This is a genomic window from Yersinia alsatica (assembly GCF_902170305.1).
GTDB classification, from domain to species: domain Bacteria; phylum Pseudomonadota; class Gammaproteobacteria; order Enterobacterales; family Enterobacteriaceae; genus Yersinia; species Yersinia alsatica.
The window spans coordinates 1-57,671 of record NZ_CABHWW010000033.1; the positions used below are offsets into that span (position 1 = coordinate 1).

Consider the following 57,671-nt stretch of genomic DNA (forward strand, 5'->3'; position numbering starts at 1 on the left):
GCTTCTGCCTGCCGAAACAGGCTTCGATATCGTCTTGCGAGTGCCCACACAGATTGTCTGATAAATTGTTAAAGAGCGTTCGTTACCCGTTTGCCTTTCGGCGAATCTTACGGTAACGCGGGAGGCAGATAATACGCTTTCCCGCTGAAGAGTCAAGGTTTTCTTTTGTTTCTTTCGAAGTCAAAATCATTCTTTTCTCTTCCTGACCCGGCGAAGTCTGTTTCGTTGTTCCCGGTCAGTGGAGGCGCATTATAGGGAGTTCCTGACAGCCTGCAACCCCTAATTTGAAAAAACTTTTCAACCGCTCATTAATGCGGCAAAAATGCCAAATACGGTGAAAAAGACAACAAAAAGGGGGCAATTTCTCGCCCCCTTAAGGATTAACCATTACTGCTTAGCAATGATATGCCCATTTTCGACATCCAGAGTCACTGGTACTCCCGGTATTAATTTGCCGGAAAGTATCTGCTGCGACAGCGGATTCTCGATTTCCTGCTGAATAGCACGTTTCAATGGCCGTGCACCATAAACAGGATCGAAGCCGGTTTCACCCAGGAACTCCAACGCAGGTTGAGTAATAGTGACCTGATAGCCACGCTCTTCCAGACGTTTGTACAGACGTTCCAGTTGGATACGAGCAATTGAAGCCAAATGCGCCCGACCCAGCGGATGGAAAACTACAACCTCATCTATACGGTTAATGAATTCAGGGCGGAAGTGGTGAGTCACAACTTCCATCACCATATTCTTCATTTCGGTGTAACTTCTTTCACCGAAACGTTCCTGAATCAAATCTGAACCGAGGTTAGAGGTCATGATGACTACCGTGTTGCGGAAGTCGACTGTTCTACCCTGCCCATCAGTCAAGCGCCCATCATCCAACACCTGCAATAGAATGTTGAATACATCTGGATGCGCTTTTTCTACTTCATCCAGCAGAATGACTGAATAAGGACGACGGCGTACCGCTTCCGTCAGATAACCACCTTCTTCATAACCGACATAGCCCGGAGGCGCACCGACCAACCGAGACACGGAGTGTTTCTCCATAAACTCGGACATATCAATACGCACCATGGCATCGTCACTGTCGAACAAGAAATTCGCCAGCGCTTTGCACAACTCGGTTTTACCTACCCCAGTTGGCCCTAAGAATAGGAAGGAACCAATTGGGCGGTTTGGATCTGATAACCCAGCACGGCTACGACGAATCGCATTAGATACCGCTTCAACCGCTTCATCTTGCCCAATGACGCGTGTATGCAGATCCTCTTCCATGCGCAGCAACTTATCTCGCTCACTTTCCAGCATGCGAGAGACCGGAATACCGGTCCAGCGCGCCAACACTTCAGCAATCTCTGCTTCAGTGACGCGATTACGCAGCAGCTTCATGGTTTTCCCTTCAAGCGCCGTTGCCGCCGCCAGCTGTTTCTCCAGCTCAGGGATTTTACCGTACTGAAGTTCTGACATCCGCGCCAAGTCACCGACACGACGAGCTTGCTCTAAGGTGATTTTGGCTTGTTCCAGTTCAGTTTTAATATTCTGAGTCCCGGTGAGAGAGGCTTTTTCTGCTTTCCACTCTTCTTCCAGCTCGGAATATTCACGCTCTTTCTGCTCTAATTCGGTATTGAGCATTTCCAGACGTTTTTTACTGGCGTCATCAGACTCTTTTTTCAGTGCCTGCTGCTCCAGTTTCAATTGGATAATCCGACGTTCCAGACGATCCAATGATTCTGGTTTTGAATCCATCTGCATACGGATGCTAGAACCGGCTTCATCGATAAGGTCGATAGCTTTATCCGGTAACTGGCGATCCGAGATATAACGATGCGACAGTGTTGCCGCAGCAACAATTGCCGGGTCGGTTATCTGCACATGGTGATGCAGCTCATAACGCTCTTTCAACCCACGCAAAATGGCAATGGTGTCTTCGACTGTTGGTTCTGCCACATAGACTTTCTGGAAACGCCGCTCCAGCGCCGCATCCTTCTCTATATATTGACGATATTCGTCAAGAGTGGTGGCCCCCACGCAATGCAATTCACCACGCGCTAGCGCAGGTTTCAGCATGTTGCCCGCATCCATTGCGCCGTCGCCTTTACCGGCCCCGACCATGGTATGCAATTCATCAATGAACAAGATCACACTGCCTTCTTGTTTTGATAAATCGTTCAACACGCCTTTCAAGCGCTCTTCAAACTCACCGCGATACTTAGCACCCGCAATCAGGGCGCCCATATCTAAAGAAAGCACACGTTTATGTTTCAGGCCTTCAGGCACTTCGCCATTCACGATACGTTGGGCCAGACCTTCCACGATAGCCGTTTTACCGACACCGGGTTCACCAATTAATACCGGGTTATTTTTAGTCCGGCGCTGTAGCACCTGAATGGTACGGCGAATTTCTTCATCACGGCCAATAACCGGGTCGAGCTTGCCTTGTTCCGCACGCTCGGTCAGGTCGATAGTGAATTTTTTCAATGCCTGGCGCTGATCTTCCGCACCCTGATCATCGACTTTGTCACCACCACGCATATTTTCAATTGCCTTATCTATATTACTTGTTGTTGCACCTGCGGCCTTTAACATGTCAGTTAAGGTGCCGCGATCCTCAAGGACTGCCAGAACAAACAGCTCTGAAGAGATAAATTTATCTGCGCGCTTCTGCGCTAATTTGTCACACAGATTCAATACACGGACCAGCTCGTTCGATGGTTGAACATCACCGCCGGTGCCTTCGACTTGCGGAAGTCGACCCAAAGCTTGCTCAATATCGCTACGCAAACTAGCGACATTAATACCCGCCGAGGTCAACAATGGGCGAACCGTCCCCCCATCCTGATTGAGCAATGCGCTCATCAAATGTAACGGTTCAATAAATTGGTTGTCGCGCCCGAGTGCTAAAGACTGGGCATCGGCGAGGGCAAGCTGGAATTTACTAGTAAGACGATCCAGACGCATAACACCTCCAATGTTGGTCAAAATTGCTACTGGAGATTAGATGAGGTCATCCCTCAAATTTTCAAGGTTATTTCGACACTATATTTAGAGTACAACGTTATGCGCCAGCGGATCGTCCTAATTTCATAGGTTATATCAGCCAGACTAAACTTGCCATACGCCCGGTGATTCCATCGCGCCGATAGGAGAAAAATTGTTGTTTTTCACTCACGGTACAGTGATCTCCACCATAGATGGCATGGATACCCACAGCTTGTAGCCGCTGTCGGGCTAATAAATAGATGTCGGCAAGATATTGGGTACCGGCAGGTATAAATGCTGCGGCGGCTTGTGTGTCGATATCGATAAATGCCTGTTTAACCTCTTCACCCACTTCGAACTGCTGCGGGCCAATTGCTGGACCTAGCCAGGCAATAATCGAGGAAGGAGCAGCATTAAATTGTGCCATTGTCTGTTCAAGGACGCCCGCACATAAGCCACGCCAGCCAGCATGCGCTGCAGCGACTTCATCGCCAGCCAATGAGCAGAACAGCACTGGCAAGCAATCGGCGGTCATGACCGCACAAACTTGCCCAGTAACACGGCTATATACCGCATCTGCCTGTACATCAGAAATTGCCGAGCCGTCCAGATGGAGAACACGAGTACCGTGCACCTGCTCTAACCAAACGGGCATTTGCGGCAACTGCCCTTGTTCCACTAAACGTTGACGATTGGTTATCACCGTGGCGGCAATATCCCCCACGTGAGTGCCAAGGTTTAATGAATCATAAGGGAATTCGCTGATACCGCCGTGACGGGTGGTACTGCATGCCTTAACACTGGCAGGCGCTGGCCAATCGGGAAGTATCAGCTTATTCATTACCAATCCATCTGATCTTTGAATTCTTCAGTATCGGCTTTCAGTGCATTAATCAGCTCAACCATATCTTCTGGTAATGCTGCATGCCATTCCATTTGAATGCCACTGATTGGATGATACAAACGCAGCATGGTTGCATGCAGCGCCTGGCGGTCAAAGCCACGCAGAATAGAAATAAAGGAATCAGATGCCCCTCTTGGCGGACGCGGGCGGCCACCATACAGCTGATCACCCACCAGCGGATGGTTTATATGAGACATATGCACACGAATCTGGTGCGTGCGACCTGTCTCTAAACGTAAGCGCAGGCGAGTATGGGCACGGAAATGCTCCATAATGCGATAATGCGTGGTCGCCGGTTTACCCATTGGGTGCACAGCCATATGTGTGCGCTTGGTAGAATGACGAGAAATAGGCTCATCAACTCTGCCGCCAGCTGTCATATTTCCGATTGCCACTGCTTCATACTCACGGGTAATTTCGCGCGCTTGCAGTGCCTCAACCAAACGAGTCTGGGCCGGAACGGTTTTTGCCACCACCATCAAGCCAGTGGTATCTTTATCCAGGCGATGTACGATACCCGCACGAGGAACATCCATGATTTCCGGGTAGTAATGGAGCAGTGCATTCAGAACTGTGCCATCTGGATTACCGGCACCGGGGTGCACGACTAAACCACGGGGTTTATTAATGACCAGAATATCGTTATCTTCATAGACGATATCCAGTGGGATTTCTTGAGGCGCCCAGCGGGCATCTTCCTCAATTTGCGCGTCAATTGCGACGAGCTCGCCACCCAACACTTTTTCTTTAGGCTTGTTAATTTTTTTACCGTCGACTGTCACTCTGTCATCCAAAATCCATTCTTTTATACGAGATCTTGAATAATCAGGGAACAATTCGGCCAAAGCCTGATCTAACCGTTGACCGAGTTGTGATTCGGCCACCGTTGCGCTGAGTTGTACTTGTTGTGCCATATGCAGCTTCTTGTTCGTTAACGTTGGGTTTTGACGGCGATGCCGTTTAATATAATGTGCTATTGTATCTAGATCTTTGTCGGGAGCTTAACGGACAGTCTCCCGGAATAACACTTCGAGGATAATCAAAACGTCATGACGCGTATGAAATATCTGGTGGCTGCCGCCACGTTGAGCCTGGTGCTGACCGGTTGCTCCAGTAACAAGGACGTGGTTCCCGATAACCCGCCTTCTGAGCTCTATGCTACCGCTCAGCAAAAACTGCAGGACGGTAACTTTAAGGGAGCAATTACGCAACTAGAAGCGTTAGATAACCGCTATCCTTTCGGGCCTTACTCCCAACAAGTTCAGCTTGATTTGATTTATGCGTATTATAAATCTGCTGATCTGCCGTTGGCGCAAGCCTCAATCGATCGCTTTATGCGCCTTAATCCCACACATCCTAACATCGATTACGTATTATACATGCGTGGTTTGACTGACATGGCTCTGGATGACAGCGCATTACAAGGCTTTTTCGGGATTGATCGTTCAGACCGCGATCCGCAACATGCTAAGGCCGCATTCCGCGATTTTAACCAGTTGATTCAAAGCTATCCGAACAGCCAATATGCAACTGACGCGCAAAAACGCCTGATGTTCCTGAAAGATCGTCTGGCCAAGCATGAACTGGCCGTTGCGCAATATTACACTAAACGAGGCGCTTACGTCGCGGTAGTTAACCGTGTCGAGCAAATGTTGAGAGATTATCCTGATACTCAAGCAACACGCGATGCGCTGCCGTTGATGGAAAATGCTTACAAACAACTGCAACTGAATGCCCAGGCAGACAAAGTTGCCAAGATAATTGCGGCAAACCCTGCCTGATATTATCGCACGATAAAAATAACAAACGGCAGCTCAGGCTGCCGTTTTCAATTCTGTCTAAATCGCCACAAACTGATGAAATTCATGGCCTCAGACTCTCGCGCTGCTATTGCATTCCAAACACAAAAATAATGCCATTTTTAGCTAGATGCAGGCGACATAACTTATCGATAATGCGGCATTCTAATCAATGATTCAAGCCCCCAACATCTATTCCTGACGTTAAATCACAGTTCCCATGACCTTTGCAAAAAGTGACAAAAATAAGTGATCTTGATCATACATTTTGTGAAAAAGAGAGGTATGCTGAAGTTATCCAAGACGGAGTAGACAGAGAGGTAAGTCATATGACAGTCAACATTACCAGTAAACAAATGGATATTACCCCAGCAATTCGTAAACATGTTGAAGACCGTCTCACCAAACTGGATAAATGGCAGGCCCAGTTAATCAATCCACATATTGTACTGTCTAAAGATCCGCAAGGATTTGTTGCAGACGCAACTATCAGTACCCCGATGGGCCCCTTGGTTGCCAGTGCCAAACATGACGATATGTATGCTGCAATTAATGAACTGATCACCAAACTAGAACGCCAATTAAATAAAGTTCAACACAAAGGTGAAGCTCGACGTGCGGCAAGCAGTGTTAAAGAAGCTAATCTGGAGTCAGTAGATGTAGAGGAAGAAGAATCCGAGCAGGAACAATAGCCGGGAAATCCATCTCATTTCGGATCTAACGCGCCTTTGGGCGCGTTTTTTATTGACAGCAATTCAGGCTGGCGGTTAGTTTAGAGTCTGTGTTTGTTTAAAACATGTTGTAGCATGGTATTTCTCTAGTGGCCTTTTCTCTGGGCCGTCAACAGATACCAATGATGCACAAACCAACTCCATAACAGGTAATCAGCAGCAATGATTAATAAAGTGTTTTTCTTCGCATTCTTTTTTACCTTCCCCTGATTGGGAGGCGTTTCGTCGTGTGATAAAGAATGCGAAGACGAACAATAAAGCCTCCCAAGCGGGAGGCTTTTTTTATGCATAAATCATTCAAAAGAATAAGGCAAACCCGATGAGCGATAACCCATTACTGGTGCTGCGCGAGCGCATCAGCGCACTTGACTTAAAACTGCTGGCTTTGTTGGCAGAGCGGCGTGGATTAGCGGTGGATGTCGCTAAAGCCAAACAACTTCATCATCGCCCGATTCGTGATAAAGAACGTGAGCGTGACTTGCTGGATGCACTCATTACGGCCGCTAAGCCTTATGATCTCGATGGATTTTATGTCACCCGCTTGTTCCAACTGATTATCGAAGATTCGGTATTGACTCAGCAGGCCCTGCTACAGCATCAGCTGAATCAAACAGCTCAGCACTCTGCCCGTATCGCCTTCCTCGGTCCGAAAGGTTCTTACTCACATTTAGCCGCACGCCAATACGCTGCTCGTCATTTTGAGCATCTGATTGAATGTGGTTGCCAGAAATTCCAGGATATCTTTACCCAGGTGGAAACCGGGCAAGCGGATTACGCCGTATTACCAATAGAGAACACCAGCTCGGGTTCTATTAATGACGTATATGATTTATTGCAGCACACCAGCTTATCTATTGTCGGTGAAATTACCAATCCTATTGACCATTGTGTGCTGGTCGCCACCGAAACTGACTTGAGCCAAATCCAAACCGTCTACAGCCACCCACAGCCTTTTCAGCAATGCAGTCAATTCATTAACCGCTTCCCGCACTGGAAAATCGAATATTGCGAAAGTACTGCCGCCGCGATGGAGAAAGTTGCACAGCTAAACTCACCAACCGCAGCCGCTCTGGGGAGCGAAGCCGGGGGCGCACTCTATAATTTGCAGGTGTTGGAACATAATTTGGCTAACCAACAGCAAAATATCACTCGCTTTATTGTTCTTGCCCGCAAAGCCATTGATGTATCGGAGCAGATCCCAGCAAAAACCACCTTAATTATGGCAACAGGCCAACAGTCAGGGGCATTGGTTGAGGCGCTATTAGTATTGAGGGATCACGGGATCATTATGACCAAACTTGAATCCCGGCCAATCAATGGCAATCCATGGGAAGAGATGTTTTATATTGATGTGCAAGCTAACTTGCGTTCTGACTCTATGCAAAAAGCCTTGGCAGATTTGATGCCGATAACCCGTTCACTCAAAGTCTTGGGCTGCTATCCAAGTGAAAACGTGGTGCCGGTCAATCCAAGCTAACCTTTCAGTCTTTGTCGCTAAGCATAAGAATAGAAAGCAAAAAGTCACCCCGACACTGTCGGGATGACTTTTTAAAATAAAGCGGAGTTACTGCCGGTTGTCGTTTGCTTGGCGCAATAATGAACGGCTTTCTACCAAGAAACGCTCGGCATAATCGCCAAACCAGTGCTCAACTTTCTGGAAGCTTTGCACAAAAGCTTGCTTGTCACTTTGCTCCAGCAAAGTAATCGCTTCGCCAAAACGTTTGTAATAGCGCTTAATCAACGCCAGATTATCTTCCGATGACATAATGATATCAGCGTAGAGCTGCGGATCTTGTGCAAATAGCCGCCCAACCATCGCTAACTCTAGACGATAAATGGGTGAAGACAGTGCCAGTAATTGCTCTAACTGCACATTTTCTTCTGCTAAATGCAATCCATATGCAAAAGTCGCAAAATGGCGTAGCGCCTGAATAAACGCCATATTCTGATCATGCTCAACAGCACTGATTCGATGTAACCGTGCGCCCCATACCTGTAACTGCTCCAACAGCCACTGATAAGCTTGCGGGTCACGGCCATCGCAATACACCACAACTTGTTTCGCTAAACTGCCTACATCAGGCCCAAACATAGGGTGCAGGCCAACAACCGGCCCTTCGTGGGCGGCCAACATGGCTTGCAGTGGTTTATTCTTCACTGACGCGAGATCCAGCAAAATACAATCTGACGGCAGTTTTGGTAATCGGTTGATAACATCTTCAGTAATGTGAATAGGCACACTGACAATCACCATACCGGCATCAGCCAGAATAGACTCAGCCTGCGGCCAATCCTCTTGTTCCAGTGTTTTTACCTGATAGCCAGATAGCGTTAGCATTCTGCTGAATAACCGCCCCATCTGGCCCTGACCACCGATAATAACCACCGGGCGCAATTGCGGGCATAACGTCTTAAAACCTTTGTCATTCTCGCTGGTATAAGACTCTCGCATTATTCGGCGCAATACGTCTTCAATCAAATCAGGCGGAACACCCAGAGCCTCGGCTTCCTGTCGGCGTGAGGCCAGCATTGCCGCCTCACGGTCCGGAACATAAATAGGCAAGCCATAACGACTTTTAACTTCGCCTACTTCTGCCACTAAATGCAGACGCTTAGCCAACAAATCCAACAGGGCTTTATCGACTTCATCAATTTGATCACGTAAAGCGGTCAGTTCAGCCACCATACTTACTTTTCCTCTGCAGTCCGTGCCGCCAGCGCTGAACGTAATTCCTGGTGCATTTCACGTAACAAGGTCTCAGTCGTATCCCAGTTAATACAGGCATCGGTCACGGAAACACCGTAGCGCATATCTGCCCGTGGTTGCTCAGAGGACTGATTCCCTTCGTGAATGTTACTTTCCAGCATCACGCCAGTAATAGAACGATTGCCAGCCTTGATCTGCTCAACAACAGATTCAGCGACTGCAGTCTGACGACGGAAGTCTTTATTCGAATTACCATGACTGCAATCTATCATTAAGGATGGAACGAGTCCCGCATCCTGCATCTGTTTTTCGCACTGGGCAACATCTTGTGCGCTGTAATTAGGGGTTTTGCCACCACGTAAAATCACATGGCCGTGTGGGTTACCTTGAGTTTGCAGCAAGCAAACCTGACCAGACTGGTTAATCCCCATGAAACGGTGTGGCATAGCTGCCGCGCGCATTGCATTGATTGCAGTACCCAGGCTGCCATCAGTACCATTCTTGAACCCAACTGGCATGGACAAGCCCGAGGCCATTTCACGGTGAGTCTGCGATTCAGTGGTACGCGCGCCGATAGCTGACCAACTGAATAAGTCACCCAAGTATTGCGGGCTGTTCGGGTCCAGAGCTTCGGTTGCCAATGGCAAGCCCATCTCCACTAAATCCAGTAGCAATTGACGTGCAATTTGTAATCCTTTTTCTACATCAAAAGAACCATCCATCGCAGGGTCATTGATCAGGCCTTTCCAACCAACAGTAGTTCTTGGTTTTTCGAAGTAGACACGCATAACGATATACAGGCTATCACTCAATTGTGCAGAGAGAGTTTTCAAACGACGCGCATAATCCAGAGCAGCATCCACATCGTGGATCGAACATGGCCCACAGACGACCAACAAACGTGGGTCTCGTCCCTGAACAATATCAGCAATAGTTTTGCGTGCAGCTTCAATTGCATACTGACCATTGCTGCTCAAAGGAAACTGGGTTTTCAGTTCTTCAGGTGTCATCAATACTTGTTCAGCACTGATATGGACATTATTGAGCGCGTCTTTTTGCATGATCATATTCTTTACCTATCTCTCTGTTTAGCCGATGTCGTTTAGCGTGTTTGTCGTTTGAAGACTCTACAATACCATGGCGTGTAAAGTTTTCAATCCATATGTGTAAATAAATAATTACCACTAGATTTACAGGCATATTTCAGTCTGACTTTTGCGGTAAGTCGCAGTTTCTGCAGATGCTCCTAACCTCCCTCTGAGGCCATGATAAAATGCCGGAAATTTGTGGAGGCTGTATGTTAAGAGTCATCATCGTCGACGATGAACAACCCGCGCGTGAAGATTTACGCGAAAGACTAAGTGAAGAACATGATATTGAGATCGTCGCCGAATGCAGCAACGCGTTAGAAGCTATCCCCGCAATCCAGCGTCTACAGCCCGATGTGATATTTCTCGACATCCAAATGCCCAGAATTAATGGTCTGGAATTGGCCTCAATGCTGAACCCGGAAAGTATGCCGCACATCGTGTTTGTCACCGCTTACGATGAATATGCTATCCGTGCTTTTGAAGAACATGCCTTTGACTATCTGTTAAAACCCCTCGACCATCAACGGTTGGCAAAAACACTAATTCGCTTAAGAAGAGGCCTTGGTGTAAATAATAATGTACACAAAATCACAGAGCCGATGCTGAGACATATCCCTTGCTCTGGCCACAACCGGATTTTTTTACTGAAAATTGAGGAAGTAGAATATCTCAGTTCTGAGCTGAGTGGCGTGCATGTGATTGGGACAGTGCAATCTGGTTATACCCAGCTCTCACTAAAAACGTTAGAAGAAAAAACACCTTTTGTCCGCTGCCATCGGCAATACATGGTCAATACTGAGCAGCTAGGGGAGATTCAGCTTATGGATAATGGTGCCGCGGAAGTGATTACTCGTAGCGGCAAACATATCCCTGTGAGTCGCCGCTACTTAAAATCCCTAAAGGAGAAATTAGGGATTAACTGAATGAAGCAACAATTTATATCGACCGGGATATTGGCTTAACGCATTTCTCGGTTGAGCAATACTTTTTATATTAAATTATTAGGCAATTATTTCATTAATTGAAAACAAGATTCATACATTAATTTCACATTCAAAAACCTTATATTCTATTTATCCCTTCCAATTCCACTTTAATTAATTAGAAAACTCCGAGCTGATATAAAAATAGAGACAGATCCCAGATTTAATTAATTACATAACTGAACAATATAGCCTTGGTATTAGCAAGGTTTTAATCAATGCCGTCTGCGCTCCGATAGAGAAAACCGAGAGAGCCATACTCATTGCTTAAAACCAGCCAATACGGAATCGAATTTCATTCATGTTGGAAGCAAGGTAATATTATGATAACACTACAATTTATAATTATAATTCTATGCTTATTACTGGGTACTCGGTATGGCGGCATGGGGCTGGGGTTAATAAGTGGCATTGGCTTATTTATTCTGACGTTTATCTTTGGCCTTGAACCAGGTAAACCGCCAGTTGACGTTATGCTGACTATATTAGCCGTTATTGGTTGTGCGTCGGTATTACAAACTGCCGGCGGCTTAAATGTCATGATGCAATTTGCCGAGCGATTATTACGTCGACATCCACAACATATTACACTACTGGCACCATTCACCACTTGGTCATTAACCTTTTTATGTGGTACTGGGCATGTTGTTTATACCATGTTCCCTATTATTTCTGATATTGCTATTAAAAAAGGAATTCGCCCGGAACGCCCAATGGCCGTTGCATCAGTGGCATCGCAAATGGCAATTACCGCTTCGCCAGTATCAGTCGCCGTGGTGTCATTGGTATCAATTATCGGTGCAAACCATGGCATCGGTCAGGCTTATAGCATTCTGGAGATTCTGGCTATCTCTGTGCCAGCATCCTTAGTTGGCGTGCTGATGGCAGCATTGTGGAGCCTACGCCGTGGTAAAGATTTGGATAAAGATCCTGATTTTCAGGAAAGAATCAAAGATCCAGAGCAACGCAACTTTATCTATGGCTCAACAGATACATTATTAAATAAAGTTTTCCCTAAACAGGCTTATTGGTCCACCTGGATATTCTTTACCGCTATCGCACTGGTTGTATTGCTGGGTGCTTTTGCTGACCTACGCCCTGCTTTTGAAGTTAAAGGCAAGCTGCAGTCATTATCGATGAACCTGGTTATTCAGATGATGATGCTGATTGCCGGTGCAGTGATTCTGATTGGCTGTAAAGTGAAGCCCAGTGATATCTCTAACGGCGCAGTATTCAAAGCTGGCATGGTCGCCATCTTCTCGGTATTCGGTGTGGCATGGATGAGTGATACCTTCTTCCAGGCTCATATGGGTGAGTTGAAGCTGGTACTGGAAGATGTTGTGAAAAGCCAGCCGTGGACCTATGCCATTGTCCTATTTCTGGTTTCCAAGCTGGTTAATAGCCAGGCGGCGGCACTGGCGGCGATTGCCCCGATGGGATTACAACTGGGTGTTGAGCCCAAAATGCTGATTGCCTTCTTCCCAGCCGCTTATGGTTACTTTGTCCTGCCGACTTATCCAAGTGATCTTGCCTGTATCGGCTTTGACCGCTCCGGCACCACTAAGATCGGTAAGTTTATTATTAACCATAGCTTTATCATCCCAGGGCTTATTGGGGTTATCTGCTCATGTATCACTGGCTACCTGCTAGTGACCACTTTTATGTAATAACCAATTAGAACTAAAATAAGGGCCGGATAACTTCTGGCCCTTTAATTATATTCCTACCTTAGCCCAATAAATCTTCACTCATAAGACCAATAAAAAACGCCAATGCGCGATAAAGCTAACCCCTGTTTATGACACTTTAAGAATGAACTCATCAAAAAATCCCGTTTATTATAATTAATTATTCAATCCGAAATATCTTCTGAGTAAGTTGGAGAGCAACTGCTACAATGCGGGCCGCATCACAAACATCATCTTTTTCACCATGGACCTATTATGTTTTCTTTGCGTCATACCAGGGCGTTGCCGTTTTATATCAGCACACTCGCTTTATCCCTAATCAGCACTTCAGTTCTTGCTGACGCGACTGTTTTTACCGCCTTAGACGATCCAGCCACAGCCAAAAAGAGCTTTGATGGTACCGTTGAAGCCGGTTATACCGCACAGTCAGGCAATACGACTAACTCAACACTGACCGCTAACTCGACGTTAACCTGGTTTCAGCCCAACACCGCCTATAGCTTGTGGGGAGCCGCGCGCAATACCAGCTCTAACAATCAGCGTTCTTCCGAACGTTATCAATTGGGCGGCCGTACCCGTTATAATCTAACTGACAGTAACTATCTGTTTGGGCAAGCCAGTTGGCTGAACGATCGCTATAACGGTTTTGATTCTCGCTCGGTGCTGACCACCGGTTATGGTCGCCAGATCATGACTACGCCATTACATAATCTACGGGTGGAATTTGGTCCGGGTGTTCGTCATGATGAATTCTATGAGGGTGGCCGCGCGACAAAAGCATTGGCCTATGCCGGTGGTAACTATACTTATCAGTTAACTGATAACACGGTATTCAGTGAAGGTGTTTCTGCACTAGCCAACGAAGAAACTACCCTGAACTCAGAAACTGCATTGAATGTAGCAATCAATAAGAGCTTCGCATTACGTTTAGCTTATGTTGTTACCTACAACACCAAACCGCCTGCTAGCGCACCAAAAAATACCGATACCACGACCTCAGTCACTCTGGTTTACGGCCTGTAATTATTCGTCTTTTTAGCGTGGTGTCGTGCCACGCTACTTTCTGTCTGTTACTTGTCCACGCCTCCTGAACCATTCGGAAGCAAATTATTTGCACCGTAAAATACCCATAAAAAAGGGGCTAGCACATGGCTAACCCCTTCATAACTATTAACTTTTGGATGAAGCCTGAGCTGTACCTTAGTTAACGCGGTTAAGACGCTCTTTGATACGAGCAGACTTACCAGTACGCTCACGCAGATAATACAATTTCGCTTGACGAACGGCACCACGACGTTTCACAGTAATGCTGTCGATTACTGGGGAGTGAGTTTGGAATACACGCTCAACACCTTCGCCGTTGGAAATTTTACGAACGGTGAACGCAGAATGCAGACCGCGGTTACGAATAGCGATAACCACGCCCTCGAATGCCTGCAGACGCTTTTTAGAACCTTCAACAACCCATACCTTAACTTCCACGGAATCACCCGGACGGAATGCAGGTACATCTTGCTTCATCTGCTCTTGTTCGATTTGCTTGATAATATTGCTCATAATAAGTCTCTTACCCTAGGTAAACTGATATATCAGGAAATTGGCACACGGCACAATGTTCCTTTCATAGTTCTGTTGCTCGGGGCTTGTGTTCCCGTTGGAACTCAGCCAGCAACACCATTTGCTCGTCAGTCAGAGCTAGGCTTTCTAGAAGTTCAGGTCTTCTAAGCCAGGTACGGCCCAGCGACTGCTTTAAGCGCCAGCGACGAATCTCGGCATGGTTACCCGACAGTAATACTGGCGGAACCTCCATCCCTTCTAACACCTCAGGCCGAGTGTAGTGTGGGCAATCCAGCAACCCATCAACAAAGGAATCTTCCTCTGCTGAAGCCTGATGACCCAGCACGCCCGGGATAAAGCGGGATACTGAATCTATCAGAGCCATTGCCGGTAGCTCGCCACCGCTGAGAACGTAATCACCAATTGACCATTCTTCATCAATTTCAGTTTTGATTACGCGCTCATCAACTCCTTCGTACCGACCACACACCAGAATCATCTTCTGATTAGTAGCCAGTTCGCAAACACCCTGTTGGTCCAGTTTGCGCCCTTGAGGTGACAGATAAATCACCTTTGCTCCCTCGCCTGCCGCTGCTTTTGCTGCATGAATGGCTTCCCTTAGCGGTTGCACCATCATCAGCATTCCCGGGCCACCACCATATGGGCGGTCATCCACGGTACGATGCCGATCGTAGGTAAAGTCACGAGGACTCCAACACTGCACGCTCAGCAGGCCATTTTTTACTGCCCGGCCAGTTACCCCGTAATCGGTTATCGCGCGGAACATCTCGGGAAACAGGCTAATAACACCGATCCACATTGTTTTGTTCCACTCACTTTTGCCGTTTAATTCGGAGGTCAAAAACCAGGATCCCAATCTACTTCAACACGTTGAGCAGTGAGATCGACATTCTTGATAACCTGCCCATGAAGAAACGGGACCAACCGCTCCTTCATACCGAATGCATCTTTCAGGTTTGCCTTCACTACCATCACATCGTTAGAACCGGTTTCCATCATATCGATGATTTTACCTAGTTCGTAACCGGTGGTGGTTACTACCTGACAGCCCATAAGGTCTTTCCAGTAGTAATCATCATCAGCCAGTGCGGGTAGTTGCTTTGAATCGACGACAATTTCGCAATTGGTCAATAAATTCGCGGCATCCCGATCATCAACACCTTTAACTTTAATGATCAGATCCTGACTGTGGCGCTTCCAGTCTTCCAACTCGACATGCTGCCACTTACCGGCCTGCTGGATAAACCACGGCTGGTAATCAAAAATGCTTTCGGCGTTCTCGGTGGATGAAAATACTCTGAGCCAACCGCGAATGCCGTAAGTTGAACCCATTTTACCGAGAACAATCGGCTGATCGGGAACCACTGGATTGAGTTGTTTGCTCATAATAACCACCACCGCGACAGATTAAGCTGCTTTCTTAGCGTCTTTGATCAGCGCAGATACGCGATCAGAAACTGTTGCACCCAGACCAACCCAATGTTCGATACGGTCCAGATCCAAACGCAGAGCTTCAGCCTGACCAGATGCGATCGGGTTAAAGAAGCCTACACGTTCGATGAAACGGCCGTCACGAGCATTACGGCTGTCGGTCACTACTACTTGATAGAACGGACGCTTTTTAGCGCCGCCACGAGCCAAACGAATTGTTACCATAACATCCTCTTTAGTTAATAAAACAACTGGACCCCATCGGGGAACGGGGTCCAGTTGCAATATAAAAAGCCCGAAAATTTTACTCATTTTGGCGCAAAAAGCAATCTAAAGCGTAGATTCCTATGCGCTAGTTTTGTAATGAGTCAAATTCTCTTCGTTTACCGCCGTTTTCAGCGGGAAATCTTTACTCACTTCACGCCGGTTAACTTCACAGCGTGAAATGACATTTAGCGACCTGGGAAACCCGGTGGCATCATACCTTTCATGCCACGCATCATTTTGGCCAAGCCACCATTTTTCATTTTCTTCATCATGCGCTGCATGTCATCAAACTGCTTAAGCAAGCGGTTGACATCCTGCACCTGCACACCTGAACCGAGTGCGATACGGCGCTTACGTGAGCCTTTGATGATTTCTGGTTTTGCGCGCTCTTTCAGCGTCATCGAGTTGATGATGGCCTCCATACGCACTGTTACCTTGTCATCCATCTGGGATTTCACGTTGTCAGGCAACTGACCTGCACCCGGCATTTTGCTTAACATGCTCGCCATGCCGCCCATATTGCGCATTTGCTTCAGTTGATCCAGGAAGTCATTGAGATCGAAGCCATCGCCTTTTTTCAGCTTAGTTGCCAGTTTTTCCGCTTGTGCGCGGTCAACTTTGCTTTCGATATCTTCAATCAGCGACAGTACATCGCCCATACCCAAAATACGTGAAGCCACGCGATCTGGGTGGAACGGCTCAAGCGCTTCTGACTTTTCGCCTACACCGAGGAATTTAATCGGCTTGCCAGTAATATGGCGGATAGACAAGGCGGCACCACCACGGGCATCGCCATCAACTTTGGTCAGTACCACACCGGTAAGTGGCAATGCTTCATTAAATGCTTTCGCCGTATTGGCGGCATCCTGACCGGTCATGGCATCGACAACAAACAGTGTTTCAACCGGCTTAATCGCGGCATGAACCTGTTTGATTTCGTCCATCATCGCTTCGTCAACGTGCAAACGACCCGCGGTATCGACAATCAGAACATCATAAAACTTAAGCTTCGCCTGTTGCAGAGCACGATTGACGATATCAATCGGTTTTTCCTGCACATCAGACGGGAAGAAATCAATGCCAACACCTTGAGCCAGTGTTTCCAACTGCTTGATCGCCGCAGGGCGATACACGTCGGCAGACACCACCAGCACTTTTTTCTTATGTTTTTCTTTAAGGAACTTACCCAGCTTAGCCACACTGGTGGTTTTACCCGCCCCTTGCAGACCAGCCATCAATACTACTGCTGGCGGTTGTGCTGCCAGATTCAGTTCGTTATTGACCTCGCCCATGGCGGCAATAAGTTCATTTTTAACTATTTTGACGAATTCCTGACCTGGCGTAAGGCTTTTGTTCACCTCATGCCCGACAGCTCGCTCTTTTACCCGATTGATAAAATCACGCACCACCGGCAGAGCTACGTCAGCTTCTAGCAACGCCATGCGTACTTCACGCAGCGTTTCTTTAATATTTTCTTCTGTCAGCCGGCCACGGCCGCTGATATTGCGCAGTGTGCGCGACAATCGATCAGTTAAGTTCTCAAACATTGTCTCATACTCAACGTGGAAACAGGCCGCTCTGGCGACACAATGGGGGGATTATAACACGAAGCTTAAACGATCTCTGCCCTCACGTCGGAGAACGGTTGGAGAGGAACGCGCTCAACGCTATACTGGCTATCTAATTCACTTAGCCGATGCCCATATAACGCTATGCCCGTGTTCTCCATTTTGGCTTTGATCGCTTATTTGCTCAGCCTGGGCTTGATTGTCCCAAGTCTGGTGCAGAAAAATAGTGCTTACCGGCGGTTAGCGCTGGTTTCTGCTGTCGTGGCGCTAGTGTGCCATGCTATTGCTCTGAAGCATCAAATTTTTGATGTTGGCGGAGGTCAAAACCTCACTTTATTGAATATCGGCTCCATTGTCGGGCTGATGATCTGCACTATTATGACGATTGTCGCCTCACAAGGGCGTGGCTGGTTCTTACTGCCAATTGTCTACAGTTTTGCCATGATCAATTTGGCACTGGCCAGTCTGCTGCCGGGGGAGTTTATTACTCATCTGGAAGCCAGTCCTGCCATATTCGTCCACATTGGGCTGGCCCTCTTTGCTTATGCAACGCTCATCATCGCGGCACTGTATGCCCTACAACTGGCTTGGCTCGATTATCAGCTAAAAAATAAGAAAGTTACATTTAACGCTGATATGCCTCCGTTGATGAGCATCGAGCGTAAAATGTTCCATATTACGCAGATTGGCGTGGTATTACTGACGTTAACGCTCTGTACCGGCTTACTTTATATGGACAACCTATTTAGCAAAGAAAACGTCCATAAAGCGGTATTATCGATCATGGCTTGGTTCGTCTACATTGTTTTACTATGGGGCCATTATCATGAGGGTTGGCGTGGGCGCAGAGTCATTTGGTTCAGTTTCGCCGGCGCATTTTTACTGACATTGGCTTACTTTGGCAGCCGTCTGGTTCAGGAAATCATGGTCCCTTAATCGTGATTAAAATCGTCCACATCTGGCCTGCATTGTAATTAAGGAACACTGAGTTGGATCACGTATCAACTAGCACGCTGATCATTATTCTTGTCATTATGGTCATAGTTTCGGCTTATTTTTCTGCTTCCGAAACCGGCATGATGACCCTGAATCGCTATCGCTTACGCCATTTATCCAAGCAGGGAAATCGCGCTGCACGTCGAGTCGAGAAACTGCTACGCCGCCCTGACCGCCTGATAAGTTTGGTATTAATCGGCAACAATCTGGTCAATATTCTGGCTTCTGCGCTCGCAACAATTGTCGGTATCCGCTTATATGGGAATGCTGGAGTTGCTATCGCCACCGGGGTTCTGACGTTTGTGGTGCTTATTTTTGCCGAAGTGATGCCGAAAACTATTGCGGCTCTTTATCCTGAGCGCGTTGCCTTTCCCAGCAGTGTATTACTTGCACCATTGCAGAAGATCATGCTGCCGTTGGTCTGGTTGCTCAATACCATCACTCGAGGATTAATGCGTTTGTGTGGTATTCGTGGGAATGTGCACAGCAGCGATGCTGTCAGTAAAGATGAGTTGCGCAGCATTGTGAATGAATCCCACTCACAAATTTCCCGCCGTAATCAAGATATGTTGATATCCGTGCTAGACCTGGAAAAGGTTACCGTCGGCGATATTATGGTGCCACGCAATGAAGTGGTTGGTATTGATATCAATGATGATTGGAAATCAATCATGCGCCAGCTCACTCACTCACCTCATGGCCGCATCGTGTTATATCGCCAATCACTGGACGATGCTATCGGCATGCTGCGAGTGCGGGAAGCCTATCGGCTGATGACCGAGAAAAAAGAGTTTAATAAAGAAAATCTATTACGCGCTGCTGATGAAATTTACTTCATTCCAGAAGGCACGCCACTGAATGTGCAGTTGGTGAAATTCCAACGCAACAAAGAAAAAGTCGGCATGATTGTCGATGAATATGGTGATATTCAAGGATTGGTAACAGTCGAAGATATTCTGGAAGAGATCGTAGGTGACTTCACCACGTCAATGTCCCCAACTCTGGCCGAAGAGGTTAATCCGCAAAGTGATGGTTCAGTCTTGATTGATGGCAGTGCCAGTGTACGTGAACTGAACAAAGCATTTAACTGGTCGCTACCTGTCGATGCTCGCACTATCAATGGCATGTTATTGGAGGAACTTGAGGACATTCCACAGATAGATGCTCAGGTTCGCATTGGGAATTATTTGATTGATGTGCTGGATGTACAAGACAATATGATTAAGCGGGTGCGGGTAACACCTATCCTGCATGATAGCCATTCTGGCTAACCCCTCAATTCCAGTGCTCTGTAGCAAATAAAAAAGACGCCTTATCAGCGTCTTTTTGCGTTTATCTACTCAAAAACACAGCAACTAAAAGCTAGATATGCAATTCAGTCAGTTTTTCTTTCGGCAACGCCAGTTCTTCGTTGTGGTTGATACGCACACCGCGGTCAATAATACTTTTGGCAATTTCCTGCGCTTCTTCCAATGAGTGCATATGATAAGTGCCGCACTGATATTCATTAAGCTCAGGAATTTTCCGCTGATCTGTCACTTTCAGCACATCAGCCATCGCCGCTTTCCAGGCATCAGCGACCCGTTGTTCATCAGGCGTACCGATCAAGCTCATATAGAAGCCGGTGCGGCATCCCATTGGCGAGATATCGATAATCTCAACACCATTGCCATTGAGATGATTACGCATGAAACCAGCAAACAGGTGCTCCAATGTATGAATCCCACGCTCTGGCATCACTTCTTTATTTGGCACACAGAAGCGCAAATCAAATACAGTTATCTCGTCACCATGAGGGGTTTTCATCGTCTTAGCAACGCGTACAGCGGGTGCTTTCATGATGGTATGGTCTACGGTAAAACTATCCAATAATGGCATTTAGTCACCTCCTCATAAAAAAAATAATTTTTATTCGATCTTTTTTCGCAACTCGTGAAACTTTTTTATTTCCTGCGCGTCTTAATATGTGAAAGACGCGCATTTGTTATCATCATCCCTGTTAACAGAGATGTTAATTTGGCCACAGCAATGTGGCCTTTTCTTTTTATTGGCCGCCGTGAAGCGCCAAATACTCTTCAAAGCTTAGCTTATCTTTGAGTTCCAGCTCACGTTGACGTACCCATGATGCTGCACCTTCTGCAGATAATTGCTCTTCTGTCAGTAATTCCAGTGGTTCACTTTGCAGCATTTCTCGGTAGCGTTCCGCTAACTCAAGACCCACACCACCAATACCACCTTCTTTCATCGCTTGCAAAATACGCGCAGAGAACGTCAAACTCGGGTCATCAAAGGACGCGACAAGCTCGTCACAGACCTGTTGATACTCCGTGCTATCTTTACCATCCAGCACTTCTGCAACGCGGCGTAAGTCGGCAAACAGGTCTTTACCGACCTTTTCCAACGGCTCACGAGTATCGTTGCAACCCATACCGATAGTCTGGCCCGGTTTACGCCCTTCCAAAATGACCCGATTCCAGTTCTTACGGGTGCACAGTAATTCATCACTGCTCATTTCAGGCGCATCCGCCAATACACACCAGATTAAGAATAGATCAAGGAAACGAGCTTGTACTGCATCAACCCCAATTGGAGAGAATGGATTGATATCCAGCGAGCGCACTTCGATATACTCAATGCCGCCACGTAACAAAGCATCAGACGGCGACTCGCCAGCACGGGTAACCCGTTTAGGGCGAATTGGTGCATACAGTTCATTTTCAATCTGCAGCACATTGGTATTCAATTGCAGATGACGGTCACCATCTTTGAGCCCCAATGCGGCATATTCTTCTGATGGCGTTTGAATGGCGCGTTTCAGAGCAGCAACATAGGTGTGCAGGTCATTAAACGTAATGCCCAAATTGCTTTGTGATTTATTGGTATAACCCAAGTCACTCAGGCGCAATGAGGTGGCATATGGCAAATAACACATTCCTTTGTCATTGCGCTCAAACGGTAATGCCGTCTCACGCCCTTGCAGGAATGATGAGCAAATGGCTGGTGAAGCACCAAATAGATAAGGAATTACCCAGCCGAAGCGGTAGTAATTGCGGATCAGGCGAAAATACCCTGCGGAAATCTCTTCCTTACCGCTTTTCTCATCGGTAACACCTGCCCATGCCTGCCAAAACTCCAGAGGCAAAGAGAAGTTATAGTGCACACCGGAAATAGTTTGCATCAGCGCACCGTAGCGGTTTTTTAATCCCTCACGGTAGAGTGTTTTGAATCGGCCAATATTTGAAGATCCATATTTAGCCAGTTCGATATCCTGCTCAGCGCCGATAAAACAAGGCATGCTAAGCGGCCACATACGCTCATCACCCAGTTTACGTGCGGTATAGCGGTGAATATCACGTAAAAAAGTCAGCAGATGATCGATATCGCCATCTACTGGTGTAATGAATTCCAGCAATGCCTCGGCAAAGTCGGTGGTAATCCATTGATGTGTCAGTGCTGCACCCAGTGATTCTGGGTGGCCCGTCGAGGCGAGTTGGCCATCGGCAGTGACTCTCAATGTTTCCCGCTCGATACCGCGACGGATCCCTTTCAGGGCTTTTGGATGCGCTTCCAACCAAGTTAGCGCGTGTGATACATCCGGGATCAAATCGACCTCCCGCTCTTGAAAACCATAACTCATCAGCATACTGAAACTGCATAGATGTGACTACGTAAGTTTGTCACACTCTTTACTGCCACCAGGCAATTCCTTGCAACGTAATTACCGTTAACACGATATAACGCAATGCTTTTCCCAAACATAGGAAAAAAGCCACAAGACCCCAAGGCATACGCAGCCAGCCTGCCAACACACACATCAAATCGCCTACCACCGGTAACCAGCTCAATAACAGAGCTGCCGGACCAAAACGCTGAAGCCAGCCAAGAGCTGTGCTCAACCCACGCTGTGGTTTTAGTTCCGGTAATAAACGGCCTATAACAACATTTGTTAGCCCCCCCAGAGTATTTCCGATGGTGGCAGACAACACCAGCATCATTGCCGGCGCACTATCTGCCGTTAATAGGGTGACTAACAGAATTTCAGAATTTCCGGGTAAGAGTGTCGCGCTGAGGAAACTACTCCCAAATAGTGAAGCAATAGCTAGCGTACTACTCACAGTAAGCGCACATCAACTATTGCCATATTTGCCCTTTTCGCAGCCTCAACACCAAAATCAGCATCTTCAAAGACCACGCATTTATCGGGATTAACACCGAGTAATTGTGCACAACGTAAGAATGTCTCAGGCTCTGGCTTATGTTTGGTGACATCATCGGCACCAACAATAGCATCAAAGTAGCCGAGTAAACCAAGGTGACCTAAAAGCATCTCTGCCATGGCGTGCTCGCTTCCTGTCCCTACAGCCATAGGTTTACGACCATGATAGGCTTTAACCACGTCTATGAGCGGCAGAGGCTTCACATTGTCCAACAGCATCGTTTTCACCAATGCAGTTTTCTCAGCAGCCAATAAATGCGGATCGAGGTCTGATTGGTGATTTTCAATGATTACGCGGGCAATTTGCCACGTTGGCGAACCATTCAGAGCCACCATAGCTTGCTCGTCAAACTGCATACCATAAGGGGTTAGCACCTGACGCCATGCCTGACGGTGAGTCGACTCCGTGTCTAGGATGGTGCCATCCATATCAAAGATCAGGCCTTCATAGCGATCGTACATCGTGACTCCACGACCAGGGAGAAAATGAAAAGCTACTTTATCGCAAACTAATCAAATTGTCGCTAACTGCATAACTAATTGAATTTAATCAATAAATAATTATTATCAATAGATTATTACGCTATTTTGCATAGTAAAAATCAATAAGTTGGGAAGTTAATAACAGATGGCGGGGCTAAAAGGCTTAATTTGACTAGTGGCTAGGTGCCATGAGGCCAGAAAGCAGAAAACCCCGCCATAGCGAGGTTTCTTAATATGGTGCACCCAGGAAGATTCGAACTTCCGACCGCTCGGTTCGTAGCCGAGTACTCTATCCAGCTGAGCTATGGGTGCATAGTAAATGGCGGTGAGGGAGGGATTCGAACCCTCGATACAGCTTTTGACCGTATACTCCCTTAGCAGGGGAGCGCCTTCAGCCTCTCGGCCACCTCACCATACGCTTCTTGCGAATTGTGCCTAACTTGCTTTTGAAGAAGCTCATCGGCACTGCGTGGCGCACATATTACTTTCCCGCACTTATAAGTCAAACAATTTTTCCTAACTCACGTTCATTTGCACAATTCACGCACAACATGACCAGTTTGACGCCAAAAAGAGTGTTTTATCAACAGGCAAGATAGTGATTATTACGGTGTAATCGAAGAGAGGGAAAAAAGAAATTATCCTGACCGCTCCGTTAAATGGGCCGTAAACAGAAAATTATGACAAGAATAAGAACGTAAAAAATGGATAAGTAGCAGAATTGAAGGGGAATAGACAGCAGTAGCGCCTCGCGTAACACGAGACGCTTCTTCAAAATCAGTAAGTCGTCGGTTGAGACTTTTCTGCTTGGATACGCTGGTAGATTTCTTCACGGTGAACAGAAACCTCTTTCGGAGCATTTACACCAATTCGAACTTGGTTGCCTTTAACCCCTAATACAGTAACCGTAACCTCATCGCCAATCATGAGTGTTTCACCAACTCGACGAGTCAGAATAAGCATTCTTTGCTCCTTGAAAAATTAAAAGAGTCGGGTCTCTCAGTTTCCCCGCCATTATCCATCATACACCGTGAAAACGTAAGCTATCACATTCACATAAAATGTAAGTAGCTTGGTCAAGTCTCTAACTAATACAAGTTTAGCTGAAGCAAACAACTTTGCGTTTAACTTTGTTTTTGAACTATGACAGGAAAATTGAAAAACGCCATACCCAGCAGAGAGATATGGCGTATTGATTTAATAGGTCATTGTTTACTTATAAACGGGATTCTACCCATGCCTCAACACTTGCCAATGCTGATGGCAGTGCCTGCACATCAGAACCGCCAGCTTGGGCCATATCAGGGCGCCCACCGCCTTTACCGCCAACCTGTTGAGCAATATCAGCGATCAACTCGCCTGCTTTTACTTTGCTTGTGAGGTCTTTGGTCACCCCAACAATCAAACTGACCTTATCATCGGCTGTTGTTGCCAGCACAATAATAGCGGACCCCAGCTGATTTTTAAGATCATCAACCATAGTACGCAGCATTTTTGGTTCAACATTATCCAACTGACTAACTAAAAGTTTCACCCCTTTGACCAATTTTGCATTGGATGACAATGAGGCACTTTCCTGAGCAGCTTGCTGATCTTTCAATTGCTGGAGTTCACGCTCAAGCATTTTACTACGATCCAGTACTGCACGTACTTTATCAGCCAGATTATTAGTATCGCCTTTCACCAGATGAGCGACATCTGCCAGCAAGTCGCTTTGCTGATGCAGCAGCGCAATAGCCCCTTCACCGGTTACCGCTTCAATACGGCGAATACCAGCTGCAGTACCTGACTCTGACAAGATGCGGAACAGACCAATATCACCCGTACGGTTGGCGTGAATACCGCCACACAGTTCGGTTGAGAAATCACCCATGGTCAAGACTCGTACCTGATCGTCATATTTCTCACCAAACAGAGCCATCGCGCCTTTTTCTTTTGCCGCTTCCAACTCCATAACTTCAGTCTGGACTGGCATATTACGGCGAATCTGCTCGTTGACGATATCTTCGACCAAACGAATCTGCTCTGGCTTCATTGCTTCAAAATGAGAGAAGTCAAAACGCAGGTATTTATCATTGACTAGCGAGCCTTTCTGAGCGACATGTTCGCCCAGAGTTTTACGCAATGCCGCATGCAGTAAATGAGTTGCAGAGTGGTTCAGGCGAATACGGTTACGTCGTGCGACATCAACCTGTGCATCAATGCTGTGGTTAACGCGCAACGTTCCGTGAGTTAATTGCCCTAAATGCCCGATTGCCTGGCCATATTTTTGGGTGTCTGCCACAGCAAAAGTTGCCGTCGCATTTTTTAACTCACCCTTATCGCCAACTTGACCACCAGACTCACCATAGAATGGTGTTTGGTTCAGGACAACAACCGCTTCTTCACCTTCATGAATTTCATCTACAGCTTCGCCATTGCGGAACAATGCAGTCACTGTTGCTTGCTGATGAACATGGTCATAACCAGAGAACTGGCTCGCACTATCAACTCGGATCAGGTTGTTATAATCTGCGCCAAAGCCACTGGATTCACGAGCACGGCGGCGCTGAGCTTCCATTGCTTGCTCAAAACCAGCTTCATCCACTTTCAGATTGCGCTCACGGCAAACATCTGCGGTTAAATCGATAGGGAAGCCATAGGTGTCATACAAGCGGAAAGCGGTCTCGCCATCAAGGGTATCACCCGTCAATTTGCCCAGTTCTTCATCCAACAGCGCTAAACCACGCTCTAATGTGCGGGCAAACTGCTCTTCTTCAGTTTTCAGAACCTGCTCTACCATCGCCTGCTGTTGCTTCAATTCATCAGCAGCAGAGCCCATAACTGCAATGAGTGGGGCAACTAACTTGTAGAAGAAAGTCTCTTTGGCACCCAGCATATTACCGTGACGAATAGCACGACGAATGATACGGCGTAGAACATAACCACGGTTTTCATTCGACGGAATTACGCCATCAGAAATAAGGAAAGCACAGGCGCGGATATGGTCAGCAATAACACGCAGCGACTTACTGGAAAGGTCAGTCGCACCCGTGACATCGGCTACTGCACTAATCAAATTGCGGAACAGGTCAATCTCGTAGTTCGAGTTAACATGCTGTAATACTGCAGCAATACGCTCAAGCCCCATGCCCGTATCAACTGACGGCTTAGGTAATGGCAGCATAGTGCCATCAGACTGGCGGTTAAACTGCATGAAGACGATATTCCAGATCTCAATATAGCGATCACCGTCTTCTTCTGCGGAGCCAGGAGGCCCACCCCAGATATGGTCGCCATGGTCAAAGAAAATCTCTGTACATGGGCCACAAGGGCCGGTATCACCCATTTGCCAGAAGTTATCTGATGCAAAAGCGGCACCTTTGTTATCACCAATACGGATGATACGCTCACGCGGTACCCCAACTTCGTTGGCCCAAATTTCGTAGGCCTCGTCATCAGTTTCGTAAACAGTTACCCAAAGTTTTTCTTTCGGTAGATTAAACCACTGTTCGCCGGTTAATAACTCCCAAGCGAAATTGATGGCGTCATGTTTGAAGTAATCGCCGAAACTGAAGTTACCCAACATTTCGAAGAAAGTATGATGACGCGCGGTATAACCTACATTTTCAAGGTCATTATGCTTACCACCTGCTCGCACACAGCGCTGAGAGGTCGTCGCACGGGAATAAGCCCGTTTATCCAAACCTAAGAAAACATCCTTAAACTGGTTCATCCCGGCATTGGTAAACAACAGCGTAGGGTCATTATTAGGGACCAAAGAGCTGCTTGATACAACCTGATGTCCCTTGCTATGGAAGAAATCGAGAAACGCTTGACGAATCTCAGCGGTGCTCTTGCTCATAATTGTCCCGGAAACAAGCTAAAAGAATAGCCCGTGAGCAAATCGGGTGCCTATAACTGACAACACAATGGGTAAGCTCACGAACAAAAAGTGGGACTAAGATAAATTTTCTTCGAAGGGAAGTAAAATCCCGCGTGCATTCATTCGTCAAAATTACTGAAAATAGACTGAATTTCTTCCTGGAAAAAGCCACGATAGAGAAGATATCGCTGAACCTTGGCCTTTTCTTTCCATTCAACAGGTAAAATTTCACTAAATTTACGCTGCGCGACCTCTTTTGCGAGCAAACTCCAGTCAATTTCACTAATTTCAAAAGCGGCTTGAATGAGTTCTTTATCGACATCTTTTTGCATCAATTCAGAGCGAATGCGTTGTGCACCATATCCTTTGCGACTGCGGCTATTAATGTAGCTGGTAGCAAAGCGGGAATCATCCAGCCAATTATGTTGATAGCAATAGGCAATAACCTGTTCGATAACTTTTGGATCGATATCCTCGGCGGGCTCCTCACTGCCACTAACTGCACGCTTTCCCCAATGACCTTTTACCGAAAATGGCTGTGCTGCAAGTTTACGACGCAGTTCAGATTCACTATGATCGCGTTGAGAGAGGAGTCTCATGGCCCGGCTCAGTAAGTCATTCATAATTACCCTTCTTACTTGAAGTTGCAGCGGTGTTAGCTACACTCTTTCACCCGAATCACTGACCAATGTCAGCTCATCGGGATTCATTCGTTTGCTGCCTTGCTGTAACTCCAATTACTTTGGGTAATACCCTTATTACTCAAAGTTGCAGCGGGGTTAGCTACACTCTTTCACCCGAATCATTGACCAATGTCAGCCCATCGGGATTCATTCGTTTGCTGCCTTGCTGTAACTCCAATTACTTTGGGTAATACCCTTATTACTCAAAGTTGCAGCGGTGTTAGCTACACTCTTTCACCCGAATCATTGACCAATGTCAGCCCATCGGGATTCATTCGTTTGCTGCCTTGCTGTAACTCCAATTACTTTGGGTAATACCCTTATTACTCAAAGTTGCAGCGGTGTTAACGGCACTTTCTGTCAGTTACTAAAACGGCCCACTAAGTGAGCCGTTTATTAATGGTTTACCGTGCAAACTCGATCAAAACTTTACGAATTAAAACTCTTCGCTGGTTTCATCAGTTTCATCGGCAAATGCTGCAGTGGTAACAGCTTGTTCGCCATTTCCGCCATTGAGCAGCATTTCACGCAATTTTTTATCTAACTCAGCAGCTACTGCTGGGTTTTCTTTTAAGTAGTTACTGGCATTCGCTTTACCCTGACCAATTTTGTCACCGTTATAGCTATACCATGCACCTGCTTTTTCAATCAGCTTGTGCTTAACGCCCAAATCAACAAGCTCGCCGTTTATATTGATACCTTCACCGTACAGGATCTGGAATTCAGCTTGCTTGAATGGCGCTGCAATTTTGTTTTTTACAACTTTAACGCGCGTCTCACTACCCACAACCACATCACCTTCTTTTACTGCACCAATACGACGAATATCTAAACGTACAGAGGCATAAAATTTAAGTGCGTTACCGCCAGTGGTTGTCTCAGGGTTACCAAACATAACGCCAATTTTCATACGAATCTGGTTAATGAAGATTAACAAGGTATTCGCATTCTTCAGGTTACCGGCCAACTTACGCATAGCCTGGCTCATCATACGTGCCGCAAGGCCCATATGAGAGTCACCAATTTCACCTTCAATTTCAGCTTTTGGTGTCAATGCTGCCACGGAGTCAACAATGATGACATCTACTGCGCCAGAGCGAGTCAGTGCATCACAGATTTCCAGTGCTTGTTCACCGGTATCTGGCTGGGAACACAGCAGGTTATCAATATCTACACCTAATTTTTTGGCATAAATTGGATCAAGAGCATGTTCGGCATCAATGAACGCACAAGTTTTACCTGCACGCTGTGCAGCGGCGATAACTTGTAAAGTCAGCGTTGTTTTACCTGATGATTCAGGGCCATAAATCTCAACAATACGCCCCATTGGCAGGCCACCCGCCCCCAATGCGATATCAAGAGAAAGAGAACCTGTAGAGATGGTTTCAACATCCATTGAGCGGTCTTCGCCAAGGCGCATGATAGAGCCTTTACCGAATTGTTTTTCAATTTGGCCCAGTGCTGCTGCTAACGCCTTTTGTTTATTCTCATCAATAGCCATTTTTACTCCCTCTCTGGTATGCCGGGTTACCCCTGTCATCACCACTGAATGTTGTTTTGTGCAGGAAATTACCGCTAATTATACTGTACAATCATACAGTATCAAGCCTATTTTTACAGAAAATCATCTAATAGTGTTTGTAGTGCGAAAACAGTTGCTTGCAGCCGCACAGCATCACGGTCGCCGTGAAAAAGCTGTTTACGGGCCACAATCTGTCCTTCACCTGTTGCAACAGCAAACCATACCGTACCTACCGGTTTCTCTGCGCTACCGCCGTCTGGCCCAGCAATACCACTGATTGATATCGCAAAATCCGCATTGGCTTCCCGCAATGCGCCATGTGCCATTTCTTGCACAACGGTTTCACTCACTGCGCCATAACTTTCCAGCGTGCTTTCTTGCACACCCAGTAAATCATGTTTTGCGGCATTGCTGTAAGTCACAAAGCCGCGATCAAAATAAGCTGAGCTGCCTGCAATATCAGTCAGTGCCTTGGCAACCCAGCCACCAGTGCAAGATTCAGCACAAGTCACCCAAGCTCCGCGTTCCTTTAGCTTATTGCCGACTGCAATACTGAGTTGGCGTAATTGTTTCTCGTGCATTGTTCCCCCGACTCAACTGAGATTTTCTGTCGCCGATAGTAGCACTTCTTTCGGCTGTAGCGGCAACCGTGCTCAGTTATGCGAAACGCTTCGCAGGGTGCAATGAAAAAAAGCACTTTTCTGTACAAAGCTTTACCTCAGGAACTCAGCTGTTAGTATCAAAATAAAGAGGATGCGGCTGGCGACATCTGCAATTCCGGTAATTTATCCGGAATGATGAACTAAGGACGTGACAGTGAAAAAAATTCTTAACGCCTTCTTCCCCCTTTATAGCGCCACCGTGTTGATGCTATTAGGCTCAGGTTTATTAACGACCTATATCTCGCTACGTCTCACGGCTATCCATGTCTCTGGGGCATTAATCGGGGCAATCATCGCCGCAAACTATATTGGTTTGGTGATCGGAGGCAAGGTCGGCCACTTCCTGATTGCACGGGTAGGCCATATCCGGGCTTATGTGGCCTGTGCCGGTATTATTACCGCCGCAGTGTTAAGTCATGGCCTTACTGAATATATCCCTGCGTGGGTGGTTCTGCGCTTGATTATTGGCCTCTGCATGATGTGCCAGTTTATGGTGTTAGAAAGTTGGCTCAATGATCAGGCGGAGTCTAATCAGCGCGGCACGGTGTTTGGTTTCTATATGGCAGCGACCTATGCCGGCATGGCATTGGGCCAAGTGGTATTAATGCTTCAGCCCGAATTGGGTTTAAGCACATTGATGATTATCGCTCTATTTTTTGCCCTTTGTTTGGTGCCTGTCGCACTGACCACTCGCAGTAATGCCCAACAGATGTCCCCTGCCCCCATGGAGCTGAAATTCTTTATCAGCTCGATTCCCAAAATACTGGCATCGACATTGGTTATCGGCATGATTGTCGGCTCGTTTTATGGCCTTGCACCGGTCTATGCCAGTCTGCAGTCGCTTTCTACCCAAGAAACTGGCCTGTTCATGGCGCTATCTATTTTTGCCGGTTTGGTTGCTCAGCTACCGCTAAGTTGGTTGTCAGACCGCTATAACCGTACGTTATTAATACGAATTAATGCTTTATTACTGGCACTAACTGCACTGCCCCTAGCCTTGGTGCCCCATATTTCGTTCCATTTTTTACTGGGTTTAGGTTTTGTCGTCAGTATGTTGCAGTTCACGCTTTATCCCTTGGTCGTAGCACTGGCCAATGATCTGATTGCGCCAGAACGACGAGTCTCACTCGCGGCGTGTTTATTGATGTCATTTGGGGTGGGGGCCAGTATCGGGCCACTGGCTGTCGGTGCGCTAATTGCGCCTCTCGGCGGTAACATTCTGTACGCGTTCTTCTCACTCTGTGGTTTAAGCCTGATAGCATTCAGCCGAACCGTGAAACAGGATCAAGATGAATTTGTTAACGATGCCCCAGTGCCACATATGGCAATACCCGACAGCTTGGTCAGCTCCCCACTCTCTCCGGCGTTAAATCCAAGTTTTGATGAGCAATTAATCCACGACATTATGCCGCCGCCAGATCAACCGGAAGGAGAAAATGAACCCGAGGAAAATGCCTCAGAAAGTCATCCTAAAGAGCAGTAGCGCTGAGTGTCAATTCGGTACTGCTTGTTATTTATTCGGCTTTGAATAAAAATACCAGCATCAAGTAATTAGCGGGATGGAACCATGTCGAGACAAGATGAGCAACGGTTGCTGGTGAAAATCGCCACGCTGTATTACACCGAAGGGATGAAGCAATCTGAGATTGCTGACAGCCTGCATTTATCTCAGTCTTTTGTATCCCGTGCGATAACTCGCTGCGTCAAAGAAGGCGTGGTTAAAATCAGTGTCATCCAGCCCGCTAACATGTTTATTGGCATCGAATCACGCATTCAAAAACACTATGGTATCGACCAGGCCATAGTGGTAGATATTGCCGATGACGCCAACCCAACACAGATAAAACAAGCTATTGGCTCCGCGGCAGCGCACTACATGCAAACCAGTATTCGTCCAAATGATATGGTGGGTATCTCTTCGTGGAGCAGTACCATCCGGGCGATGGTTGATAATCTTCACCCCCTTAACATCAAAACCAGCGGTGTTATCCAATTATTGGGCGGAGTTGGCCCCAACGGTAATGTGCAGGCCACATTGTTAACTCAATCATTGGCAGATATTTTAAATTGCCCGGCTTATTTACTGCCAGCACAAAGTATTGAGCGCTCAACAGAAGATCGTGCCCGCTTAATCTCCAGCGGCGAAGTCGCGGAAGTAGTGAATAAATTTTCTGAAGTGGATCTGGCACTCGTCGGTATTGGCGATCTGGAGCCTTCACAATTGTTGAAAAACTCCGGTAACTATTACCACGAAGAGATGCTGAAATTGCTGGCAGAGCGCGGTGCCGTAGGTGATTTATGTCTGCATTACTTTGATGCCGCGGGTAACGCGGTACTCAGTGACGAAGAAGATCCGGTGATTGGTATGTCATTACCGCAATTGCGGGCCTGTCCACGGGTCGTGGCACTGGCGGGCGGGATAGGTAAAAGTGCCGCCATCCGCGGCGCGCTGAATGGCAGCTATATTGATGTATTGATTACCGACAGATTAACCGCCGAGACATTGCTGTAGCTATATAACTATATGGCTAGTCATATAATTATGCGATTAAACGCACCCTCCGTGGTGCGGATTTATTGTCTATCTAAACGCGAACGCTCTTACTTTGCATGCCAGTAGCAATCAACACCCAGATATTTACTGAATGCTTCTTGCAGCACTTGAGCTGTTGCTGAATGGTTCATCGCCACATGGTGCTCGAAACCATTATTGCAGATATGAGTCAGTAAACTTTCCAACTGTGGCACTTCAACCACCGCACGGCACCCCACGGTGTCTAATTCGTCACTCACAGAGCGCCCTTCGCCAACATAAGCCCGTACCTGGCCGGTAAAATCATCGGAAGATAGCCGGAAATAGGTCAAAGGCCCGGACTTCATCCGACCATGAACGGCACCGCATGTATTCTCACAGCCCACGGTTGTGCCGATAATATCAGCGGTACCCATGGTTGAACTTTCCAGACTTTCACTGGCAAAGTTACCGCAATGGAATAGCACGCATTTATCACGCTCAGCGCCAAAGTTATTGTTCCAGTCAGCAATAGAGGCCGGAGCCAGAGAGCAACTCGCCAGCGCATACATCGACAATGCCCCCATGACATCCACTTCGCAGGCACTTGGCATCAATTGCCCTGACATCACACTCATGATGGAACAGACGTTAATGCCCAGATTCTGTTGCAATGAGGTCCAGCACTGCATGGCCGTAGTATCAATATCATTGGCAATAATCCATTCACTGATAACCACAAACAATTTTGCCATTTTGTGCAATTTATCTTGTGGGATAGCGCTGGTATCGCCATTGGCTTTTAACAGTGCCAGTTTTTCACCGACCCGGATGTCGTTATCACTGAGATTGGCAACCCGGAAAAACACCTCGGATAAATCGAGGGTTTCAACCGTAATCCCCAAATTCTCCAATAGCTTCTCACTGTAACGTACAGTATTGAAGTTAGTCGGACGGGCACCGATAGCGCCAACCCGCACCCGTTTCATGGCATGAACCACGCGGCATAGCTGCACAAACTGTTCGACATCACGGCTAAAGATTTCACTGTTTAAGCTACAAACATGCTGTTTCGTCAATGTGAATGGAATGCCGTATTGGCGCAGGTTATTGCACAGTGATATTTTGCCGCAGAAGCTGTCACGACGTGTCGCCAGCCCCATTTTATCCAATGCATCTTCTTCTGCTTGTACCAACACAGGCACTTTAAGGCCAGAGAGACGGATAGCATCAGAGACACTTTTTTCGTCACCAAAATTGGGCAGAATGACCACCACGCCGTGGATCTCTTCGCTATGCTTACGGAATAACTCGGCACACACTTTAGCATCGCGCCAGTTTTCTACCCCACCCAATGGGGTCTGCTCCTCATTGAGCATAATAGTGTTAATTCCCAGGCGATCGAACAGTGCCTGTGCATCACGGCGCGCGTCTGCCACGAGATAGCTTGGGAAGAACCCCCGGTTGCCGATAATCACCGCAAAAGTTAACTTACGAGGTATTGCTGACATATGCATACTCCTAGTGTGGGTTATTTCGGCTGGAAACGCGCGCGCGCGATGGCCGATTGCCAGAGGCAATAGTTATCTTGCATCTCCGCGCTTTGAGCGCGCGGTTCGATGTATTCCACTTCACGGGGGAGGGCCGCCAGTTGCTGGCTATCCTGCCACCAGCCAAGGGTTTTCCCGCCTAAATAAGCCGCCCCCAGTGCTGACACTTCTGCGGTGTGGTTGCGTATCAAGGTGCGCTGAAGTAAATCGGCCTGAAACTGCATCAGCCAGCGGTTGCTGGTAGCGCCGCCATCAACACGTAACTGTTCGAGGCGGTGATGACCGGCTTGCTCCATAGCAAAAAAGACATCCGCGATTTGATAGGCGACAGACTCCAACCCGGCGCGGGCCAATACTGCCGGGGTGGTAGCATCGGTCAGACCACAAAATAGACCGCGCGCCTGACTGTCCCAATAAGGTGCGCCCAGTCCTGATAATGCCGGGACAAAATAGACCCCTTGATTACCCGATTGGCTTTGTGCCATTTCGGTCAGAAGCGCTAAGTCAGTGATCCCCAACATGCGCGAAACCCACGCTACCCCAGAGCCGGTATGGGTGATATTGCCTTCGAGGGCATAACGCAACTCGCCATCATGCCAGGCAATGGTGGTGCTCAGCCCATTGCTCTGCGCGCTGGGTTGTTTCACGGTGGTCATCAGAGAGGAGCCGGTACCATAAGTGGCTTTGATTTCACCGGCGCGGTCACCGCCCTGCCCATAGAGCGCGGCATGTGAATCACCAATTTGTGCCACTATCGGCACACCTTGGCTCAGACCGATAATGCCAGTATTTCCGGTATGTCCGTGGATAGCCGCTGAGGGTAAAACCGCGGGTAAACAGAGGCTGGGGATGCCAAATAACGCCAACAGGTCAGGGTCCCACTGGCCTGAATGGATATTAAATAGTTGAGTACGGGCGGCATTGGAAAAGTCGGTAGAGAAACTTTGCCCGCCACTGAGTTGCCAGGTCAGCCAACAATCGATGGTGCCAACACAGAGCTCGCCGTGGGCTGCACGCTCCACACCTTGTGGGATGTCCGCCAGCATGCCATGGACCTTGGCTGCCGGGAACAAAGGGTCAATCTGTAACCCAGTGCGCTCCGCGACCATTGCCGCTTCGGGTAACTGGCTCAGTGCCTGACAGAAAACCTCTGAGCGCCGACACTGCCAGCTCACCACTGGGGTGAGTGGCTTCCCGGTTTCGCGCTCCCAAATAAGCACTGATTCGCGCTGGTTACTGATTGCGACACCCGCAATTCTGGCGCCAGCCAGTTGGCTCAGGCAGCCTTCAATGGCCAACGAAACAGCTTGCCAGATAGCCAGTGGGTCCTGCTCCGCCCAGCCGGGACGCGGGTGCTCTAGCAATAAGGGAACCGCAGCTTTGGCCCGAATCTGCCCAGCCGTGTCGACCGCTATGGCCTTAGCATTAGTGGTGCCTTCATCAATCGCTAAAATAATCGGCATCGCTTGTCGGCTCGGCGATTCTGTCTTTCTACTCAGCGGCATAGTTACTCCCCCCGGCAAAACCGCAAAGCGCGAGCCACAATGCCTGCTGCATCAAAACCATGATAGGCACGCATATCCGCCCTATCGGCAGCAATGGCATAACTTCCGTCTGGAATTCCCAATCTAACCAAGGGAATGCCGCTCCCCGCTTCGGCCAACACCTCAGCCACCAGACTGCCCACTCCGCCATTAATATTGTGCTCTTCGATGGTAATCACCCGCTGGCTGTTTTGGAGGATAGCTAACAGTTGCTGAGTATCACACGGGCGAATAGAAGAAACATTGACCACCGCAGCAGAAACATTGTTGTCTGCCAGCATGGCTGCTGCACTAACAGCCTCATGCACTGTAGAACCCATAGCTACCAGAGTAATATCCTGACCTTGTTGCAAAACATCAATTTGGCCGGGGGTGAACTGGTAATGTTCATCATGCAGTGGCGGCAATGATTTACCGTCCAGACGGATATAGACCGGCCCAACATGCTGGAGGGCATAATCGATTATCTGGCGGCACTCTTGTGGGTCAGATGGCGCATAAATTTCAATATTGCCAAAACCACGTAAGATAGCGATATCATCAATACAGTGATGAGTGCTCGCCAGCGGCCCATAGCTGGCACCTGAGTTAAGGCCAAACAGTTTTACATTGCTGTTGTTGTAGCAAACATCAATTTTAAGCTGCTCATTGGAGCGGGAAATCAGGAATGGCGCAGCATTGCAGGTCACCGCCACTTTGCCCCCCATGGATAACCCCACCGCGGTGCCCACCATGGCTTGCTCGGCAATACCGACGTTAACCACCCGGTCAGGGAAACGCGCCATAAAAGGCCCGATTTTCGCTGTCGAGGTTGAGTCAGCCACCACAGGCACCAGATCCACGCCGCTGTCGACGGCTTTAATAAACTGCTCGACCATCACTGCGGCCAAATGTTCTGCATTACTCATCGCTCAATTCCTCCAGTGCCAGATCAATTTCAGCGCCTTTCGGCACCCGGTGATGCCACTCCACGCGCCCTTGAATAAAGGAGATTCCGGCACCTTTTTCGGTGTTGGCAATCACCACATGGGGCTTACCTTTCGGTTGTAAAGCTTCGAGAGTTTCCACCACCGATTGCATGTTATTACCCTGACATTCCGTAACTTGCAGACCGAATGCCTGCCATTTATCTGCCAGCGGATCGGTATTCATAATCGATTTGGTGGTGCCTGCCAGCTGGAGTTTATTTTTGTCGTTAATGATGATGAGGTTATCTAGCTGATAGTGAGCGGCCACTAACGCGGCTTCCCAATTACTACCTTCAGCCAACTCACCATCACCGGTTAAAACAAATACCCGCCGCTGGCTATTCGCGCGTTTTGCCGCCAATGCGATCCCCACTGCGACAGGTAAACCGTGGCCCAAAGCACCGGTATTTAATTCAATCCCTGGTGTTTTATGTTTGACCGGATGGCCCGGCAGATGTGAGTTAGCGTGCTGGTAAGTTGCCAACCATTCTTCAGGGAAATATCCCGCCTCCGCCAGACAGCAGTAATAACCGCCCACGGCGTGTCCCTTCGATTGCACATAGATATCGCGTTCAGGATCGGTAAGCCGTTCGGGAGCACAATTAAGGATGCGGAAATAGAGTGCAGTCAGAATCTCTACTTGCGAAAGATCAGCACCGGTGTGCCCCCCAGCAGGGCTGTTCGCATTGAGCAGGACGATCCGGCGACGGATAGCCCGTGCCTTTTTCACCAGCTCATCGACTGACAGTGAATACGGATTCATGACATTACCTCTCTTTAATTTTCATCCGTCAGTGAATTTTTACTCACTTCGGAATATTTATTCCTGATGGCGCTAAAAAATAGCTTTCATCAAGCCTGTCCGGAAGTTGTCCTCCGGCATGACATCTTTCGTGTTCTGTGGTCAGGAGACGGTGACTGCTCCTGTCGCCGTTATCAGCGTTTTATACCTGCTCGCTCTTGCCGACTTGCGCCACCACGCCAGACTTTTGCGAGACGATGGCGGCCTTGTGCTGCATCCGGTTTTGCATCTGGTCGATAATGACGGCCACAATAATCACGATCCCTTTGATAACCATTTGCCAAAATTCGCTAACCCCCATCATGACCAACCCATCAGCCAGAATGCCGATAACAAATGCACCAATCAGTGTTCCCAGAATGGTACCGCGGCCTCCGGCCAGCGAAGTCCCGCCGAGCACCACGGCGGCAATGGCATTCATCTCAAAGCCACTGCCATTTGCCGGATGGCTCGCCACCAGTTGAGCAGAAACAATGATCCCGGCAATCGCCGCACAGAAGCCGGATATGGTGTACACCCACACTTTGACCTGCCGCACTTTAACGCCAGAAAGTTCGGCAGCGCGTTCGTTATCACCGATGGCATAGACATGGCGACCAAAAGGCAGGCGGCGTGCAACATAGGCAATGACTAATGCCAGAATGAACATGATCCAGATAGCAATCGGCAAGCCTAGCAACGTGCCTGAGCCCAACAGATCAAAGCCGGTATTCCCCAGTTGCGGATTCCCTTGTAAGCCAGGGAAAGTCTCACCACCGGAAATCAGCATTGCCGCGCCGCGCACCACATACATGGTGCCGAGGGTGCAGATGAAAGGCGCGACGTTATAGCGGGTAATTATCCAGCCATTGACCGCACCAATCAGCGCCCCGATAACCAATACCACCGGCACCACCACCCAAACACTTGGGAAGATGGCAATACCAAACATCGGTAAAACAATACCTTGGGTAATCATCCAGCCAGCAATCATGCCGCACAGCCCCAAGGTGGCCCCGATAGACAGGTCAATACCGGCGGTGATAATGACAAAAGTGATGCCTAAGGCGAGGAAAGCATTAATCGCGATATGCTTCACCATAATGATCAGGCTACCGGTCGCCAGAAACCCCGGAACCATCACCGAGAAGAAGCCAAGAATCAGGAACAGGGCAATAAAAGTGCGCATCTTTAGCAGAAGCAGCAGCATGTTTTCCCGTGACCACGACGCTCCACCGGGCTGGTGACTCGCCAACGCAGTGCCAGTTGTTGCTTTCATCATTCAAACCCTTGTGCGCTTGCCGTAACCAATGCCGATTCACTGGCCAACTGACGAGAAACATTCGCCGTCAGTTTGCCGTTCGACATCACCAGAATGCGGTCTGATACCGCCATGATTTCTTTCAGATCTGAGGTGGAAAATAGAATGCCAATTCCCTGTTCAGAGAGTTTCACCATCATTTCAAACACATCAGCTTTTGCGCCGACGTCAATACCCCGAGTCGGCTCATCCAGCAGTAAAATGTTCGGGCTAGTCAGTAATGAGCGGCCAATCACCACTTTTTGCTGATTGCCACCACTGAGTGCCTGAATTTCCACTTCCGGCGAAGAGACTTTGATCGACAAGTCGCCAATAACCGATGCCACCACCTGTGACTCACTCTCCTGCCAGATGGCGAAGCGATGTTTCAGCCGACGCCATAAGCTGGCAATGGTCAGATTGTTAGCCACCGAGGAAGCAGGGAAAATGCCGGTTTTTTTACGGTCTTCCGGCACCAGACTCATGCCAAGACGGATGCGCTCCGCCGTCGAGGTTTTGGCATTAATCGCCGTACCATTAAGCCGAATCGTGCCGAGATAGTTTTGCTGAGTGCCGAGCAGACATTCAAACAACTCGGTGCGCCCCGCCCCCATCAAGCCATAAATACCGACGATTTCACCCGCTCGAACTGCCAGCGAAACCTGATTCACTACGGTATTACCGGATTCATTGATTAAAGTGACGTTATCCACTTCCATCATTGGTGCACCGCAAGTCCGGTCGGGGTGGAGGAAGCTAGAGACCGGATCACTGCCCAACATTTCCCGCACAATCCACGGCACATCAATGTCTTTGACCGCGGCTTCTGCTTGAAAACGCCCATCACGCAGGATGGTGATGTAGTCACCAATCGCCATCAACTCTTCCAGCCGATGGGAAATGTAGACGATGGAAACCCCCTGTCGAGTCAGCTCACGAATCACCCGAAACAGAATATCGACTTCCGTTTTGCTCAGTGCTGAAGTCGGCTCATCGAGAATCAGAATGTCCGCCTGTTCTGCCAATGCCTTGGCAATTTCAATTAACTGCTGCTGACCGACTTTGAGATTTGAGACCATCTCTTTCGGTGAAATGGCCTGATCAAGGCGCGCCATCAGTTGCTCTGCAATCAACTCCTGCGCAGCCTGATTAATAGGTTTCAAACCTTGCTGGATCTCGCGTCCCAGAAAAATATTTTCCGCGACATTGAGATTTTCTGACAGGTTTAGCTCCTGATGCACCATGCCGATACCGAGCGCTGCTGCCTCGCGAGTATTGGCAATGGTTACCGGCTGCTGATTCAGATAGATTTGCCCAGAGGTTTGCTGCTGCACACCGGCCAAAATCTTCATTAGTGTTGATTTTCCAGCACCATTTTCACCAATAATCACATTCACTTTGCCGCGATAAACATTGTAACTGACGGCATCTAACGCCAACGTGCCAGGAAAACGCATGGAAATGTCCTCAGCGCGCATGACGATGTCAGGTCTGTGGTCCATTAGTGGCTCTCCTTATTCAAACTGAGTGGCACCGCATTACTCAGGCTGGTCGGCGTTAATGTCACGGCGGCCAAGACCTCGACTTGTTGCCCGACCCAACTGGCATCAGGTTTTGCTACATCCTGTAGCGCACGTTTACTTAATGCCTTAGAGAGCTGGGCGTACTGCACTTGGTTCTTAAAATCTTCGAAGCGAATAAAGGTTGAGGCATCACGGATAGCATTGCCTTTGACGATCGGCCCCAATTGCAGCACTTGCTCATCACCATCGACTGCGACTCTCATCACCCCTTCCCGCCCTTCTGTTTCTACCGCCACCACTTTGCCACTAAAACGCACAAAACGACTTTGGCTATTCTTTCCTGGTACTGGCTGACTTTGCTGCTGTTTAACCTGTTGCCAACTGACGGCATTACTGTTGGCGAATGGCATCACTTTGCTCACCCAAATGGTGGCGGCGACTTTGTCTGGTGGTTGGTTGTAGTCACTGACTACCGCATTGGGATCAACCGGCAGGATCGGCTTGCCGTTTTCATCCAAATCCACCAAGGTGCAAGCCACCAGCACGGCGCTGATCACCAACAATCCGCCTGCTTTCGATAGGGCACTGAACCACATACTGCCTCCTGTCAGGAGGGGCAGTGACGCCCCTCATTGCCTTTAAACGCGCGTCTAGTGAATCTTATTCAAGGATTTACTCTTTCAGCGCAAAGACATTCAGGTTCTTGGCATTGTTTTCATCAATCAATACACAGTCCATCAGCTGTTTTTCTTCCTGACCGGTAGCACCGGTTTTCAGGTATTTATCAGCTTGAACCACTGCCATCTGAGCTTGGGCCCAACCCGGCTGGAGAACGGTGGCTTTGATATTGCCTTTATTGATGATGGAGTCGCGAACATAGTCACTGCCGTCAAATCCAACCACAATCACATCATTACGCCCGGCGGCTTTTAATGCCGCTTCAGCGCCGAGTGCCATGGTGTCGTTACCGGAAATCACCCCAGTGATATCTGGGTTAGCCTGCAAAATGGACTCCATCCGGTTGAAAGCTTCAGTCTGGCTCCAGTTTGCCGTCTGTTGGGCGACCATTTTCATGTCGCTATGTTCGTCAATGACGTCGTGGTAACCCTGTGAACGAACATGGGCGTTGGTATCAGACTCGCGGCCCAGCAATTCAACATATTTACCTTTGCCTCCCATCAGTACGACGAATTTCTCTGCGCCCAGTTGTGCGCCCTGATAGTTGTTAGAGACGATTTGCGAGACTGCAATACCGGTTTCATTGATTTCACGGTCAATCAGGAAAGTGGGGATCCCCGCCGCTTTGGCTTTTTTCAATGGCCCGATAGTGGCATCAGAACCGGCATTATCCAGAATGATCGCCTTGGCTTTACGGGCGATGGCGGTCTCCAGCAGTTGGTTCTGTTTGTTCACATCATCATCATGAGAAGCAACCAGTACGGTGTATCCCAGTTCCGTCGCTTTGGCCTTAGCGCCTTCAGCCTCAGCTTTAAAGAATGGGTTATCGTGGGACGGGGTGATAATGGCGATCAGGCCGTTACTGGCAGCGCCAGCAACACCCGCCATGGAGATCAATGCTGCGGTAAGACAGGATTTCAGTAGGGTATTTTTCATTATTTTTCTCCGCATTGAATATATATTCACTATTAAATTTATATTCAATCTAATAATACAAACGCCCTTGGCCTTGTCCAATATGAGAGCAAGGAAAGTAGAAGCCGGTCACAAATTAGTCGATGAGGAAGACCATAAAACCGAGCATAACAATCACTATCTTGAAGATAGCCACTGTAAAAACGAATTGATCTCCCCAATGAAATGTATAAAATTTTATACATACATCAAGGAGTGATGAATGATTGGAAAAATAATTGATTGGCTCGTTACAAAGAAGTTATTCATGAGCGGAGAAGAAAAAATGACAGATAAAATTGATACGGCATCACGTCACATGACTACCGCTGAAGATAATATTTTTACTGACTTGGGCTTTTCTGATGCTAAGGCCACTCAACTATTGGCCGAATCAAATGCAGATATTGAACAAGCTTTAGCGATGAAAAAGGCTCTGATGACATCGATCGCAAGCTGGATAAAATCAGAGGGAATACGGCAAGTGGACGCGGCCACATTATTACATGTGTCGCGCCCAAGAGTTTCCGATGTAGTTAATCAAAAAGCGGAGAAATTCACTCTTGATTCATTAATTTGCATGGCGAGCAATATTGGTAAAAAAGTGACACTTATTATTGAGTAAATAACTAAATGATGACGCTAGCGATATAACTTAACCACAGCCGGTGTCACCTGCAATTCATGATGCCAATGGGTCAGCGTTAAGGCCGCTAATTGGGCAACCCCCTGATAAAACGGATGTCCGGCATCAGATTGCAGTAAATCCAGATAGCGGTAAGCCCAAGGTAGTAAGTGTTCAGCCAGTAAATCAGGTAACTTTTCAGGCTGATTTTCGGCCAGCCAGGCCACCATCATCAGTAATAAACCGAATTGATCTTCCGGCTCTTCCGTATCCAGTGTGACTTCCACTTGCTGCTCGGCCATCCAGTTGCGCAGTTTTAGGGTTGAATCGCCAAACAGCACATTTTCTTTATCCAGATATACTGACCCCCAAGGTGGGGCGGGTAAGGCATAAGGGCCAATAAATAGCCGCTGCCAAGCCTCTTCCCGAGTTTCCTGTGCATCCGACTGCGCCAGTAAAGCGGCAATAGGGGCCAGTTGTTCTTCACTCCCATAGGGCCATTGCGCTAGCCATGAACCACTACTTAATTGCGCCACAATATCACTGCATGCCGGACTATCTGGCTCACAATAAAACAGCGCGCCAAGCACTCGGCCAGTGAGCGCAATGTGTTGATAAGCAATATTGTTTTCAACCATTAAATATTATCCTGAATGATATTGGCTTCAGATTAAACCAGCTACTGCGCCAACCCAGAATGGCGAAGCGCAGTAGCCGTTTAGTGAGCACTCTCGATCAAGGCGTTGCGAGCAAAGTCAGTCTGGGCGCGCCCAGCGCACAGCCAGTGGAGTGTACATCAGTACATGACACTGGCGAGCACTGCGCCAACCCAGAATGGCGAAGCGCAGTAGCCGTTTAGTGAGCAATTACCCGCCGACTGCCATACCGACCGTCATATGCAGCCCATAAAATACACCGCGGCCAATCAATTCACCGGCAATAATCAATAGCATGGCAAAGATCATCCCCAGTGTCATTGGTGTGCGACCACGAATTAATGGGCAAATCCAGCATCCTAGCCCCAAGACCAGCAGCACTAACCGCCATACCATCAGCGTGCCGTAATTGGGGATCAACTCTGAAGCCTGTTGTACTGAGCTATATATGGTCGGCAAACTCGCCGCCTGCATAATGACACTGGCAATACTGATAATCAGCGCCAATACACTGATCATCGGCAATTGCAGCATCATGCGCCCATTAGCCTTATCCATATTGATATCAGCCAATTGTAGCAGCAGATAGCCTAACATTGGGCCACCAATAAACACCGTCAATACAAAGCCCAGCGGCGTATAGAGATTATCCCAAGTTGGCACCGTATTAATGGAATAAACCATGCACATAGCATAAACAAATACCACGCCCAAGATCATGGCAATCACCAGCCAGATTTTGCCAAGCATGGCGGGCATTTTATCCAATACCGCCAGTAACCAGTAAAAACCAGCCACCGCAAAGAACGCCGAACCGGCGGCAATCTCATTACTCAGTGCCGATTCCCCAACTCTATTTAATGAGTTGAACGCGCGCATGGGCGAGCCCAAATGCAGTGTCGAGGCGATAAAAGCCAGCGCCATCAGCACCCACAAGACAAACATACTGCGGTGAACCCGCTGTTGCTGTCCGCGATTCAAACCACCGAAAATCAGTGCCAGCCCAAGGACAATAAAGCCCCCGACCACACACTGCCCCAATACCGTAAAGACCATTAGTGGCCATTCATGCCATCCCATGCCCATATTACACCTCCTCCGGATTTGCCAGATGACCGGTGGTATCTCTGACCGGGCGGCTGTTGGCATTAGGTTTCACGACGATATTCGGCAACGTGAAATGTGCTGCCGGCAATGGCGCGACTTCGGCTAAATCACCGTATTTCGCACGCAGTTCATCGATAGGGGCCATATCCAGCGCCCGCAATGGGCAGGATTCGACACAGATCGGTTTTTTACCTGCGGCCACGCGCTCATAGCAACCATCACACTTGGTCATATGCCCTTTTTCGGCATCATATTGCGGCGCACCATACGGGCAAGCCATATGGCAGTATCGGCAACCGATACAAATATCCTCGTTTACCACCACGAAGCCATCGTCTCGTTTATGCATTGCGCCACTCGGACACACCTTAGTACAGGCGGGATCACTACAGTGGTTGCAGGCGATAGACAGATAGTAAGCAAACACATTTTGGTGCCATGCGCCGTTATCTTGTTGCCAATCCCCACCGGCATATTCATAAATGCGCCGGAAACTGACATCGGTTGATAAGTTTTTAAAGTCCTTGCAAGCCAGCTCGCAAGTTTTGCAACCCGTGCAACGGCTGGAGTCGATGTAAAAACCATATTGCGTCATCATTTAGCTCCTTATGCCTTGGTTACTTGAACGAGGTTGGTATGGGATGGATTCCCTTTCGCCAACGGAGACGGTCGCTGAGTGGTCAATACGTTAATACTGCCCGCTCGGTCGATACGTTTTTCATCCGGGCTGTACCACGCCCCCTCACCCAGTGCGACAACTCCCGGCATCATGCGCGGAGTGACTTTAGCGTTAATCTGAACCTCGCCACGGCCATTGAATATCCGCACCATATCGCCATTCTTGATATTGCGTTGCCCGGCATCTATCGGGTTAATCCACATCTCCTGACGACAAGATGCTTTCAGTACATCGACGTTACCGTAAGTTGAGTGGGTTCTGGCTTTATAATGGAATCCGGTAAGTTGCAGCGGATATTTCTGGTTAAGAGGATCGTCGAAGCTTTCAAAACCAGCAGCATAGACCGGCAGTGGGTCGATAACATCGTCTGGTTGTAGCTCCCAAGTGGCAGCAATCTGCGCCAGCTCGGCAGAGTAAATCTCGATTTTGCCCGATGGCGTGCTGAGTGGATTTGCCTCGGGATCGGCGCGAAACTCTTTATAGGCAACATGGTGGCCTTCAGGATCGCGTTTTTTAAAGATACCCTGCTGACGGAACTCCTCGAATGAAGGCAGCTCTGGAATGGCTTGTTGTGATTGCTGGTAAAGGTAGCGCAGCCAACCTTCCTGAGTGCGGCCCTCGGTGAATTGTTGCTCGACACCCATGCGTTTTGCCAGCTCAGTGGTCATCTCATAGATGTTTTTGCATTCAAAGCGCGGTTTGATCACCTGATCGGCAAAGATGACATACGCCATGTTGCCACTAGAAGCATCAAGGCAGAAGTCCATCTGCTCGGAAGCGGTGCAGTCTGGCAAGATAATATCGGCATATTTTGCCGACGACGTCATGTGGTTATCGATGACCACAATCATTTCGCATTTCTTATCATCTTGCAGAATTTCATGGGTGCGGTTGATTTCAGCGTGCTGATTAATTAGGCAGTTGCTGGCGTAGTTCCAGATAAACTTGATTGGCACATCCAGTTTATCTTTGCCACGCACACCATCGCGAGTCGCGGTCATTTCCGGGCCACGCTCAATGGCATCCGTCCACATAAACATGGAAATACTGGTCTTAACCGGGTTTTCCAAGGTCGGCATGCGGACGAATGGTAAATCATAGGAACCTTCACGAGCCCCTGAGTTACCGCCATTAATCCCGACGTTACCTGTCAGAATAGCCAGCATCGCAATGGCACGACTGGTATTTTCACCATTGGAATGGCGCTGCGGCCCCCAACCTTGAGCAATATAAGCCGGTTTGACCGAGCCTATTTCGCGCCCCAGTTTGATGATTTTTGCCGCTGGAATACCGGTAATGGCTTCCGCCCACTGTGGCGTTTTGGCCGTTTTATCTGCCCCTTGGCCTAAAATGTAAGCTTTATAATGACCATTTTTCGGTGCGCCTTCCGGCAAGGTTTTCTCGTCATAACCGACGCAATATTTGTCGAGGAATGGCTGATCCACCAGATTCTCGGTGATCATCACATAAGCCAGCGCCGAGGCGAGCGCGGCATCGGTTCCTGGCCGTAGCGGGATCCATTCATCTTCACGACCTGCTGCGGTATCAGTATAGCGAGGGTCAATCACTATCATCTTGGCATTGGATTTCTCCCGTGCCTGCTCCAGATAATAGGTCACGCCGCCGCCACTCATCCGGGTTTCGCCTGGGTTGTTACCGAACAGCACCACCAACTTACTGTTTTCAATGTCGGATGGGCTATTGCCATCAGCCCAGCCGCCATAGGTGTAATTCAAACCTGCGGCGATTTGTGCGGTACTGTAGTCACCATAATGATTGAGATAACCACCACAACAATTCATCAACCGCGCCAATAAGGTTGAACCCGGTGGCCAAGAGCGAGTTATTGTGCCGCCCAAGGTACCGGTGCCATAGTTCAGATAGATGGCCTCGTTACCGTATTCCTTAATAATGTGCTGCATGCTGGCGGCGATAGTATCAAACGCTTCTTCCCACGAGATGCGCTTGAACTTACCTTCCCCACGCGCGCCAACACGCTTCATCGGATATTTTAACCGGTCTGGGTTATACACCCGGCGGCGCATTGAACGGCCTCGCAGACAAGCACGTACCTGATGCAGGCCGTCGAAATTATCATCGCCAGTGTTGTCGGTTTCGACGTATTTAATTTCGCCATCAACGACATGCATACGTAATGGGCAGCGGCTACCGCAGTTAACGGTACAAGCACTCCATATCACTTTGCCGTCGTTGGCCGGGTTTATTGCAGATTGGACAGCTCGAGCCGCACGGGAGAACGGCAGCGAAAACGCACCGGTGGCGACGGCAAGACCGCCGACCAGTGTCGTTTGGACCAGTTTTCGGCGGGTGACTTCTGCGGTTAACAGTCGGGATTCGTTGGTCTCTTTCATAAGATTCCCACTTGGTTGCATTCCAGAAAATGGAGAACATCCGTCAGGATGACATCCGATTAATTCAAAAAAATGAGTAAATAAGCGGGAGGGAGGGTACTTAATGAGGACCAGTGGCCAGTTACGGCAAATTTTATAATTAGGATAATTAATAACCCGTCCCGCTGATACTATTTTTACCTCTTTTGGGTAGTGCGGGAATTGCTCAGCATCAATAAAGCAATGAGGATTAGGATTTCCTCACCGCTTTATGGTGAATTTGTGATGAATAGCCGTTCTATTCAGCAGGCTTGATGGTATAGCGCCATAATCTCATCAATTGAGGCCTCGCGCGGGTTTCCTCCAGTGCAAACATCGGCAAAAGCTGCCGCGGCCAACGCCGGAATATCATCGGCCTGCATCCCTACGGCACCCAACGAAGATGGAATGCCAATATCGCGGTTCAAAGCAATCACCGCCTCAATAGTTTGCTCGCGTACCTGCTCTAGTGGCGAAGTTTGTGCATTATCCACCCCCATCACCATGGCAATTTGGCGGAAGCGCTCACCGGTATAAGCGGCGTTATAGCGCATGATATAAGGCAGTAAAATGGCATTGGCAACGCCATGAGGCATGTTATAAAACGCCCCCAGCGGATGAGCCATACCATGCACTAACCCAAGGCCCACATTCGAGAATCCCATACCAGCAATATACTGCCCAAGCGCCATATCTTCAGTCGCAGCAGCATCGCCCTTTACCGAGGCGCGCAATGAGCGGCTGATAACTTCGATGGCTTTAAGGTGCAAAGCATCGGTGAGTTCCCAAGCCCCTTTTGTCAGATACCCCTCGATGGCATGAGTCAAAGCATCTACGCCCGTCGCCGCTTTAAGTGCAGCGGGCATGCTGTCCATCATGTCAGCATCAATAAATGCCACCGCCGGAATAGCGTGGGGATCGACACAAACAAACTTGCGCCGCCGTTCTTCATCAGTAATCACATAGTTAATGGTTACTTCTGCCGCAGTACCGGCAGTGGTCGGGATAGCCATTATTGGCACACAAGGTTTGCGGGTATCAGCAACCCCTTCCAGACTGCGGACATCGGCAAATTCAGGATTATTAATAATGATGCCAATGGCTTTACAGGTATCTTGCGGTGAACCGCCACCAAGGGCTATCAGATAATCCGCCCCACTTTGGCGAAAAGCAGCCACCCCTTGTTGCACAATACTGATGGTCGGGTTGGGTTTGACGGCATCAAAAATCGCAAAATCCAGACCCGCCTTTTCCAGGCGGCTAATTAAGCGCGTGGCCACCCCACATTCAAGCAACATTTTGTCTGTCACAACCAAGGCTTTTTGATAGCCACGCCGAGCCACTTCATCGGTCAAAGCATCCAGTGAGCCCCGGCCAAACCATGCCATTTCATTTAAAATCATTCTGTTCATGATTGATTCCTCAAGGTGTTAATCCAGCTGCTTGTGTTTTACTCTTCTACCCGCAAACCGTAGGTTTTGAATTTCTCCAAGACCACGCTGATTTCATCGACGGATAACACCGGAACCTCATCAACAATCGGCAAGATAGCCAGCAGCAATGTGGCTAACACCTCGACTTCGTGGGCTAACCACAGGGCTTTGGCCAGATTTTCTTCACACGCAATCAGGCCGTGATGCTGCAATAACGTCGCCTTACGGTGTTTCATCGCCACAGCCACATGTTCGGAAAGTGCTTTGGTGCCAAAAGTCGCGTAAGGCGCGCAAGGAATATCATTGCCCCCCGCGGCAGCAATCATGTAATGGATGGCAGGAATAGGCCGATTAAGAATCGAAACCGCCGTGCAATGAACCGAGTGGTTATGGACGACCGCATTAGCATCTGGTCGAGTCTGATAAACCGCCTGATGAAAGCGCCACTCACTGGAAGGGATTTTACCGGCTTCATGATGGCCGTCGGCATCAATATAAACAATGTGCGACTCAGTCAGTTTTTCATAGGCAATACCGGATGGCGTGATCAAAAAGCCCTCTTGATAGCGCACACTAACATTGCCAGCAGTCCCCTGATTTAGCCCTAAGCGGGTCATTTCCAGGCAAGTATTAATAATGTCGCGCGCCAATGCTTCTTTTTTCATTTTGTCCTCTCTTAGGATACAAATACCTAAATATAAAAATTCATTAAATAATGGATATAGGCTAATGAACGTTAACGATTGTGAATATGTGAGATATTTTTCTCTTATTTAATTGAAGTAAAAAATCAAGCATACAAAACTGTGATCAGCGTCATGACTATTGATCACTTTATGGTGATTTGAGTTTTATTTATTTTTATCAAATGTCCGTTTGAAAACACAATATGATTAAACGGTCAAATCACTGTCTCCAAAACAAAATATATGTCTATTTATGAAGAATTGACCGTTTGTGCCGGAAATAAAAATATCGGTCATTATGCTTGTGGGTTTGAAACACAATTCATTTCAAACGGTCATGAAATGTTTTTATTTAAAGTGATTATCATCACAAAATATCAGCATTGAGTTATCAATGTGATTCAGCTCATACTTTTTAGTGATTTTTACCTTATAAAGAACAGGACTTAACGCAATGAGGATATTTTAATTTTCACTCCGGCACTCATAGCCGCCAGATAAAATAAAAGTGTCATTCATTAAATAAAAGACTTCCGTCGAATATTACGAATTTCAAGACGAGTAGAATAAGTGCAACATCTGACGAGGGCATCATGGGAAATATTTTAATACAAACAGATAGCAGCAAAATTTCCGCCTCGGTAAGTGACGAGTCGGCAAATAAAAAAAGATATCTGATACCTTTCGCATTGCTGTGCTCACTGTTCTTCCTTTGGGCAGTAGCAAACAACTTGAATGATATTTTATTACCCCAATTTCAGCAGGCGTTTACCCTAACCAACTTTCAAGCCGGACTGATTCAATCCTCTTTCTACTTTGGCTATTTTTTAATCCCGATACCTGCGGGTATCCTGATGAAAAGATTCAGTTATAAAGCGGGGATCATTACCGGATTACTGTTCTACGCCTTTGGGGCTGCTCTGTTCTGGCCTGCCGCTGAGACAATGAATTACACCTTGTTTTTAATCGGTTTATTCATTATCGCTGCGGGTTTAGGTTGCCTGGAAACGGCGGCGAACCCTTTCGTTACTGTGCTCGGGCCTGAAAAAACCGGTCACTTCCGTATCAACCTGGCACAAACATTTAACTCCTTTGGTGCCATCATTGCCGTGGTGTTTGGGCAAAGTTTAATTCTCTCCAATGTCCCTCACCAGACACAGGAAGTATTAGATAAATTGTCAGCTGAAGACTTAAACAGCTACCATCACAGTTTGGTCAAAGCGGTACAATTACCTTATTTAATTATTGTCGCTGTGGTTATCTTTGTTGCGCTATTAATTCTTATCACTCGCTTCCCGGCAATAAAAAGTGAATCCGATGACGCACATAATGGTTCTTTCTTTGCATCATTACCGCGTTTATTAAAAATAACACATTGGCGTTGGGCAGTATTAGCACAATTCTGTTATGTCGGTGCTCAAACAGCTTGCTGGAGTTATTTAATTCGCTACGCCATTGAAGAATTACCTAATGTTACTCCAGGATACGCCGCGAATTATTTAACTGCCACTATGGTTTGTTTTTTCATTGGTCGCTTCAGTGGCACTTGGCTAATTACTCGCTTCGCACCAGAGAAAGTGTTAGCCGCTTACGCATTTATTTCAATGTTGCTATGTATTATCTCTGCCGCCTTTGGTGGGCACTTTGGGCTATTAGCACTGACGCTATGCAGTATGTTTATGTCGATACAGTATCCAACCATATTTTCTTTAGGCATTAAGAATCTCAATCAAGACACTAAATATGGCGCGTCAATTATTGTTATGACCATTGTCGGTGGCGGTATTGTCACGCCGATTATGGGGCTGGTCAGTGACGCAGCAGGGAATATACCAACAGCCGAACTTATTCCGGCATTGTGCTTCGCCATTATCTTTATTTTCGCCAAATTCAAAACATCACCCGTAAATTAATTATGCGGGTTACTGATAAATTAAATTTTGCTATAGAACATAAGGAATAATTATGAAAAAGACAATTCAATTACCTAAAATTGGTATTCGTCCAGTTATCGATGGTCGCAGAATGGGGGTGCGTGAATCACTGGAAGAACAAACCATGAAAATGGCCCGTGCCACTGCACAGTTTCTGCAAGAAGTAGTACGCCATCCTTGTGGAACGCCAGTTGAGTGCGTTATTGCCGACACCTGTATTGCAGGTATGGCCGAGTCTGCCGCTTGTGATGATAAATTCAGTGCACAGAATATTGGGCTGACTATCACCGTGACGCCTTGTTGGTGTTACGGCAGCGAAACCATTGATATGGACCCATTCCGCCCGAAAGCCATTTGGGGCTTCAATGGCACCGAACGTCCAGGAGCCGTTTATCTGGCGGCGGCACTGGCGGCACATAATCAGAAAGGGCTGCCTGCCTTCTCGATTTATGGTCATGACGTGCAAGATGCCAATGACACCAGCATCCCTGCTGATGTGCAGGAAAAACTGCTGCGTTTTACCCGTGCAGGCTTGGCCGTCGCCAGCTTAAAAGGCAAAAGCTACCTCTCGCTCGGTGGCGTATCAATGGGGATCGCAGGCTCCATTGTTGACCATAACTTCTTCGAATCTTGGTTAGGGATGAAAGTGCAGGCGGTGGACATGACCGAACTGCGCCGCCGTATTGACCAAAAAATCTATGATGAGCAAGAGCTGGAACTGGCGCTGTCATGGGCCGATAACAATTTCAAATTCGGGCCGGATAAAAACGCCGAACAGTATCGCCGCACTGCGGAAAGCAGCCGCGCGGTACTGCGTGAAAGTCTGCAAATGGCAATATGTATCCGCGACATGATGCAAGGCAACCCGGCACTGGCGGCCAAAGGTTTTGGCGAAGAAGCATTGGGCTATAACGCCATTGCCGCCGGTTTCCAAGGGCAACGCCACTGGACGGATCAATACCCGAACGGCGATACCGCCGAAGCCCTGCTGAACAGCTCATTCGACTGGAATGGGGTGCGCGAGCCAATGGTTATCGCCACCGAAAATGACAGCTTAAATGGCGTCGCTATGCTGTTTGGCCATACGCTGACCGGAACTGCGCAGATTTTTGCTGATGTTCGCACCTATTGGTCACCAGAAGCGGTGCAGCGCGTGACCGGCCATCAGCTTGAGGGGGTTGCCGAGCACGGCATTATCCACCTGATTAACTCGGGCTCCGCCGCACTGGATGGCACTTGCTGCCAAAATGATGCTCAAGGTAAACCGACCATCAAACCGCACTGGCAAGTGAGCCAGCAAGAAGCCGATGCTTGTCTGGCAGCAACCGAATGGTGCCCGGCGATCCATGAATATTTCCGGGGCGGCGGCTTCTCTTCTCGTTTCCTGACCCGTGGCGGTGTGCCATTTACCATGAGCCGAATCAACCTGATTAAGGGCGTGGGGCCAGTATTGCAAATTGCCGAAGGCTGGAGTGTTGAGTTGCCAAAATCTGTCCATGACACTCTGGATAAACGCACGGATTCAAGCTGGCCAACTACATGGTTTGCACCGCGGCTGACCGGTAAAGGTCCATTCAGTGATGTCTATTCAGTGATGGCAAACTGGGGAGCAAACCACGGTGTGCTGACTATCGGCCATGTGGGGGCAGACCTCATTACGCTGGCATCAATGCTGCGTATTCCGGTTTGTATGCACAACGTGGAGGAAGAGAGTGTCTACCGGCCAACCGCCTGGGGCGCACACGGCATGGATATCGAAGGGCAGGATTACCGTGCCTGCCAGAATTACGGCCCATTATATAAAAAATAATAATCCGTAATTTTTAAACCTATTAGATGGCATGACTCAGGTAGGAGCTCCTTCTTGCCTGAGTCAGATAACCATCCTTGCTGCCAGATGGTAGTTACAGGAGCCTTTATGAAGCGCGATGTGGTCATCGTTTTAGATTGCGGCGCAACCAATATCCGGGCGATTGCAGTCGATCCTCAAGGTGTGGTGGTCGCCAAAGCGGTGCTGCCCAACCATAGCCAGCCCGACCCGGCCAATCCACAATGGCAGCTGTGGCCGCTGGAAGATATTTTGCACAGTTTTGCCCTGTGTTGCCGCCAGCTACTGCCACAAATTCAACAAGATAAAATCCACGCGGTGACAGTGACTACCTTTGGCGTGGATGGCGCTTTAGTCGATGCCAAGGGCAAAATGCTGTACCCGATTATCAGTTGGAAGTGCCCACGTACCGTTGCGGTGATGGAAAACATCGCCAGCTATATGTCGGCCGAAAAACTACAGCAGATATCGGGCATTGGTCAGTTCAGTTTTAACACCTTATATAAGCTGATTTGGTTACAGGAAAACCGGCCAGATTTAGTTGAGCAGGCCCATGCTTGGTTATTTATTTCATCATTGATTAACCACCGCCTCACTGGGGAATTCACCACTGACCGCACCATGGCGGGCACCAGCCAGCTACTGGATGTAAAACGGGAACAATTCAGCCCTACGATTCTGCAAAAGATAGGTATTCAGGCCGATTTATTCCCGCCAATGGTTGCTGCGGGTGACATCATCGGTCAGTTATTACCGGATATCGCTGCGAGCTTGGGGCTACCGGCAGGTTTGCCGGTGATTTCTGCCGGTCACGATACCCAGTTTGCTTTATTTGGTTCTGGAGCTGATTTAGACCAACCGGTGCTGTCATCCGGCACTTGGGAAATTCTGATGGTGCGTACACCACAGGTAAATACCGCTCTGCTGCCCCAGTTTGCCGGTTCCACTTGCGAGCTGGATAGCTGCCCGCGCTTATTCAACCCCGGTTTGCAGTGGTTAGCCTCCGGCGTCTTGGAATGGGTCCGGCAACTGTATTGGCACGATGCTGCCTGTGCCGACGTTTATCGGCGGATGATTAGCGAGGCCGAGGCTATCTCGCCGGGTGCGGATGGGGTACGGATGGATTGCAACTTGCTTGGCAACACGCGCCACAATTTGTCCGGCGGCTGGCAAGGAGTTTCGCTCTCCAGTGGGCGTGGGCACTTTTATCGCTCGGCGTTAGAAGGTCTGGCCTGGCAATTGAAAGATAATCTGGCCGTGCTGGAAAGGATTGGCGAATTCCACACCAAGGAGTTGTTGCTGGTTGGCGGCGGCAGTCGCAATGCCCTGTGGAATCAAATCAAAGCTGACGTGCTCAATCTGCCGGTTAAAGTCATTGATGAAGCCGAAACCACCGTGTTGGGCGCGGCACTATTTGCCTGGCACGCCACAGGCTACTACGCCAGTGCCGAAGAAGCTCGGGCACAAGTTAATTACCACTATCAATATTATCAGCCGGGTGACCAGCAGCCACTTTATCAGGCGCTCACTCACTGCCCTCCCCCGGTAACTGAAGCCATGCCTTTGAAAGGAGAGTGTCATGCTTAAAACTATCTCGCCGTTGCTGTCACCACAATTGCTCAAAACACTGGCAGAAATGGGGCACGGTGATGAAATTATCTTCTCAGATGCCCATTTTCCGGCCCATGCCATCGGTAAAAATGGCGGGCCGCAAGTGATTCATGCCGATGGCTTATCCGTCAGTGCATTACTGGAGGCCACCATTCCACTCTTCGAGCTGGACAGCTACGCGCCACCGCTGGTGATGATGGCAGCCGTTGACGGCGATACACTTGATGCTGCGGTTGAAAAACGTTATTTACACGCCCTGTTTGGGGCTAAAAAAGCACTGCCGGTAGAACGCATTGACCGTTTTGCGTTTTACCAACGCGCCCAACAAGCATTTGCGATCGTCATCACAGGAGAGACTGCCAAATACGGCAATATTCTGCTAAAGAAGGGGGTGACGCCTGTTTTTTAAAGTGACTATCACGTAACCTCACCCCTTTAGCCATGTATTCAGTACTGATATTAATCGGGCATGAGATACATGGCTTTGCTGACGGAGAGGATCATGAAAGCGTCTCGTCACCAGGAAATCCTGCAACACATTAAGCAGCATGAAACGCTGACGACAGCAGATCTGGCCAGCTTACTAGCGGTCAGTCAGGAAACTATTCGCCGTGATCTCAATGAGCTGCAAGCTCAGGGGCTGATCATCCGCCAGCATGGGCGAGCCAAAAGTATTAAACGCGCCACCAAAGATAGCGGCGACCCTTTTACCAAGCGCCTAAAAAGCCACCTTTCCAGTAAAGCCAGTATTGCCGCTCATGCTTTATCATTGATTGACAGTGGGATGGTGATTGCGCTGGATGCCAGTTCCACCTGTTGGTATTTAGCCAAAAAACTGCCGGATATCGATATTACGGTATTTACCAACAGTGTGCGGATTTGTCAGGAACTGGCGAAACATCAAAATATCGAGTTGATCAGCGCTGGCGGCCTGTTGCAACGCAAATATGCATGCTACGTTAACCCGGCCCTGTTCTCACTACTGAAAACTATCGAAATTGACCTGTTTATCTTCTCATGTGAAGGTATTGATACCGACGGTATTCTGTGGGATTCCAACCCGTTTAATGCCGAATTCAAAACCATGCTGCTGAAACGCGCGACCCAGTCCATTTTGCTAATCGACAAAAGTAAAATGTGCCGAACCGGGGAAGTCAAAATCGGTACGCTGGATGACGTCGAACAAGTTATCTCAAATGTGGATACCGAGTCACCGGCAGATGGCGTAGCAACATAATCTACGCCACCAGCAGCTAGCCATTACTGCCCGTAATAGGCTTTAGTGCCATGTTTGCGCAGATAATGTTTATCCAACAGTGTTTGCTGCATATGGCTCACTGAAGGCGCAAGCTGGTGAGTAAACAGGTTCATATATGCAATCTCTTCCAGTACCACGGCATTATGCACGGCATTGTCAGCATTGCTGCCCCAGGCAAACGGGCCGTGACCATTCACTAATACGCCCGGAATTTGCGCCGCACTCAAGGCCAGCTTATCAAAGGTTTCCACAATGACATTACCGGTTTCATATTCATAATCACCGGCAATCTCTGCATCAGTCATCAAACGAGTGCAAGGTACCGGGCCATAGAAATAGTCGGCATGTGTTGTCCCTAATGCCGAGAGCGACTTACCGGCCTGCGCCCAGATAGTGGCATGGCGCGAATGCGTGTGGACAATACCGCCAATCTCGGGAAAGGCGCGGTAGAGCACCAAATGCGTGTCGGTATCTGAAGAAGGCTTTTTATTTCCCTCCACTACCTTACCTGTGGCCAAATCCACCACCACCATGTCATTAACTCTCATCACATCATATTCCACCCCCGAAGGTTTAATCACCACCAGCCCGCGTTGGCGATCAATACCACTGACATTACCCCAGGTAAAAGTGACTAACTTATATTTTGGCAATGCCAAATTAGCGTCAAAAACCCGCTGTTTTAACTGTTCTAACATGATGCCACCTCATGAAATAATAATCGGCACGGCCATTTACTCTCGGAAACACTGCACATAATTTAGATTTGGCTATTTAATAGACATCACTAAGTAAACAACCACATATAAATAATGGTTACCGGCACTTACAGTTATTAATGAAAAATAACGTTAATTAAAAATAGTAATTAACCCACTAAGAACATCAAAACCATTATTTAACGACGAGATTTATATATTCAAAACATAATACCCCGTTGCAAACTAACCTACCCCTATTTATGGCTAAATTAAAGAGGACAAGGAACCACCAAACAAACAGTCAAAAACAATCAATCACATTCGGGCATATTCGGTCATTTAATTTATGCCCGAATTTGTGTTTTCATTACCAGAATTGACCATCCATCACCCGCAGAAGTGCCTTATATGAGATGTTAGTCACAAATAAAATGAAAGTGAAATAAATGAGTGCATAAAAATAGCAATATTCATCACAGTAATTCAGGGTAAAACGGGGCTTAAAGTAATACTTGAATTCAGTCACTGTATAAACAGCAGATAAATACCAATATAGCAGCATGAATGTTATAGGTGCTGTTTGAGATAAACGCAGAGACAAATGTTGAGGTAAACATGTTACAAGCCGAACGCTATAAAATCATTTGTAGCCATGTACAGCAGCAAGGATCGGCGCTGGTGACTGAGTTATCTGTCTTGTGCCAAGTCTCGCAAGAAACTATCCGCCGCGACCTAACGGTGCTGGAGAAAAAGCAAAAACTGATCCGTAGTTTTGGTGGAGCAGTGGCGCTAGATGG

General features: G+C 48.1%; 51 protein-coding genes, 2 tRNA genes and 1 other annotated feature (1 of these 54 running past the window's edge). Of the genes, 17 read left to right on the forward strand and 36 right to left on the reverse strand.

Annotated elements, in window-relative coordinates:
• Window positions 1–387: 387 nt before the first annotated feature.
• The 3 genes from clpB to rluD form a co-directional block, all read right to left on the reverse strand.
• Window positions 388–2,961, reverse strand: a complete 2,574-nt coding sequence (gene clpB / locus FTA96_RS19160) for an ATP-dependent chaperone ClpB (RefSeq protein ID WP_050106367.1) — start codon at window positions 2,959–2,961, stop codon at window positions 388–390.
• Window positions 2,962–3,091: 130 nt separating this feature from the next.
• Window positions 3,092–3,823: a purine nucleoside phosphorylase YfiH gene (gene yfiH / locus FTA96_RS19165; RefSeq protein WP_145574614.1), complete on the reverse strand. Its 732-nt coding sequence runs from the start codon at window positions 3,821–3,823 to the stop codon at window positions 3,092–3,094.
• Window positions 3,823–4,800, reverse strand: coding sequence for a 23S rRNA pseudouridine(1911/1915/1917) synthase RluD (rluD, locus tag FTA96_RS19170; protein WP_050106369.1), 978 nt, complete (start codon window positions 4,798–4,800; stop codon window positions 3,823–3,825). Before rluD ends, yfiH begins: the two co-directional genes overlap by 1 nt.
• A gap of 135 nt (window positions 4,801–4,935) precedes the next feature.
• Between rluD and bamD the strand changes: the two genes are divergently transcribed.
• From bamD to pheA, 3 genes are all read left to right on the forward strand, one after another.
• Complete coding sequence (gene bamD, locus FTA96_RS19180; RefSeq protein ID WP_005166516.1) at window positions 4,936–5,667, forward strand: outer membrane protein assembly factor BamD; 732 nt, start codon at window positions 4,936–4,938, stop codon at window positions 5,665–5,667.
• 347 nt (window positions 5,668–6,014) lie between these two features.
• Entirely contained in the window at window positions 6,015–6,377 is a 363-nt protein-coding gene (gene raiA, locus FTA96_RS19185) for a ribosome-associated translation inhibitor RaiA (RefSeq protein ID WP_005166518.1), read from the forward strand.
• A 200-nt stretch (window positions 6,378–6,577) separates the two neighbouring features.
• Window positions 6,578–6,702: a sequence feature (Phe leader region), on the forward strand.
• Between the two features lie 33 nt (window positions 6,703–6,735).
• Window positions 6,736–7,893, forward strand: a complete 1,158-nt coding sequence (gene pheA, locus FTA96_RS19190; RefSeq protein ID WP_050106370.1) for a bifunctional chorismate mutase/prephenate dehydratase — start codon at window positions 6,736–6,738, stop codon at window positions 7,891–7,893.
• Between the two features lie 87 nt (window positions 7,894–7,980).
• Here the strand turns inward: pheA and tyrA are convergent, their stop codons facing one another.
• The gene (gene tyrA / locus FTA96_RS19195) at window positions 7,981–9,102 is read right to left on the reverse strand and encodes a bifunctional chorismate mutase/prephenate dehydrogenase (RefSeq protein WP_050106371.1); all 1,122 of its coding nucleotides are present in this window, start codon (window positions 9,100–9,102) and stop codon (window positions 7,981–7,983) included.
• Between the two features lie 2 nt (window positions 9,103–9,104).
• On the reverse strand, window positions 9,105–10,184 hold the full coding sequence (locus FTA96_RS19200; protein ID WP_050106612.1) for a 3-deoxy-7-phosphoheptulonate synthase: 1,080 nt from the start codon (window positions 10,182–10,184) through the stop codon (window positions 9,105–9,107).
• Window positions 10,185–10,420: 236 nt separating this feature from the next.
• Between FTA96_RS19200 and btsR the strand changes: the two genes are divergently transcribed.
• The 3 genes from btsR to FTA96_RS19215 all read left to right on the forward strand — a co-directional run bounded on the left by btsR (window position 10,421) and on the right by FTA96_RS19215 (window position 13,908).
• On the forward strand, window positions 10,421–11,137 hold the full coding sequence (gene btsR, locus FTA96_RS19205) for a two-component system response regulator BtsR (RefSeq protein WP_087817663.1): 717 nt from the start codon (window positions 10,421–10,423) through the stop codon (window positions 11,135–11,137).
• Window positions 11,138–11,520: 383 nt separating this feature from the next.
• Complete coding sequence (locus FTA96_RS19210) at window positions 11,521–12,864, forward strand: anaerobic C4-dicarboxylate transporter (protein ID WP_050121425.1); 1,344 nt, start codon at window positions 11,521–11,523, stop codon at window positions 12,862–12,864.
• Between the two features lie 276 nt (window positions 12,865–13,140).
• Complete coding sequence (locus tag FTA96_RS19215) at window positions 13,141–13,908, forward strand: DUF481 domain-containing protein (RefSeq protein WP_050106374.1); 768 nt, start codon at window positions 13,141–13,143, stop codon at window positions 13,906–13,908.
• Window positions 13,909–14,085: 177 nt separating this feature from the next.
• On the opposite strand, the gene rplS is transcribed toward FTA96_RS19215, so the two are convergent.
• The 5 genes from rplS to ffh all read right to left on the reverse strand — a co-directional run bounded on the left by rplS (window position 14,086) and on the right by ffh (window position 17,708).
• Window positions 14,086–14,442, reverse strand: a complete 357-nt coding sequence (gene rplS / locus FTA96_RS19220; protein ID WP_004712521.1) for a 50S ribosomal protein L19 — start codon at window positions 14,440–14,442, stop codon at window positions 14,086–14,088.
• Window positions 14,443–14,506: 64 nt separating this feature from the next.
• Window positions 14,507–15,262: a tRNA (guanosine(37)-N1)-methyltransferase TrmD gene (trmD, locus tag FTA96_RS19225; RefSeq protein WP_050106375.1), complete on the reverse strand. Its 756-nt coding sequence runs from the start codon at window positions 15,260–15,262 to the stop codon at window positions 14,507–14,509.
• A gap of 38 nt (window positions 15,263–15,300) precedes the next feature.
• Complete coding sequence (gene rimM / locus FTA96_RS19230; RefSeq protein ID WP_050106376.1) at window positions 15,301–15,849, reverse strand: ribosome maturation factor RimM; 549 nt, start codon at window positions 15,847–15,849, stop codon at window positions 15,301–15,303.
• Window positions 15,850–15,870: 21 nt separating this feature from the next.
• Window positions 15,871–16,119: a 30S ribosomal protein S16 gene (gene rpsP, locus FTA96_RS19235; protein ID WP_004712517.1), complete on the reverse strand. Its 249-nt coding sequence runs from the start codon at window positions 16,117–16,119 to the stop codon at window positions 15,871–15,873.
• Between the two features lie 227 nt (window positions 16,120–16,346).
• The gene (gene ffh, locus FTA96_RS19240; protein ID WP_050106377.1) at window positions 16,347–17,708 is read right to left on the reverse strand and encodes a signal recognition particle protein; all 1,362 of its coding nucleotides are present in this window, start codon (window positions 17,706–17,708) and stop codon (window positions 16,347–16,349) included.
• 165 nt (window positions 17,709–17,873) lie between these two features.
• Here ffh and FTA96_RS19245 point away from each other — a divergent pair, with 165 nt between their 5' ends.
• Window positions 17,874–18,665, forward strand: a complete 792-nt coding sequence (locus tag FTA96_RS19245; RefSeq protein WP_050106378.1) for a cytochrome C assembly family protein — start codon at window positions 17,874–17,876, stop codon at window positions 18,663–18,665.
• A gap of 53 nt (window positions 18,666–18,718) precedes the next feature.
• Window positions 18,719–19,996: an HlyC/CorC family transporter gene (locus FTA96_RS19250; RefSeq protein WP_144417136.1), complete on the forward strand. Its 1,278-nt coding sequence runs from the start codon at window positions 18,719–18,721 to the stop codon at window positions 19,994–19,996.
• Window positions 19,997–20,087: 91 nt separating this feature from the next.
• Here the strand turns inward: FTA96_RS19250 and luxS are convergent, their stop codons facing one another.
• The 11 genes from luxS to pncC all read right to left on the reverse strand — a co-directional run bounded on the left by luxS (window position 20,088) and on the right by pncC (window position 30,075).
• Complete coding sequence (gene luxS, locus FTA96_RS19255; RefSeq protein ID WP_050106379.1) at window positions 20,088–20,603, reverse strand: S-ribosylhomocysteine lyase; 516 nt, start codon at window positions 20,601–20,603, stop codon at window positions 20,088–20,090.
• A gap of 166 nt (window positions 20,604–20,769) precedes the next feature.
• Window positions 20,770–22,368 carry a glutamate--cysteine ligase gene (gene gshA / locus FTA96_RS19260; protein ID WP_172665606.1) on the reverse strand — a complete coding sequence of 533 codons (1,599 nt, stop codon included), beginning with the start codon at window positions 22,366–22,368 and terminating at the stop codon, window positions 20,770–20,772.
• 43 nt (window positions 22,369–22,411) lie between these two features.
• Window positions 22,412–22,840 (reverse strand): YqaA family protein, encoded by a 429-nt coding sequence (locus FTA96_RS19265; protein ID WP_145574616.1) that lies wholly within the window; start codon window positions 22,838–22,840, stop codon window positions 22,412–22,414.
• Entirely contained in the window at window positions 22,837–23,403 is a 567-nt protein-coding gene (gene yqaB, locus FTA96_RS19270) for a fructose-1-phosphate/6-phosphogluconate phosphatase (RefSeq protein ID WP_050147619.1), read from the reverse strand. The genes FTA96_RS19265 and yqaB overlap by 4 nt, the downstream gene beginning before the upstream one ends.
• Before the next feature lie 256 nt (window positions 23,404–23,659).
• Window positions 23,660–23,736, reverse strand: a tRNA-Arg gene (locus FTA96_RS19275).
• A gap of 8 nt (window positions 23,737–23,744) precedes the next feature.
• A tRNA-Ser gene (locus FTA96_RS19280) sits at window positions 23,745–23,837 on the reverse strand.
• Window positions 23,838–24,201: 364 nt separating this feature from the next.
• A complete protein-coding gene (gene csrA / locus FTA96_RS19285; RefSeq protein WP_002209449.1) occupies window positions 24,202–24,387 on the reverse strand; it encodes a carbon storage regulator CsrA in 186 nt (61 codons plus the stop codon).
• Between the two features lie 253 nt (window positions 24,388–24,640).
• Complete coding sequence (gene alaS / locus FTA96_RS19290; protein WP_050106382.1) at window positions 24,641–27,268, reverse strand: alanine--tRNA ligase; 2,628 nt, start codon at window positions 27,266–27,268, stop codon at window positions 24,641–24,643.
• A gap of 140 nt (window positions 27,269–27,408) precedes the next feature.
• Window positions 27,409–27,912: a recombination regulator RecX gene (gene recX, locus FTA96_RS19295; protein WP_145574619.1), complete on the reverse strand. Its 504-nt coding sequence runs from the start codon at window positions 27,910–27,912 to the stop codon at window positions 27,409–27,411.
• Window positions 27,913–28,408: 496 nt separating this feature from the next.
• Window positions 28,409–29,473 (reverse strand): recombinase RecA, encoded by a 1,065-nt coding sequence (gene recA / locus FTA96_RS19300; protein ID WP_032910054.1) that lies wholly within the window; start codon window positions 29,471–29,473, stop codon window positions 28,409–28,411.
• A 113-nt stretch (window positions 29,474–29,586) separates the two neighbouring features.
• Window positions 29,587–30,075 (reverse strand): nicotinamide-nucleotide amidase, encoded by a 489-nt coding sequence (pncC, locus tag FTA96_RS19305; RefSeq protein ID WP_145507449.1) that lies wholly within the window; start codon window positions 30,073–30,075, stop codon window positions 29,587–29,589.
• Window positions 30,076–30,310: 235 nt separating this feature from the next.
• On the opposite strand from pncC, the gene FTA96_RS19310 reads away from it, so the two are divergent.
• Both FTA96_RS19310 and FTA96_RS19315 read left to right on the forward strand, forming a co-directional pair.
• Window positions 30,311–31,639, forward strand: coding sequence for an MFS transporter (locus FTA96_RS19310; protein WP_050121431.1), 1,329 nt, complete (start codon window positions 30,311–30,313; stop codon window positions 31,637–31,639).
• 84 nt (window positions 31,640–31,723) lie between these two features.
• Window positions 31,724–32,668: a sugar-binding transcriptional regulator gene (locus FTA96_RS19315; RefSeq protein WP_145507450.1), complete on the forward strand. Its 945-nt coding sequence runs from the start codon at window positions 31,724–31,726 to the stop codon at window positions 32,666–32,668.
• Between the two features lie 89 nt (window positions 32,669–32,757).
• Here FTA96_RS19315 and FTA96_RS19320 read toward each other — a convergent pair whose 3' ends face one another.
• From FTA96_RS19320 to FTA96_RS19355, 8 genes are all read right to left on the reverse strand, one after another.
• Complete coding sequence (locus FTA96_RS19320; RefSeq protein ID WP_050100194.1) at window positions 32,758–34,179, reverse strand: L-fucose/L-arabinose isomerase family protein; 1,422 nt, start codon at window positions 34,177–34,179, stop codon at window positions 32,758–32,760.
• 20 nt (window positions 34,180–34,199) lie between these two features.
• The gene (locus FTA96_RS19325) at window positions 34,200–35,681 is read right to left on the reverse strand and encodes an FGGY family carbohydrate kinase (protein WP_072077406.1); all 1,482 of its coding nucleotides are present in this window, start codon (window positions 35,679–35,681) and stop codon (window positions 34,200–34,202) included.
• Between the two features lie 44 nt (window positions 35,682–35,725).
• Window positions 35,726–36,670: a transketolase family protein gene (locus FTA96_RS19330; protein ID WP_050150181.1), complete on the reverse strand. Its 945-nt coding sequence runs from the start codon at window positions 36,668–36,670 to the stop codon at window positions 35,726–35,728.
• Window positions 36,663–37,493, reverse strand: a complete 831-nt coding sequence (locus tag FTA96_RS19335) for a transketolase (RefSeq protein ID WP_145541741.1) — start codon at window positions 37,491–37,493, stop codon at window positions 36,663–36,665. The genes FTA96_RS19330 and FTA96_RS19335 overlap by 8 nt, the downstream gene beginning before the upstream one ends.
• A gap of 181 nt (window positions 37,494–37,674) precedes the next feature.
• A complete protein-coding gene (locus FTA96_RS19340) occupies window positions 37,675–38,790 on the reverse strand; it encodes an ABC transporter permease (RefSeq protein WP_391592634.1) in 1,116 nt (371 codons plus the stop codon).
• On the reverse strand, window positions 38,790–40,313 hold the full coding sequence (locus tag FTA96_RS19345; protein ID WP_050133092.1) for a sugar ABC transporter ATP-binding protein: 1,524 nt from the start codon (window positions 40,311–40,313) through the stop codon (window positions 38,790–38,792). The genes FTA96_RS19340 and FTA96_RS19345 overlap by 1 nt, the downstream gene beginning before the upstream one ends.
• Window positions 40,313–40,930 (reverse strand): DUF2291 family protein, encoded by a 618-nt coding sequence (locus FTA96_RS19350; protein WP_145574626.1) that lies wholly within the window; start codon window positions 40,928–40,930, stop codon window positions 40,313–40,315. The genes FTA96_RS19345 and FTA96_RS19350 overlap by 1 nt, the downstream gene beginning before the upstream one ends.
• Window positions 40,931–41,006: 76 nt before the next feature.
• Complete coding sequence (locus FTA96_RS19355; RefSeq protein WP_025379354.1) at window positions 41,007–41,948, reverse strand: D-ribose ABC transporter substrate-binding protein; 942 nt, start codon at window positions 41,946–41,948, stop codon at window positions 41,007–41,009.
• Between the two features lie 304 nt (window positions 41,949–42,252).
• On the opposite strand from FTA96_RS19355, the gene FTA96_RS19360 reads away from it, so the two are divergent.
• A complete protein-coding gene (locus FTA96_RS19360) occupies window positions 42,253–42,591 on the forward strand; it encodes a helix-turn-helix domain-containing protein (protein ID WP_050106615.1) in 339 nt (112 codons plus the stop codon).
• A 17-nt stretch (window positions 42,592–42,608) separates the two neighbouring features.
• Here the strand turns inward: FTA96_RS19360 and dmsD are convergent, their stop codons facing one another.
• The 6 genes from dmsD to FTA96_RS19390 all read right to left on the reverse strand — a co-directional run bounded on the left by dmsD (window position 42,609) and on the right by FTA96_RS19390 (window position 49,521).
• Window positions 42,609–43,229, reverse strand: coding sequence for a Tat proofreading chaperone DmsD (gene dmsD / locus FTA96_RS19365; protein WP_050106394.1), 621 nt, complete (start codon window positions 43,227–43,229; stop codon window positions 42,609–42,611).
• A 228-nt stretch (window positions 43,230–43,457) separates the two neighbouring features.
• Window positions 43,458–44,333: a dimethyl sulfoxide reductase anchor subunit family protein gene (locus tag FTA96_RS19370; RefSeq protein WP_050121436.1), complete on the reverse strand. Its 876-nt coding sequence runs from the start codon at window positions 44,331–44,333 to the stop codon at window positions 43,458–43,460.
• Between the two features lies 1 nt (window position 44,334).
• Window positions 44,335–44,952 carry a DMSO/selenate family reductase complex B subunit gene (locus FTA96_RS19375; protein ID WP_050106396.1) on the reverse strand — a complete coding sequence of 206 codons (618 nt, stop codon included), beginning with the start codon at window positions 44,950–44,952 and terminating at the stop codon, window positions 44,335–44,337.
• Window positions 44,953–44,960: 8 nt separating this feature from the next.
• Window positions 44,961–47,405, reverse strand: coding sequence for a dimethylsulfoxide reductase subunit A (gene dmsA / locus FTA96_RS19380; RefSeq protein WP_050106397.1), 2,445 nt, complete (start codon window positions 47,403–47,405; stop codon window positions 44,961–44,963).
• Between the two features lie 281 nt (window positions 47,406–47,686).
• The gene (gene fucO / locus FTA96_RS19385) at window positions 47,687–48,838 is read right to left on the reverse strand and encodes a lactaldehyde reductase (RefSeq protein WP_235895524.1); all 1,152 of its coding nucleotides are present in this window, start codon (window positions 48,836–48,838) and stop codon (window positions 47,687–47,689) included.
• 35 nt (window positions 48,839–48,873) lie between these two features.
• Window positions 48,874–49,521, reverse strand: coding sequence for an L-fuculose-phosphate aldolase (locus tag FTA96_RS19390; RefSeq protein ID WP_050106399.1), 648 nt, complete (start codon window positions 49,519–49,521; stop codon window positions 48,874–48,876).
• 614 nt (window positions 49,522–50,135) lie between these two features.
• Between FTA96_RS19390 and fucP the strand changes: the two genes are divergently transcribed.
• From fucP to fucR, 5 genes are all read left to right on the forward strand, one after another.
• Window positions 50,136–51,455 (forward strand): L-fucose:H+ symporter permease, encoded by a 1,320-nt coding sequence (fucP, locus tag FTA96_RS19395; protein WP_050133100.1) that lies wholly within the window; start codon window positions 50,136–50,138, stop codon window positions 51,453–51,455.
• A gap of 52 nt (window positions 51,456–51,507) precedes the next feature.
• On the forward strand, window positions 51,508–53,286 hold the full coding sequence (gene fucI / locus FTA96_RS19400; RefSeq protein WP_145574632.1) for an L-fucose isomerase: 1,779 nt from the start codon (window positions 51,508–51,510) through the stop codon (window positions 53,284–53,286).
• Between the two features lie 108 nt (window positions 53,287–53,394).
• The gene (gene fucK, locus FTA96_RS19405) at window positions 53,395–54,891 is read left to right on the forward strand and encodes an L-fuculokinase (protein WP_145574635.1); all 1,497 of its coding nucleotides are present in this window, start codon (window positions 53,395–53,397) and stop codon (window positions 54,889–54,891) included.
• On the forward strand, window positions 54,884–55,324 hold the full coding sequence (fucU, locus tag FTA96_RS19410; RefSeq protein ID WP_145574639.1) for an L-fucose mutarotase: 441 nt from the start codon (window positions 54,884–54,886) through the stop codon (window positions 55,322–55,324). The genes fucK and fucU overlap by 8 nt, the downstream gene beginning before the upstream one ends.
• A gap of 93 nt (window positions 55,325–55,417) precedes the next feature.
• Window positions 55,418–56,152, forward strand: coding sequence for an L-fucose operon activator (fucR, locus tag FTA96_RS19415; RefSeq protein ID WP_050106404.1), 735 nt, complete (start codon window positions 55,418–55,420; stop codon window positions 56,150–56,152).
• Between the two features lie 23 nt (window positions 56,153–56,175).
• Here fucR and FTA96_RS19420 read toward each other — a convergent pair whose 3' ends face one another.
• Window positions 56,176–56,871, reverse strand: coding sequence for an L-ribulose-5-phosphate 4-epimerase (locus FTA96_RS19420; protein WP_145574642.1), 696 nt, complete (start codon window positions 56,869–56,871; stop codon window positions 56,176–56,178).
• A gap of 618 nt (window positions 56,872–57,489) precedes the next feature.
• Here FTA96_RS19420 and FTA96_RS19425 point away from each other — a divergent pair.
• Window positions 57,490–57,671: the 5' portion of a DeoR/GlpR family DNA-binding transcription regulator gene (locus FTA96_RS19425; RefSeq protein ID WP_050145682.1), read on the forward strand. It continues 628 nt past the right edge of the window; the window shows 182 of its 810 coding nt (coding positions 1–182); its start codon is at window positions 57,490–57,492; the stop codon falls past the right edge of the window.

Excerpts from the sequence above, each read along its gene's own strand:
- clpB (WP_050106367.1), bottom strand. The coding sequence starts at position 2,961 with ATGCGTCTGGATCGTCTTACTAGTAAATTCCAGCTTGCCCTCGCCGAT.
- yfiH (WP_145574614.1), bottom strand. The coding sequence starts at position 3,823 with ATGAATAAGCTGATACTTCCCGATTGGCCAGCGCCTGCCAGTGTTAAG.
- rluD (WP_050106369.1), bottom strand. The coding sequence starts at position 4,800 with ATGGCACAACAAGTACAACTCAGCGCAACGGTGGCCGAATCACAACTC.
- bamD (WP_005166516.1), top strand. The coding sequence starts at position 4,936 with ATGACGCGTATGAAATATCTGGTGGCTGCCGCCACGTTGAGCCTGGTG.
- raiA (WP_005166518.1), top strand. The coding sequence starts at position 6,015 with ATGACAGTCAACATTACCAGTAAACAAATGGATATTACCCCAGCAATT.
- pheA (WP_050106370.1), top strand. The coding sequence starts at position 6,736 with ATGAGCGATAACCCATTACTGGTGCTGCGCGAGCGCATCAGCGCACTT.
- tyrA (WP_050106371.1), bottom strand. The coding sequence starts at position 9,102 with ATGGTGGCTGAACTGACCGCTTTACGTGATCAAATTGATGAAGTCGAT.
- FTA96_RS19200 (WP_050106612.1), bottom strand. The coding sequence starts at position 10,184 with ATGCAAAAAGACGCGCTCAATAATGTCCATATCAGTGCTGAACAAGTA.
- btsR (WP_087817663.1), top strand. The coding sequence starts at position 10,421 with ATGTTAAGAGTCATCATCGTCGACGATGAACAACCCGCGCGTGAAGAT.
- FTA96_RS19210 (WP_050121425.1), top strand. The coding sequence starts at position 11,521 with ATGATAACACTACAATTTATAATTATAATTCTATGCTTATTACTGGGT.
- FTA96_RS19215 (WP_050106374.1), top strand. The coding sequence starts at position 13,141 with ATGTTTTCTTTGCGTCATACCAGGGCGTTGCCGTTTTATATCAGCACA.
- rplS (WP_004712521.1), bottom strand. The coding sequence starts at position 14,442 with ATGAGCAATATTATCAAGCAAATCGAACAAGAGCAGATGAAGCAAGAT.
- trmD (WP_050106375.1), bottom strand. The coding sequence starts at position 15,262 with ATGTGGATCGGTGTTATTAGCCTGTTTCCCGAGATGTTCCGCGCGATA.
- rimM (WP_050106376.1), bottom strand. The coding sequence starts at position 15,849 with ATGAGCAAACAACTCAATCCAGTGGTTCCCGATCAGCCGATTGTTCTC.
- rpsP (WP_004712517.1), bottom strand. The coding sequence starts at position 16,119 with ATGGTAACAATTCGTTTGGCTCGTGGCGGCGCTAAAAAGCGTCCGTTC.
- ffh (WP_050106377.1), bottom strand. The coding sequence starts at position 17,708 with ATGTTTGAGAACTTAACTGATCGATTGTCGCGCACACTGCGCAATATC.
- FTA96_RS19245 (WP_050106378.1), top strand. The coding sequence starts at position 17,874 with ATGCCCGTGTTCTCCATTTTGGCTTTGATCGCTTATTTGCTCAGCCTG.
- luxS (WP_050106379.1), bottom strand. The coding sequence starts at position 20,603 with ATGCCATTATTGGATAGTTTTACCGTAGACCATACCATCATGAAAGCA.
- gshA (WP_172665606.1), bottom strand. The coding sequence starts at position 22,368 with ATGCTGATGAGTTATGGTTTTCAAGAGCGGGAGGTCGATTTGATCCCG.
- yqaB (WP_050147619.1), bottom strand. The coding sequence starts at position 23,403 with ATGTACGATCGCTATGAAGGCCTGATCTTTGATATGGATGGCACCATC.
- csrA (WP_002209449.1), bottom strand. The coding sequence starts at position 24,387 with ATGCTTATTCTGACTCGTCGAGTTGGTGAAACACTCATGATTGGCGAT.
- alaS (WP_050106382.1), bottom strand. The coding sequence starts at position 27,268 with ATGAGCAAGAGCACCGCTGAGATTCGTCAAGCGTTTCTCGATTTCTTC.
- recX (WP_145574619.1), bottom strand. The coding sequence starts at position 27,912 with ATGAATGACTTACTGAGCCGGGCCATGAGACTCCTCTCTCAACGCGAT.
- recA (WP_032910054.1), bottom strand. The coding sequence starts at position 29,473 with ATGGCTATTGATGAGAATAAACAAAAGGCGTTAGCAGCAGCACTGGGC.
- pncC (WP_145507449.1), bottom strand. The coding sequence starts at position 30,075 with ATGCACGAGAAACAATTACGCCAACTCAGTATTGCAGTCGGCAATAAG.
- FTA96_RS19315 (WP_145507450.1), top strand. The coding sequence starts at position 31,724 with ATGTCGAGACAAGATGAGCAACGGTTGCTGGTGAAAATCGCCACGCTG.
- FTA96_RS19320 (WP_050100194.1), bottom strand. The coding sequence starts at position 34,179 with ATGTCAGCAATACCTCGTAAGTTAACTTTTGCGGTGATTATCGGCAAC.
- FTA96_RS19325 (WP_072077406.1), bottom strand. The coding sequence starts at position 35,681 with ATGCCGATTATTTTAGCGATTGATGAAGGCACCACTAATGCTAAGGCC.
- FTA96_RS19330 (WP_050150181.1), bottom strand. The coding sequence starts at position 36,670 with ATGAGTAATGCAGAACATTTGGCCGCAGTGATGGTCGAGCAGTTTATT.
- FTA96_RS19335 (WP_145541741.1), bottom strand. The coding sequence starts at position 37,493 with ATGAATCCGTATTCACTGTCAGTCGATGAGCTGGTGAAAAAGGCACGG.
- FTA96_RS19340 (WP_391592634.1), bottom strand. The coding sequence starts at position 38,790 with ATGAAAGCAACAACTGGCACTGCGTTGGCGAGTCACCAGCCCGGTGGA.
- FTA96_RS19345 (WP_050133092.1), bottom strand. The coding sequence starts at position 40,313 with ATGGACCACAGACCTGACATCGTCATGCGCGCTGAGGACATTTCCATG.
- FTA96_RS19350 (WP_145574626.1), bottom strand. The coding sequence starts at position 40,930 with ATGTGGTTCAGTGCCCTATCGAAAGCAGGCGGATTGTTGGTGATCAGC.
- FTA96_RS19355 (WP_025379354.1), bottom strand. The coding sequence starts at position 41,948 with ATGAAAAATACCCTACTGAAATCCTGTCTTACCGCAGCATTGATCTCC.
- FTA96_RS19360 (WP_050106615.1), top strand. The coding sequence starts at position 42,253 with ATGACAGATAAAATTGATACGGCATCACGTCACATGACTACCGCTGAA.
- dmsD (WP_050106394.1), bottom strand. The coding sequence starts at position 43,229 with ATGGTTGAAAACAATATTGCTTATCAACACATTGCGCTCACTGGCCGA.
- FTA96_RS19370 (WP_050121436.1), bottom strand. The coding sequence starts at position 44,333 with ATGGGCATGGGATGGCATGAATGGCCACTAATGGTCTTTACGGTATTG.
- FTA96_RS19375 (WP_050106396.1), bottom strand. The coding sequence starts at position 44,952 with ATGATGACGCAATATGGTTTTTACATCGACTCCAGCCGTTGCACGGGT.
- dmsA (WP_050106397.1), bottom strand. The coding sequence starts at position 47,405 with ATGAAAGAGACCAACGAATCCCGACTGTTAACCGCAGAAGTCACCCGC.
- FTA96_RS19390 (WP_050106399.1), bottom strand. The coding sequence starts at position 49,521 with ATGAAAAAAGAAGCATTGGCGCGCGACATTATTAATACTTGCCTGGAA.
- fucP (WP_050133100.1), top strand. The coding sequence starts at position 50,136 with ATGGGAAATATTTTAATACAAACAGATAGCAGCAAAATTTCCGCCTCG.
- fucI (WP_145574632.1), top strand. The coding sequence starts at position 51,508 with ATGAAAAAGACAATTCAATTACCTAAAATTGGTATTCGTCCAGTTATC.
- fucK (WP_145574635.1), top strand. The coding sequence starts at position 53,395 with ATGAAGCGCGATGTGGTCATCGTTTTAGATTGCGGCGCAACCAATATC.
- fucU (WP_145574639.1), top strand. The coding sequence starts at position 54,884 with ATGCTTAAAACTATCTCGCCGTTGCTGTCACCACAATTGCTCAAAACA.
- fucR (WP_050106404.1), top strand. The coding sequence starts at position 55,418 with ATGAAAGCGTCTCGTCACCAGGAAATCCTGCAACACATTAAGCAGCAT.
- FTA96_RS19420 (WP_145574642.1), bottom strand. The coding sequence starts at position 56,871 with ATGTTAGAACAGTTAAAACAGCGGGTTTTTGACGCTAATTTGGCATTG.